Below are 56,088 nucleotides of genomic sequence, written 5' to 3' on the forward strand. Positions count from 1 at the left end.
CCGCACCGTCCGATCGGTGCTCCGCAGTAAAGCAAGCAATTGCTTGACATTCTGAGGTGCCCCCTTCTAAGGTCAAGGTGTCGGGCAGGACGGTGCCGTGGCTCCGGTTCCCGCTCAGACGCCCTCTCGATCTGCTGGTGTACTCACCGATTTGGAAGTGGCGGGATGGTTGCTGTGACGCATGAGGCGCATGAGCATGTGTCTGGTGAGTTGTTCCGATCGGTGTTCCGGCACCATCCGGCGGGGGTCACCGTGGTGACCTTCGACTCGCCGAACGGGCCGGTGGGCTTCACCGCGACCTCGGTCGTCTCGGTGTCGCTCGAACCGCCGTTGCTGTCGTTCGCCATCGCCCAGACCTCCTCAAGTCTGGACGCGCTCTCCCAAGCCGACACCGCGCTGGTGCACTGGCTGGACGCCGGGCAGTCGCACCTGGCCACCCGGTTCGCCCGCAGCGCCGGTGAGCGCTTCAGCGACCCCCGGTCGTGGAGCCCGCTGCCGTCCGGCGAGCCGTTGCTGAACGGGGTCTCGACCTGGGCGCGGTGCCGCCTGGCCGACCGCTTCGCGGCCGGCGACCACACCATCGTCATCGGCCTGGTGGTGGAGGCGAACGTGAACGGCGCCGCCGAGAACCCGCTGGTCTACGTGGACGGCCGCTACCACGAGGTGGCGCCGATCATCGAGCGGTCTCAGCTCAGGTCCCGGCGCGCGTAGCGCTCGAACCGTTCGGGCAGCGGGAACGCCGCCGCCGTGGCGGCGCCCGCCACCCGCACCTGGCGGGTGTCCAGCAGCCAGGTGCCGTCCACCCTGACCAGGGTGTCGATGTACCGCCCCCAGATGTGCAGCTGCCCGCCGTCGGCGGCGCTTTCGTGCCAGGCGTAGACGTAGCTGACGGCCGAGGCGGCGTCGCCGGAGAGCGTCACCCGGATGTTGGACAGGTGATGGTTGGTGGCCCGGTACCGGCCCAGCCGGTCGGCGAACAGGGCGCGCAGTTGCTCCTTGCCGGCGAAGACCGCGCCGTTGCCGTAGTCGAAGGAGGCGCCCTTGGTGAAGATGGCCACCAACTCGTCCACCTCGGCGCGGTCCACCAGGTCGCAGTAGGCCAGCAGCACGTCGGTGACCGCCGCCCGGTCCACCAGAAGCTCGCTCATCGGGCCACCTCATCCTTCCGGTCGTCCGCGAAGCCGCGGAGGATGTCGCTCAGCCGGTCGTCCTCGACCGGCCACGGGTAGTAGGAGGAGATCCGGTCCAGCCGCCCGCCGAACCGCTCCCGGCAGAGCTTCGGCATCTCCTCGGGCCGCCCCAGCACCGCGATGTGCCCGAGCAGCGTGTCGTCGATCAGGTCACCCATCTGGTCCCACTCACCGGCGCGGGACAGCGCCTGGAGTTCGGGCTGGAGTTCCTCGTAACCGACGCCGGCCAGGACACGCCGGTAGGCCGGGGTGGAGGCGTAGAACGCGATCTGCTCGCGGGTCTTCCGCCTCATCGCCTCGAACTGTTCCTCGGTGTCACCCATCACCATGAAGATCGGGCAGTACAGGGTGACCTCGGACCGCTCCCGCGACCCCGCCGCCAGACCCCGGTCCAGCGCGGGCAGGGTGACCTCGTCCAGGTACGCCGTGGTGGTCATGCCGTGCAGGATCAGCCCGTCGCACAGCTCCCCGCCCAGCTCCGTCATGCGGTCACCGACGGCCGCGATCATCACGGGGATGGGCAGTTCGTGGTGATTCGGCGTGAACACCGGCGACATGAGGGTGTGCCGGTAGTGCGGGCCCTCGTAGTTCAGCCGGGACCCGGTGCGCCAGGCCGTCCAGATCGCGTCCAGCGCGGTGAGGAAGTCGCGCATGCGCGCCACCGGACTGCTCCACGGCATCGAGAAACGCCGCTCGACGTGCGCCTGGATCTGGGTGCCCAGGCCCATCACGAACCGCCCGCCGGACAGCGCGGCCAGATCCCACCCCAGGTACGCGGTGGACATCGGGTTACGCGCGAACGCCACCGCGATGGCCGTGCCGACCGTAGTGCGCTCGGTGGCCAGCAACGCCGCCTGCGCCTGGAGGAAGGCGTCGGTCACGCTCTCGCTGGCCCACACCCCGTCGAAGCCGACCCGCTCGGCCCAGGCCGCGGACGGGCCGCAGACCGCGGCGGAGGAGCCGATCAGGCCAAGGTCGATCTTCATCGCGCGTCCTTCGGTAGTCCCAGCACGCGCTCGCCCACGGCGTTGCGCATGATCTCATCGGTGCCGCCGCCGACCCGCAGCCCTGGCAGGCCCAGGAGCAGCTCGGACCAGGCGTAGGTGCCCCACTCGCCGGTGTCGGCGACCAGCGAGGCGCCCAGCGCGTCGGCGGCGATGTCGCCGGCCCGGCGCAGCAGGTCGGTGAGGATGAGCTTGGTCACGGCCAGCTCGGGGCCGGGCGTCCCCCCGGCCAGCATGCGGGCCGTGGTCTCGCGCGCCGCCCAGCTCCGGATGTGCAGGTCGGCCAGGGCGTCCCTGATCCGGGCGTCCCCGGCCGCGCCGGTGTGCCGCACCAGATCGGTCAGCCGGGCGAGCAGCGCCTCGTCGAGGCCGCTCTCCAGGCCGATAGCGCCGCGCTCGTTGAGCAGCACGTCGACCACCACCCGCCAGCCCCCGTCCACCGCGCCGAGGCGGTGGTCGTCGGGCACGTACACGTCGGTGAGGAACACCTCGTCGAAGGAGGCCCCGCCGGTGAGCTGCCGGATCGGGCGGATCTCCACCCCGGGCGCCCGCATGTCCACCAGGAAGGTGGAGAGCCCGGCGTGCTTGGGCGCGTCCCGGTCGGTACGGGCGATGCACAGCCCCAGGTCGCTGTAGTGGGCGCCGGAGCTCCAGACCTTCTGCCCGTTGAGCACCCACCCGTCGCCCTGCCGCTCCGCCCTGGTGGCCAGACCGGCCAGGTCGGAGCCCGCGCCCGGTTCGGAGAAGAGCTGGCAGGCCAGCAGCTCGGCGCTGCGGAGCCGCCGCAGGTAGGCGTCCTTGAGGAACTCCGAGCCGTGGGCCAGCAGCACCGGGCAGAACGTCGAGACGCTGAACCGGGTGTAGCCGTCGTCGGGGAGCTGGTAACGGGACTCCAGCTCGCGGAACGCGGTGGCGTACGCGGCGGGCAGGTCCCGTCCGCCGTACTGGGCGGGACCGTTGATCCAGGCCAGCCCCGCCCGGTCGAGGGCGGCCCGGTACGCCTTGAGCGCGGCGATCTCCTCCGCCTCGCCCTCGGCCCGCTCGGCCACCACCGAGACCCGGTCGTCGCCCTGGCCCCAGACCGGCCGGCCGGTCTCACCGGAGCGGCGGGGGGCGTAGGAGTCGAGGAACGCGCCCGCCTCGCGGCGGAACTCCTCCTCCGACAGCGGTTCAAGCCGGTTCATGGTCCTCCCACCTGGGCGTGTTTGCCCTCACCGTCCGGGCGCGGCTATGCTAGCAAAGCAATCGCTTGATTTACATTGCGGGACGGGCGCCGGGGATCATCACCGGGGCCGAAGGAGCCTTGATGACCCGAAAACTAACCGGAATCACCTCTTATGGCGTCTATGTCCCGTTCTACCGTCTCAACCGGGGTGACATCGGCACCTCCCTCGGCCTGCCCGGGCTGACCGGCGCACGCCCGGTGGCCGGGTACGACGAGGACAGCACCACCCTCGCGGTGGAAGCCGCCCGCCGCACCCTGCGCCGCATCCCCGGCTTCGCCCCCGCCGAACTCTGGTTCGCCACCTCCCGCCCCGCCTACCTGGAGCGGAGCAACGCCTCGGCGATCGCCATGGCGCTCGGCCTGCCCGAGGAACTGGCCGCCTACGACGCGGGCGGCGCCATCAGGTCCGGCGCGGGCGCCTTCCGTGCCGCCCTGCGCGCCCCCGCCGTCGTCACCCTGGCCGACCTCCGGTACGGGCTGCCCGGCTCGGAGGACGAACTGCTCGGCGCGGACGCCGCCGCGGCCTTCACCACCGGGGAGAACCCCGTCGCCGAACTGCTCGGCGGCGCGTCCCGCACCATGGAACTGCTGGACCGCTGGCGCACCCCCGGCGCGATCCGCACCCGCACCTGGGAGGAGCGGTTCGGCGTCGAGGAGTACCTGGAGGTCGTCCAGGCGGTGGCCGAGGCGGCTGCCAAGGAGGCCGGCCTGGAGCCGTCCGAGATCGACCACGTCGTGATCAGCGGTCCGCACACCCGGGCCGTACGGGAGGCCCGCCGCCGTTTCGACCCGGCGCGCCTGGCGGCCGGGCTCGCCGACGACCTGGGTTACGCGGGCACGGCCGACTTCGGCGTACGGCTCTGCGCCGTGCTCGACCGGGCGGAACCGGGGCAGAGCATTCTGGCCGTGCTGGCCGCCGACGGCGCCGACGCGTTCGTGTTCCGCGCCACGCCCGAACTCGCCGCCTACCGGGCACAGGGCGCGGAACGGCCCGGCGGGGTGCTGCCGCTCGGTTACCCCGACTACCTCACCTGGCGGGGCCTGCTGGACCGGGAGCCGCCCCGGCGGCCGGAGGTCAAGTCGCCGGCCCCGCCCGCCTCCTGGCGGAACATGCGCTGGAAGTTCTCCTTCACCGCCGCGCGGTGCGCCGCCTGTGGGATCCGCAACCTGCCCCCGCGCCGGATCTGCCTCGGCTGCGGCGCGGTGGACCAGGGTGAGCCCGTGGCCATGCGGGACGTGCGCGGCACGGTCGCGACCTTCACCGACGACTGGCTCTCGGAGTCGGTGCAGCTCCCGGCCAAGGTGGTGGCCGTGGACTTCGACGGCGGCGGCCGCTTCGAGTTCGAGATGACCGACGCCCCCGGGCGCGAGGTGGCCATCGGGGACCGGGTGGCGCCCGTGTTCCGGCTGGCGAGCGTCGCGTCCAACGACATACGCAACTACATCTGGAAGGTCCGCCCCCACGAGGAGGAGTCCTGATGCCCGCCCACGCCCTGCGGAACCCGGTCGCCATCGTCGGCATGAGCTGCACCCGCTTCGGTGAGCTCTGGGACCGGAACGTCGACGACCTGCTGGTGGAGGCCACCCTCGGCGCGGTGGGCAGCGTGCCGGGGCTGGAACTGGGCCAGGTGGACGCCTTCTGGCTGGGCACGATGACCTCCGGCGTCTCCGGCCTCACGCTGACCCGGCCGATGAACATCGCCGACCGCCCGGTCACCCGGGTGGAGAACATGTGCGCCACCGGCTCGGAGGCGTTCCGCAACGCCTGCTTCGCGGTCTCCTCCGGCGCGTACGACGTGGTGATGGCGGTGGGCGGCGAGAAGCTGAAGGACTTCGGCTTCTCCGGCCTGGAGATGCCCAGCGTGCCAGGGGACGGCACGTCCCCGAACCTGAGCGCGCCCGCCATGTACTCGATGATCGTCCCCTCCTACGCCCGCCGCTACGGCCTCACCGAGGAGCAGGTCAAGGAGGCGATGACGCACATCGCCTGGCGCAACCACGCCAACGGCGCGCGCAACCCGAGGGCGCAGTTCCGCAAGAGCGTGCCCAAGGAGGTCATCGCCCGCGCCCCCGCGATCGCCGGGCGGCTGAGCGTCTTCGACAGCTCCGGCGTGGCCGACGGCGCGGCGGCGGCGGTGATCGTCCGCGCCGAGGACGCCCACAAGTACACCGACCGCCCGCTGTACGTGCACGGCCTCGCCCTCAGCGCGGGCGCGGCGACCGGCCGCAACGACGACCGGTACGACTACTCCGACCTGCCCGAGGTGGTCAACTCCAGCCAGGTCGCCTACGCGCAGGCCGGGATCACCGACCCCGCCACCCAGATCTCCATGGCCGAGGTGCACGACTGCTTCACCCCGACCGAGCTGGTGCTGATGGAGGAACTCGGCTTCTCGCCACGCGGCCAGGGGTGGAAGGACGTCCTGGCCGGCAGGTACGACCTGGGCGGCGCGCTCCCGGTCAACCCCGACGGCGGCCTGAAGAGCTTCGGCCACCCGGTGGGCGCCAGCGGCCTGCGCATGCTCTTCGAGATGTGGCTCCAGTTCCGGGGCGAGGCCGGGGATCGCCAAGTCGCCAATCCCGCCTTCGGGCTGGTGCAGAATCAAGGAGGCAGTCCCGGCGCGCTCGTGAGCGCCGTCTCGATCGTCTCCGATCGAGCGCCCTGATCCCGAGCCGTCGTTATCCCCGATCCGTTGTTCAGTTGAGGTAGGACACTAGATGACCCCTCCAGGAAAGACCACCAAGAGCGCCGCAGGGACCCGTCGCAAGTCGACCGGGTCGCCCATCGGGCAGGCGCGCAAGGAGAGCGTGCTGCTGGCCGCGGCCAAGGTCTTCGCCGAGAAGGGCTTCTCCAGTGCGACGGTGCGCGACGTCGCCGACGAGGCGGGCATGCTCTCGGGCAGCCTGTACTACTACTTCGACTCCAAAGAGGCGATCGTCGAGCAGGTGCTCGCGGACTATCTGAACACGGTGATCAGGGAGTACCGCGCGGCGGTCGCCGAGGCCACCGGCCCGGCCGAGGCGCTGCGCGGGCTGATGGCGCGGGCGCTGCTGAGCGTGGCCCGCAACCGTCATCAGGTGCTGATCCTGCAGAACGACTGGCACTACGTGGTGGACTTCCCAGGCGTCGCCCGCGGCCAGGACGAGATCGCTCAGATCTGGATGGACGTCATCGAAGAGGGCATGCGGGCGGGCGTCTTCCGCCGCGAGTTCAGCGCGCGCATGGTGTACCGGACGGTGATGGGCGCCGTGCAGGCCATCATCCGCTGGTTCGACCCCGACGGGCCGATCACCATCGACGAGGTCATCGAGATCGAGACCGAGCTGCTCCTGAACGGGGTGAACGTCCCCGCCCGCTGACCCCGCAGGCCGGGTCTCCCGGCCAGGGGGATAGCTGCTCCAAGAATGAAGCAATTGCTTGCTCGAAAGGATCCGTATGAGGGAGGACGCGACGCTCCGCGCCGAGTTCGCGGCGGCCGTGGGCCGGTTTCTGGACGCCCGCAGCCCCGTCGAGGTCAGCCGGGGCTCCCTCGGCGGTCCCGGCGAGCCCCTCTGGCGGGCCCTGGCCGAGGAACTCGGCCTGCACGGCCTGCTGCTGCCGGAGGAGGCGGGCGGCCAGGGCGGGTCCGTCGCCGACCTGGGCGCCGCGCTGGTCGAGGCCGGCCGGGTCGGGCTGCCCGCCTCGCTGCTGGTCACGGCCGGGCTGGCGGTGCCTCTGCTGGCCCGGACCGGCCTGGAGCACAACCACGACTTGCTGGCGGAGATCGTGGCCGGGCGCGCGGCGGTCGCGCCGGCCCTGCACGAGGACTCCGCCGGGGTGGACCTGGACTCCCCGGGCACCAAGGGCGAGAGCCGCGTCTCCGGCCGGAAACAGTTCGTGGCGGCGGGCGCGGTGGCCACCCACTTCATCGTGCTCACCGGCACCGCCCTGGTCCTGGTCGAGCAGGGCGCGCCCGGGCTGGCCGTGGCGCCCATGCCCGCCCTGGACCCCGGCCGCGGACTGGCCGAGGTCACCCTGGACGGCACGCCCGCGCGCGTGCTGGCCGAGGGCGACCAGGCCCGTGCCCTGGCGGGCCGGGCGTTCACCGAAGGGGCGCTGCTGACCGCCGCGGACGCCCTCGGCATCGGCGAGCGCGCCCTGGCGCTGGCCGTCGACTACGCCAAAACCCGCACCCAGTTCGGCCGCCCCATCGGCGCCTTCCAGGCGATCAAGCACAAGCTCGCCGACATGTACGCGGAGATCCAGACCGCCAGATCGGCGGTGGAGGCCGCCCTCGACCAGGCGGCCGCCGAGGAACCGGGCTGGGAGCACACCGCCTCCATGGCCAAGGCCCGCGCCGGCGACGCCGTGCTGCACGTGGTACGCGAGGCCATCCAGGTGCACGGCGGCATCGGCTTCACCTGGGAGCACGAGCTCTCCCACCACTTCCGCCGCGCGCTGACCGACGTCGCCCTCTTCGGCACCCCCGCCCACCACCGCGACCTCGTTGCCCGCGCCCTCGGAATGTGACGCGCAGCCTGAACGGAGAACCACCCATGCCCCTGGACCCCGCCTACCTCGGCAGCACGGTCGGCCCATTCACCACCGAGTGGACGGACCGCGACACGCTGCTCTACGCGCTCGCCGTGGGGGCCGGATCGGCGGACCCCGGCGCGGAGCTCCAGTTCACCACGGAACACAGCGAGGGCGTCGCCCAGCAGGTCATCCCCAGCTTCGGCGTGCTCATCGGCCACCATGGCGGGCTACCCGAGATCGGCACGTACGACCCCGGCAAGGCCGTACACGCAGAACAGCACTTCCGCCTGGAACGCCCGCTGCCCCCCGCGGGCAGGGCGGTCTCCACGGTGACCGTCACCGACATGTGGGACAAGGGCAGGGATGCCCTGGTCTGGACCGAGACCCGCACCACCGACGCCGCCACCGGCGACCTGCTCATGGTCGCCCGCTCCTGCGCCTATCTGGGCGGAGCCGGGGGCTTCGGCGGGGAACGCGGCCCCCGGGTGGAGTGGGCCGCGCCGGACCGTGAGCCGGACACCGTGCTGCGCCTGGCCACCCGGCCCGACCAGGCCCTGCTGTACCGCCTCACGGGCGACCGCAACCCGCTCCACTCCGACCCGGCCTTCGCCACCAGGTACGGCTTCGCCCGTCCGATCCTGCACGGCCTGTGCACCTACGGCATGACCGCGCGCGCCATCGTGAACGGCCTGTGCGACGGGGACGCCACCCGGCTGCTCGGCATGTCCGGGCGGTTCTCCCGGCCGGTGCTGCCGGGGGAGACCCTCACCGTGGCCCTCTGGCGGGACGGCGCGCAGGTACGCTTCCTGACCTCGACGGACGCGGGCACGGTCATCGACAGGGGCGAGGCCGTCCTCGACAGTCTCGGTCCGATAAACCCCCGCTGAGACCCCTTGCCTGTCCGTTCTCACTCCCCACATAATCAAGCAGTTGCTTTAAAAGCAAGCATTTGCTTTACAGCAATCGGGGGTCCGGATGTTGGGGGCCTAACCCAGGAGGGTGCAACGTGTTCCGTCAATCCACCGCACGGAGAGGACGCCTGGCCGTCATCGGCGCGGCCCTGTCCGCCGTCATGATTCTCACCTCGTGCGGCTCGTCCGGCGGCGACACCGCCGAGGGCGCCCCGTCCGCGCAGGGCCAGGGCCAGGTCTACAAGGTCGGCTTCCCCGCCCTGCTCAGCGGCGCCGCCGCGTTCGCGGGCAAGCCCATCGCCCAGGGCGCGGAAGTCGCCGTGGAGGAGATCAACGAAACCGGGTTCCTCGGCCAGGGCTCCACCGTCGAGCTCAAGATCGAGGACATCAAGTCCGACCCGGCCAAGGCCATCGCCCTCTACCGCCAGTACGCCACCGACGGCGCGGTGGGCGTGCTCTGCTGCGGCCTGTCCAACGAGGCGGGCGCGCTGGCCCCGGTCATCCGGCAGAGCAAGGTGCCCGCCATCGTCACCTCCGCCATCCTGGACGGCCTGGCCTCCCCGCCGAGCCTGTTCCGCCCGGTCGTGCTGCCCTCCTCCCCGGGCGGCGTGTACGACAAGTTCGTGGACAGCATGGCCAAGGCGGAGGGCTACAAGACCGCCGTGGTGGTCGTGAACGGCGACGTGGACGCCATGGTGGCCGACGGCAAGGTCTGGGCGGCGGCGATGGAGCGCAACGGCGTCAAGGTGCTCCAGACCGTGGCGGTCGGTTCGGCCGACCGGGACTTCACCGCGCCGGCCACGCAGATCGAGGCGCTGGCCCCGGACGTGGTGGTGGCGAGCACGCTCGGCACGCCGACCGCGCTGCTGGCCCGCTCGCTCCGCGACCGCGGCTACGACAAGCGCATCCTGTCCAGCTACGGCGCCTCCGGGCCCGCGCTGTTCGACGCCGGCGGCTCCGGCCTGGCCGGGCTGGCCTTCGCCACCCCGTTCGCGGCCGACCACCCGGTCAACGACACGGCCAGGAAGTTCACCGAGCGGTACACGGCGAAGTTCAACGCCGCCCCCGACATGTTCGCCGCCCAGGGCTACACCGCGATGTGGCTGCTGGCGCTGGGCATGAAGAACGCCGGCGCCTCGCCCACCCCCGAGTCGGTCGGCCAGGGCCTCTCCCAGGTCACCACCCAGGAGTCGGTCTACGGCAACCTCAGGTACGAAGGCGGCCAGGCGATCCTCGATTCGCCCGGCGTCTACCTGGAGTGGACCAAGGACGGCAAGTTCAGCGAACTGAGCAACGGCAGCTGACGTGGTCGCATACGGCATAGCCTGCGACATCACCGGCGCAGACCCCGGCCTGCTCGGGCGGATCGAGGCCAGCGCCTCGGCCGCCGAGCAGGCGGGGTTCGCCTCCTGGTGGGCCGGCGGCGACCGCGAACAGGTCGCCTCCGGCGGGCACGACGCGGTGCTCACACTCCAGTGCGCGGCCCGGGCCACCGAGCGGCTGGGGCTGCGGCTCAGCGGGGACGTGCCGGTGGTGCGCAGCCCGGCCGTACGGGCCAAGCAGGTCGCCTCGCTGGACTGGTTCAGCCAGGGGCGGCTGGAGTACGGGCTGGACCTCGGCCCCGTACCGGACGCACTTCGCGACCAGGATGACGATCTGGATGCGGCGGCCGAGCACCTGGCCGCCATGCGGGCCCTGTGGTCCCAGCGCCGGGCGGTCTTCGAGGGCGAGCGGGTCGCGTTCCGCGGCGCGATAGCCCTGCCTCGCCCGGCCAAGATGCGGGTGCATGTGCGCCATGGCGACCGGCCGGTGCTTGACCTGCTCGCCCAGCAGGCCGATGGCTGGCTCGGCTGGCTGGTCCCGGCCGAGGAGCTGCCCGTGACGCTCGGCGAATTGAACGAGGCGCTCGCCGAAGCCGGGGAGGCGGAGGTCAGGCGCACTTGGCTGGTGGCCGCCGCCGAGTTCGCCCGGGCCAAGGAACTGCTGGCCAAGGAGCCCTCTCTGGGCGTGGACGAGCTGGTCGCCGTGTTCGGCGAGCTGCCCGCGCCCGAGCGGGTGCGCGAGCTGGCGTGAGCCGTACGGAACGAAAGGAGCGGCGGTGGAGATCGGCCTGGTTGACCTGTTCGACGGGTCGGCGCAACGGGATCCCGCGTACATGCGGGCGTTCGCGCTGACCGCCGAGGAGGCCGGGTTCTCCTCGTTGTGGCTGCCCGAGCATCTGGTCTTCTTCGAGGAGTACGAGTCGGCCTATCCCTATCCGGCCGCGCCGAACCCGGCCAACCCGGAGGTGTCCGAAGTGCACACCTACGGGGACGCCGCCGCGTCCGCGCCCCGGGTGGAGGCGGCCGTGGAGCAGGGGCTGCTCGAAGTGCTCCAGACCGCGGCCGAACTGTGCCGGCACACCACGCGGCTGCGGATCGGCTCCTCGGTGCTGCTGCTGCCGTTGCGGAACCCGCGCCTGCTCGTCGGCGAGCTGGCCACGCTCGACCTGCTCACCGGCGGGCGCTTCGACCTGGGCGTCGGGGTCGGCTGGTCGGCGGAGGAGTACGCCGCCGCCGGGGTGCCCTTCGCCGAGCGCGGCGCCCGCTTCGAGCGGAACCTGGCCGCCATTCCCGAACTGTGGGGGAAACAGGAGATCGGGCGCCCCTTGCCGCGCGTCCTGGTGGGCGGCCACTCCCGCCCGGCCATCCGCCGCGCCGCCAGGTACGCCACCGGCTGGTACCCCTGGAACCTCACCACCGGCGAATTCGCCCACCACCTGGCCGAGATCGAGGCCGGGCTGCGCGAGCACGGTCGGCCCCGCGAGGACTTCCATATCATCGCCGGGCTCCGCTTCCACGGCAGCCCCGCCGAACTCCGCCCGACCGTCGAGCGGTACCTGGAACTCGGCGCGGACGGCGTGAACCTCTCCCTGCGGATGACCCCCGAGACCTATCCCGAGACCATGCGCGAGGTCTCCCGAGCGCTGGGACTGGCGGCATGAACGACATCGAGGAGTTCCGGACACAGGCGCGGGACTGGCTGACCGCGCACGTGCCGAAGGAGCCGCTCGGCTCCTGGACCAGCCCCGAGGGCTTCGCCCAGCACCGCGCCTGGGAACGGGTGCTGTTCGAGGGCGGGTACGCCGCCGTCGACTGGCCCGAGGAGTACGGCGGGCGCGGCGCCGACCTGTTCCACACCATCGCCTTCGCCGAGGAGTACTACCGCGCCAAGGCCCCCGCCCGGATCAACATGGGCGGCCTCTACCTGCTCGGCCCGATCCTCATGCGGTACGGCACCGAGGAGCAGCGCCGCCGCTGGATCCCCCGGATGCTGTCCTGCGAGGACATCTGGTGCCAGGGCTTCAGCGAGCCCGACTCCGGCTCCGACCTGGCCTCGCTGCGCACCCAGGCGGTCCGCGAGGGCGACGAGTTCGTCGTCAACGGCCAGAAGATCTGGACGTCGTTCGGCGGCTTCGCCGACTGGATCTTCGCCCTGGTGCGGACCGATCCCGAGGCGGGCCGGGAGAACAAGCACCGGGGGATCACCTTCCTCTGCGTGGACCTGCGTACTCCGGGCGTGGAGGTGCGCCCGCTGGCCATGGTTGACGGCACCAAGGCGTTCGCCGAGGTGTTCTTCACCGACGTACGGGTGCCGGTGGCCAACGTGGTCGGGGAGGTCGGCGACGGCTGGCGGGTGGCGATGTCCACCCTCGGCTTCGAGCGCGGGGCCGTCTTCGGCGACCACGCCAAGTACTCCGCCGACGTGGCGTCCTTCGCCTCGCTGGTGCTGGCCTGTGGCCTGGAGTCCGACGCGCTCGCCCTGGACGAGCTGGGGCGGCTGTTCGTGGAGACCGAGGTGTACCGGGCCAACGTGTACCGGCTGGCCGCCCTCGCCGAGCAGGGCACCGACCTGGACCTACGGGCCAGCGTCAACAAGCTCTACTGGACCGAGACCCAGCACCACATCTTCGCGGCCGGGCTGGACCTAATGGGTGCTTTGTCCCCACTTGGATACGATTCATCCGTAATGCGTAATACGCTCTCCCCGCGTGCTTTTGAGGCGTGGGCCGACTGGCACCACCGCTACTGGTACGCCCGGGCCGCCATGATCTTCGGCGGCACCTCGGAGATCCAGCGGAACATCATCAGCGAACGCCTGCTCGGCCTGCCCAGGGAGCCCCGGCGATGAACGTCCCCCTCGACGAAGATCAGCGTGAACTGCTCAAGCTCACCCGCCGCCTCCTGGAGGAGCACGCGAGCGAGGATCACCTGCGCCGCCGGATGAACCTGGACGCCGCCCACGATCCGGATCTGTGGCGGCGACTGGCCGACCTCGGCCTGATCTCCCTGGTGCTGGACGAACGCTGGGGCGGAGTCGGCCTGGGCGAACACGTACTGGCCCCCGTCCTGCACCTGCTGGGCGAGTTCGCCGTCCCCGAACCCTTCCTGGAAACCGTGGTGGCCGCCCTCCTCATCCAGGAGGCGTGCCCCGAGGAGTTCGCGGCGGCCTGGCTGCCGCGTATTGCCTCCGGCGACGCCGTGGTGGCCTTGTCGTTCGGGGCCCGTACGCCGGTCGTGCCTTATGCGGCTTCGGCGGATCTGGTGCTGGTATGCGATGGCGGCGTGGCCGCCGTCGAGACGGCGCCCAACGGCCCCGGCGGAGCCGGGTCCGGACCCGAAGGGTCAGAAGGGTGGGTGGGTGGGACGACAACCGCAAGTTCGGCGAAGCCGCCGGGTGGTCTTGGTCGTGGAGCCATTGGAGGAAGGACTGCGCGTCGGCGCGGGAGCTGCCTGGGGGTTTGGGGCGGCCGTTGGCGTAGGTGAAGAAGGTGCGGGGGAAGTCGGGGCCGAGGGTGGCCACGACGTCGGGGAGAGCCGCCGCGACCAGGCCACGGCGTTTGGCGATCAGGCTGTGGGACTGGACGCGGAGGCGTACCGGGTCGAAGCCCGGAGGGTTGGGAGCACCCGCGACCAGGGCGGCGAGCAGGTCGCGCTGCGCGTCCGCCAGGCGACGGCGTGGGTCATCGTTCATGGGCGGATCCTCGTCCACGGCGTTCCGTTGTTCACCGGGGCTTCATGGATGCTGCTCACTGGGGCTTCATGGCGGCTGCTCACCAGGGGTCCATGGAAACTGTTCGCCGGGGATCCATGGAAACTGCTCACCGGGGCTTCATGGCGGTGCGGATCTTGTCGAGTTCGGCGGCGAGGGTGGCGTCGCTGGGGTAGTTGTCGTCCCATTCGAGGAGGACCCCCGGTGGGCGTACCCGGGCGCAGAGTTCGGTCAGCACGTCGAGGATGGCGTCGGGGACGGCGGCGGTGTGGGTGTCGTGCCAGATGCCGTCGTGGCTGTGGCCGCCGGCCACGTGGACGTAGGCCAGTTCGGCGAGCGGGAGCCGGTCCAGGGCGTCCCGGGCGTCCGAGCCCAGGTTGACCTCGTTGGTGTAGAGGTTGGCGACGTCGATCAGGAGTTTGATCCCAGTACGTTCGACAAGTTCGCCAAGAAAGTCCGCCTCGGTGAGTTCGTCGTCGGGCCAGCCGAAGAGAGCGGCCACGTTCTCCAGGGCAAGCGGCACCGGCAAACAGTCCTGAGCAATCCGAATGTTCTCCACGACGACGTCAAGAGCGTCCCGGGTACGCGGAACAGGCAGCAGATGCCCAGCCTCCATACCGTCCCCACGGACGAAGGCGAGATGCTCACTGACCAGGGGCGCATCCAGAGCCTCCGCACAGGCCGCCAAATGCTCAAGTCGCGAAATTTCGGGCCTGTCGGCCCCACCGATCCCGAGCGCGACACCATGCGGAATCACCGGAACCCCCCGCCCCCGCAACACCCGCAACGACTCCGGAACCCGCCCCGGCCGAACGCCTTCCGCGATCACCTCGACGAACTCCACCCCAGCCAGCCGCTCCACGGTCAGATCGATCTCCGCCCGCCAGCCGATACCAACCCCGAGCTCAACCCCCCCACCCGATTCCACACGACCGCCGGATTCCACACGACCGCTCAGCGCCGGATCAGCCGCCACCGCATCCACCACCACCACAACCGCCGCCCCCGCAGCTACTGCCACCCCCACAACTCGACCCACCCCCGCCGAAGTCACCCCCGCCGATCCCGCCGCCGAAGTCCCCGCCGCCGATCCCGCCCCCGAAGTCCCCGTACCCACCGGAATCACCACCCCCGGTGGACCCGCCACAGGCACCGGCCGCACACCCCCCGGCCTGGCTGCCGACGTACTTGCCCTCCTCCCGCGAGATCTCCCCCGCGATCCCAGGATCGATCTCGCTGAGCCCGTACAACGCCACCGCCCCGGCCACCGCCGCGTACGCCGCCGTACCCACCTGCACCGGCGCCTGGTGATGGACGTGATGGTCGTTTTCCCACACATGCGGCGAGTAGGACGACCCAGACCCCCGCCGGTACTGACCGCGTGCGTTGACCAGCATCTCCCGCCCCGCGTTGGTCAGCAGATTGCGCAGGGTCTGCCGATGCACCAGATAGGTGATCAACCCGTACAGCGCAACCGGCACGAGGAGAACCAACCCCAAGATGTTCCCCACCGACACAGGCACGAAGAAGATGATCGACACCACCCCACCGACCCAGGAGACGTCGGCCAGCACGACCAGCCACCCAAGGGATCGGTTGATCCCCCGCGCCTGGGTGAGCGCACTGTCGGGAACCAGATAGGCCCGCCCCACCAGCCGGTGCATCACCCCGGTCATCGCGGGCCCCCACGCCACGGCCCGCCGCACCTCACTCGCCGTACGCCCACCGGGCACCGCGGCAAGATCGAGGATCTCCTGCTCCAGCGCCTCCCGCGCCCCGCCGGCCCCGGCGACGGTGGCCAGCCGCCCACCCCGGGAGACCCGCAGCTTGCCCTGCGCGCTGAGCATCGCGATGGCCGTGTTCACCGCCCGCCGCGGCCCACCGGCCAGATAGGCCAGCTCGTAGGCGTCCAGCCCGGCCGAACCGAGCACATGGGAGACCCGCACCCGCCGATGTTCGCGCCGCAGCCGCGACGCGGTGGAGAAGATGGCCACCGCGATGACGATCGCGGGGACGAGAAGCACGAACTCCATGTCGCCTCCTGGGGGACTCCCCTCTGACAGGTAGACGATTCCACGCCCCAGGAAGTTTCACCACATTCGGTACGGCTCACGCCTGGCGGGACGTGAGCCGTACCGGACGAATCGGAACACCCGGCGACGCTGGCGGGCGTTCCAGTCAGGGGATCAGCCCAGCCGGGCCACCAGCGCGTCGTACTCGTCCCAGAGTTCACGCGGCAGTTTGCTGCCGAAGGTGGCGAAGTGCTCGGGAATCAGCGCCGCCTCCTCCCGCCAGACCTCGCGGTCCACGGTGAGCAGCAGTTCCAGGTCGGCCGGGCTGATGTCCAGCCCTTCGGTGTCCAGTTCGGCGGGAAGCAGCCCGATCGGCGTCTGGACCGCCTCGGCCTCGCCGTTGAGCCGCTCCACGATCCACTTGAGGACCCGGCTGTTCTCCCCGAACCCGGGCCACACGAACCGGCCGGCGTCGTCCTTCCGGAACCAGTTGACGTAGTAGATGCGCGGCAGCCGGGCTCCGGGCGTGCGCCCGACGCGCAGCCAGTGGCCGAAGTAGTCGCCCATGTGGTAGCCGCAGAACGGCAGCATGGCGAACGGGTCCCGGCGCAGCTCGCCGACCTTGCCCTCGGCGGCCGCGGTCTTCTCCGAGGCCACGTTGGCACCGAGAAAGACGCCCTGCGCCCAGCTGAACGACTCGGTCACCAGCGGTACGGCGGTGGCGCGGCGCCCGCCGAACAGGATCGCCGAGATGGGCACGCCGTCCGGGTTCTGCCACTCCTTGGCGATGGTCGGGCACTGCTCGGCCGGGGTGGTGAAGCGGGCGTTCGGGTGTGCGGCGGGCTCGGGCGAGTCCGGGGTCCAGGAGCGGCCGCGCCAGTCGGTCAGGTGCGCGGGCGGCTCGTCGGTCAAGCCCTCCCACCAGACGTCGCCGTCGTCGGTGAGCGCGACGTTGGTGAAGATGCTGTTGCCCCAGAGCGTCTTGATCGCGTTGGCGTTGGTGGTCTGGCCGGTGCCCGGGGCCACGCCGAAGAAGCCCGCCTCGGGGTTGATGGCGTAGAGCCGGCCGTCGGGGCCGAAGCGCATCCAGGCGATGTCGTCGCCGATGGTCTCCACCTTCCAGCCGGGGATGGTCGGCTGGAGCATGGCCAGGTTGGTCTTGCCGCAGGCGGACGGGAAGGCGGCCGCCACGTACCTGGCCTCACCCTTGGGCGGGGTGAGCTTGAGGATCAGCATGTGCTCGGCCAGCCAGCCCTCGTCCCTGGCCATGGTGCTGGCGATGCGGAGCGCGTAGCACTTCTTGCCCAGCAGGGCGTTGCCGCCGTAGCCGGAGCCGTACGACCAGATCTCCCTGGTCTCCGGGAAGTGGCTGATGTACTTGGTCTGGTTGCACGGCCAGGGCACGTCGGCCTGGCCCGGCTCCAGCGGGGCGCCGACCGAGTGCACGGCCTTGACGAAATCGCCCCGCTCCTCGATCAGGCGGAGCGCGTCCTCCCCCATCCGGGTCATCACCCGCATGGATACCGCCACGTACGCCGAGTCGGTGATCTCCACGCCGAGCTGCGAGATGCTGCCGCCCAGGGGGCCCATGCAGAACGGGACGACGTACATGGTCCGCCCGCGCATGCAGCCCCGGAAGAGCTTGCCGAAGGTGGCGCGCATCTCGGCGGGCGCGATCCAGTTGTTGGTCGGGCCGGCGTCTTCCTCGCGCTCGGAGCAGATGAAGGTACGGTCCTCCACCCGGGCCACGTCGCTCGGGTCTGAGGCCGCGTGGAAGCTGTTGGGCCGCTGGATCAGCCGCGTGAGGGTGCCCTGGTCGACCAGGAGGTTGGTGAGCCGGGTCCACTCCGCCTCGGAGCCGTCACACCATTCGATCCGGTCCGGCTCGGTCAGTTCGGCGATCTCGGTCACCCAGTCCGCCAGACCCGCGTGACTGGTCGGGTGGCGCGCTATGTCAGAAATGACGGACATCCGGGACGGCTCCTTTGTCTCGCAGGGGCCAAATCATCATTGACGATTCACACGCAATCCATCCAATTGGCATAGACCAGTGCGATTTTACCGTCTCCGCAGGCGTCAAGACGCAGGTCAGAGCCGCTGCGACGCCCAAAATCCGGCCCGATTCAAAGAAAAACGCCGTCCCCCTTACCAAGATTTTCCGGCCTGCCTATTGGTATAGGCCAATGGCGGTGGTCCAGACCTTTTTTGGTAATGGTTTAGTCCACTACGTCGGGCCCCTCGGCCCGGACCCGATCCACGTGCTGAAGGGCATCCCGCAGGTCAGCGAGCCAGGTGTCGGTGTGTTTGCCGACCAGGCGGACGCACCAGGCCAGCGCGTCGGAGCGGCTGCGCGCGACACCTGCGGCGACAAGTGTGTCGAGCGTCTGCCGTTCGGGCTGCCGGAGCCGGGTCATCACCGGCACCGAAAGAGTGGTGAACATCACTGTCTCGGGTCCGACCGTGACCCCCCAGGAGACCTTCCGGCGGAACCGGTGCTCGGCCTCCCTGGCGATGTCGATCCGGCGCTCCCGGGTCTCCTCGCGGAAACGCTCGACGTACCCCTCAAGGGCGGCGGCGCGCTCGACCTCGGGCAGGTCGTCGACGACGGTCAGCGGCGGGAGCGCACCGAGCACGGTGATCTCCTCGCGGTCCAGCACGATCTCCGGGCGTTCGGTGAACCAGCCCTCGGGGAGCCGCCCGGTGAACCAGCCTTTCAGCTGTTCCTCTGCATTCATGTAATCAACATTACATCGATTACGCCCGCGAGCAAGAGATTGACGGTGACTAGTTTTTGAGAGTTACTATCAATTCATGCTGACTTCCAGATGGTGGGCTCTCTCAGCCCTCGTGCTCAGCGTCCTGGTCATCGGACTGGACGCGACCGTGCTCAACGTGGCGCTCCCCACGCTCGCCGTGGACCTCGGCGCCTCCACCGGCGACCTGCAGTGGATCGTCGACGCGTACCTGGTGACCTTCGCCGCGCTGCTGCTGCCGGCCGGGGTCTTCGGCGACCGGCTGGGCCGCAAGCGGCTGCTGGTGGCCGGGCTGGCGGCGTTCGGCGTGGCCTCGGCCGTGGCCATGCTGGCCGGGAGCATCGGCTGGCTGATCGCGGCCCGGGCGCTGATGGGGGCCGGGGCGGCGCTCATCATGCCGCTGTCCACCGCGATCCTGCCGAGCATCTTCCCGGCCGCGGAGCGGGCCAAGGCCATCGCGGTCACCACGGCCGGGATGGCGATCGGCCTGCCGCTCGGACCGATCGTCGGCGGCTACCTGCTCGACCACTTCTGGTGGGGGTCGATCTTCCTGATCAACCTGCCCGCCGTCGCGATCGCGCTGCTCGCCGTGGTGGTGCTGGTCCCGGAGTCCCGCGACCCGGCCTCCCCCCGGCTGGACGTTCCGGGCACGCTGCTGTCGGTCACCGGGCTGGCCGCGCTGGTCTTCGGCGTGATCCAGGCGCCCGCCGACGGCTGGGGCTCGGCCCGGGTGCTGACGCCACTGCTGGCCGGTACGGCGCTGCTGGTCGTCTTCGTGCTGGTCGAGATGCGGTCGAGGGCCCCGATGATGGACCTCAGCCTGTTCCGGGACCGGGTCTTCCTGTGGGGCTCGGTGGCCGCCTCGCTGGTCTCGCTGGGCATGATGGGCGTGCTCTTCGTGGTGCCGCTCTACCTGCAGGCGGTGCTGGGCTTCGACGCGATGGCCACCGGGCTGCGCATCGTGCCGATGATCGTCGGCCTGATGGCGGGCGGGCTGGCCGGGGAGCGCCTGCTCAAGGTGGCCCGGCTGCGGCCGATCATGACCGCCGGGCTGCTGCTGCTCGCGGCCGGTCTAGCTCTCGGCGCCCTGCTGCCCGGCTCGTACGGGTACACGGCCGTGTGGCTGACAGTCGCGGGCGCCGGGGTGGGCCTGACCATGGTCCCCGCCATGGACGGCGTGCTGGCGACGCTGCCCGAGGACCGGACCGGCATGGGCACCGGGGTGCTCCAGACCCTCCGGCAGACCGGCGGGGCCTTCGGGGTCGCCGGGCTCGGCAGCCTGCTCTCCGCCGTGTACGTCGGTGACCTGCCGTCCGGGGCGCCCTCGGCGGTGCGGGAGTCGGTGGCGGCCGGTGTCCGGGTTCCGGAGTTCGCCGAGGCGGCGCGGGCGGCGTTCGGGGCGGCCATGGACGCGGTGCTCTGGAGTTGCGGGGCGGCGGCCGTGCTCAGTGCGGCGCTGGTGGCGCTGTTCCTGCGTGGCGGGACCGTCAGGAAGGCGGGAGAATCGGTGCATGAGCTCGCCGGGACTGCGTGAACGGAAGAAGGCCAGGACTCGGCGGACGATCCAGGAACAGGCCCTGCGATTGTTCGCCGAGCAGGGCTACGAGGCGACCACGATCGAGCAGATCGCGGAGGCGTCCGAAATCTCGCCGAGCACGATCTTCCGATATTTCCCGACCAAGGAAGACATCGTTCTCCAGGACGACTACGACCCGCTCTTGATAGACCTGCTGGCCGCCCAGCCCCGGGAGAAACCGCCCCTCCGCGCCCTTCGCGACAGCTTCCGTGACGCCCTGGACCAAGTCCCTGAAGCCGAACAGCAAGAAATCCTGGGCCGCGCCAAACTCCAGATCACCGTTCCCGCCATCCGCGCCCGCCTGATCCAGAACATGATGAGCACCATGGATCTCCTGGCCGACACCATCGCCAGACGCGAAGGCGCCGACCCCACCGGTCTCCCCATCCGGACGCTGGTCGGCGCGACGATGGGCGCCCTCCTCCCCGCCATGTACGAGTGGGTCGAAACCGACGGCGCCCGCCCCCTGGCCGACATGATCGACGACGCCATCGCCCTGCTTGAGGAGGGGCTACCGATCAGGTGAGTTCGGCTTTGAGCGCGGCGGGAGTGGTCACGGGGAGGCGGCAGGTGAACTGGCGGCACACGTAGGCGGCGGGCGCGCCGTCGATGGTGGTGCGGTGCTGGAGGAGGGGAACCGGGGACTGGCCGTCGCCGAGGGCGATGACCAGGCCGGGGTTGGTGGACATGAGGCCGGTGCGATGGAGGGCCTGGGTGCCGGGGTCGTCGAGGGGGCCGATGATGGCCAGTTCGAGGGGGCCGGCGAGGGCGGCCTGGGCGACGGCGAGGCCCCAGCCGGCGAAGCGGGCGTAGGCGGAGGCGAGGACCGAGACTGCGCCCAGGGCGTTCTCCGCGGCTTCTCGGTGCGGCGTGGAGCCGGTGAGAGCGGCGTAGGTGAGGAGGGCACCGGCGGCGGCGAACTGGCCCGAGGGCGTCGCGTTGTCGGTGGGGTCCTTGGGGCGCTGGAAAAGGGAGCTGGCGTCGTCGGCGGTGTCGTAGAAGCCGCCCTCGCCGTCGGGGAAGCGGGCCAGGAGGGTGTCGAGGAGTTCGCCGGCCAGGGTGAACCATTGCGATTCGCCGGTGACGGAGTAGAGGCCGAGGAGCCCCTCGGCGACGTCGGCGTAGTCTTCCAGCACTCCGGCGTTGGCGCCGACCTGACCGGCGCGGGAGGTGCGGGCGAGGCGGACCTCCGAGCCGGTCCGGGATACGTGGAGGTCGGCCAGCAGGGTGGCGGCGGTGCGGGCCGCGTCGATCAGGTCAGGCCGGTCGAACAGGGCGCCGGTCTCGGCGAGGGCGACGATGGCCAGGCCGTTCCAGGCGGCGACCACCTTGTCGTCGCGGCCTGGGCGTACCCGGGTCTCCCGGACGGCCAGGAGTGCGGCGCGTACGCGGTCGAAGCGGTCGCGGTCGTCGGGGTCGTGGAGGAGTTGAAGGACCGAGGTGCCGTGTTCGAAGGTGCCGGTGACCTCGAAGAGCTGGGTGGCCCAGGCGCCGTCCTCCTCGCCGAGGATCTCGGTCAGCTGGCCGGGAGTCCAGACGTAGAAGCGGCCCTCCTCGCCCTCGCTGTCGGCGTCCAGGGCGGAGGCGAAGCCGCCCTCCGGGGTGCGCATCTCGCGGAGCAGCCAGTCGGCCGTCTCCAGGGCCACCCGCCGGGCGAGCACCGAGCCGGTCGAGCGCCACCAGTGCGCGTACACGCGCAGCAGGAGCGCGTTGTCGTACAGCATCTTCTCGAAGTGCGGCACGACCCAGGCGACGTCGACGCTGTACCGGGCGAAGCCGCCGCCGAGCTGGTCGTAGATCCCGCCCCGGGCCATCGCGTCCAGTGTCTTCTCGGCCATGGCGAGGGCTTTGCCCGTGCCGACCCGGAGCAGGAACTCCAGGACCATCGACGGCGGGAACTTGGGCGCGCGCCCGAAACCGCCCCGGGTGGCGTCGAACGTCTTCGCCAGATCCTCCACCGCCTCCGCCACGATCTCCGGCCCCGGCAGCGGCCCCTGCGGCAGCCCGGCGCGCAGGTTGAGGGCGTCCACCACCTTCGCCCCCTGCGCCAGCACGTTCTCCCGCTCCTCCGCCCAGGCCTGCGCGACCCCCGCCAGCAACCGGCGGAACTGCGCGGGAGGAAAATACGTCCCCGCGTAGAAGGGATTGCCCTCCGGCGTGGCGAACACCGTCATCGGCCACCCGCCCTGACCGCTCATCGCCTGGGTGGCCGCCATGTAGACCGCGTCCACATCCGGCCGCTCCTCCCGGTCCACCTTCACGTTGACGAAGTGCCGGTTCATGACGTCGGCGATGGCCTGGTCCTCGAACGACTCGTGTGCCATCACATGGCACCAGTGACAGGCCGAATACCCGACAGAGATCAGCAGCGGCACGTCCCGCCGCCGTGCCTCCGCGAACGCCTCGTCCCCCCACTCGAACCAGTGCACCGGGTTGTCGGCATGCTGCAGCAGATAGGGACTGGTCGCACCGGTCAACCGGTTCACAAAACCTCCAGAGCAGGCGTCAATTCCATCATCTCCGGGCCGCGCGAGTGCCCGGGACCGGGGGATGTATTCGGGAGACGGCGGGCGTAGGCTCACGGAACGTGGCTGCGGGAGCCGTCTGGCACGGTTGGGCCGGGCAGCGGGTGGCCGGCGGAGGAGGCTGCGTGGGCGTGGATGTGGACTTTGCCGTCAGGCATGCCGGGCGGATGGCGGAGGATCTGACCCGGCGGGATGTGGCGCGGGCGCTGCTCGCGGTGCCGACCGGCCAGGCCCTGGTGTCCCTGCCGGACCTGCGGCGCGAGCTGCTGGCGGCGGGCAACCCGCTCTCGGCCGCGTTCTGGGAGTCGGCCAAGAGCACCCTGGCCCGGATCGAGTCGGGCCTGGCCACGGTCGGGGACGTGCAGCGCTGGCTGGAGTCCACCGGCACCGAGCCGATCCTGCTGACCCGCAGCTACTTCGTCTGGCCGGACGAGGGCGAGCGCGGCCCCGTGGCCGGCGAGATGTACGACCGGCTGGTGGCGCACCTGGAGGCCCAGCTGGCCTGTGGCCTGATCGACCCGGACGCGCTGGCCCAGGGCGACGCCGCCGCCCGGGAGGCGTACGAGGACCTTCAGGAGAAGTGGCTGGCCACCCCGCTGCCGGACGGCCGGGTGCCCAGCGTGGCGGTCAGCGACGAGCAGGACGAGGAGCTCTACGCGGCCTGGGACGAGGAGGAGGCGTTCGCCCTCGGCGAGCTCCGGCGCACCCTGGCCGAGCTGCCAGAGCCGCCGCTGCCGGCCACCGACCTGAAGGCCGCCGCCGGGCGGCTCCGGCGCACCCTGGTCACCCCCGGCTTCCCTGGCAACGTGCTGCGCGCCTGCGCCGGCCTGGACGAGCACGGCACCCTGCCGGACGGCGACGAGGACCTCTGGCTGGCGGTGGCGGCCGGGATCACCGCCCCCATCTCCGACCTGCCGGACGAGCAGGACGCGGCCCGCTTCTTCGACCTGGACGGCGAGCTCAGCCACGAGGACTCGGTGCTCGCCTCGCTCTGCGCCATCCACCACGCCGACTGGCTGGCCGCGGTCACCGCGCTGGCCCGGTACGGTCCCGGCGTGCTCGCCTCGCCCGAGCGCATCGCCCGGTTCATCGCCGACTCCGAGGACGCCGACCCCGACGAGGAGGACCCGGAGGACCTGGAGGCGACCGAGATGCTGTTCACGGCCGTCACCCCGCTCTGGGCGCACCTGGGCATCGTGGACAAGGCCGAGGTGCTGACACCGCTCGGCTGGTGGGGGCTGCCCAAGGCACTGGAGCGCGCCTGGTCCCCGGAGGGCTAAGCGTCCCCGGAAAGCCAGAGGCAGGGCTTAGGCGATCTCGTTCTGGTAGTCGGGGGCGACCAGGTCCGCGTACTCCGGGTGGCGCTTGATGTAGCCCGCGATGAACGGGCAGAGCGGCGCGACCGGCAGCCCCCGTTCCCGGGCGCCGTCCAGCGCGCCCTTGGCCAGGCGACCGCCCAGGCCCTGCCCCTCGTACTTCCCGGAGATCTCGGTGTGCGTGAAGACGATCTTGCCGGGACGGAGCCGGTACTGCGCGAACCCGGCCACCTCGCCGTCAACGACGATCTCGTACCGCGACTGCGCAGGGTTGTCGGCGACGGTGGCCTGAGTCACTTCTTGTCCTTCTCGTGCGGGACCTGGATCTTCGAGATCTGCCGGTTCATCGACTTGATCAGGAAGAACAGTGCGACGGCTATACCGAACACGACCAGGAACCCGAGGAGTCCCGGCCCGTATTCGGCAGCGGCCGGAGTAGCGAGTGTGTACACCCTTGCGAGTCTAGGAGCAGGCGGGCGTGGCCTCGGTAACGGGCACCCCGGCGAACAGATCGTCCTCCGGCAGCGTGGTGTCCACCAGGGAGCGGGCGAGGTGGTAGTCCTCGGTCGGCCAGAACTCCTGCTGGATCTCCCGGGGGCAGACGAAGAAGAATCCGTCCGGGTCCACCTGGGTGGCGTGCGCGAGCAGCGCCTGGTCGCGGGTCTCGAAGTAGTCGGCGCACGGCACCTTGGTGGTCACCGCCCACTTCTGCGGCCGGTCCTCCCAGCGGGAGATCCAGTCCGCGTACGGCGAGCCGATGCCGCGGGCGCTCATCGCCTCGTGCAGGGCCTCGAACCGCTCCTTGGAGAAGCCCATGTGGTAGTAGAGCTTGAGCGGCTGCCAGGGCTCCCCGGCCTCCGGGTAGCGGTCGGGGTCGCCGGCCGCCTCAAACGCCTCCACCGAGACACGGTTGGTCATGATGTGGTCGGGGTGCGGGTAGCCGCCGTTGTCGTCGTAGGTCAGGATCACATGCGGCCGGAACTCGCGGACGGCCGCCACCAGCGGGGCCGCGGCGGTCTCCAGGGACTGCACCGCGAAGCAGCCGTCGGGCAGCGGCTCGCTCTCGTCCTCGGGCAGCCCGGAGTCGACGAAGCCCAGGAACCGCTGGCGCACACCGAGGATCTCCCTGGCCCGCTCCATCTCCTGGCGGCGCACCTCGGCGATGTTCTCGAGAATGTCCGGCCGGTCCATCTTCGGATTGAGAATGGAGCCGCGCTCGCCCCCCGTACAGGTCACCACGAGCACGTCCACCCCTTCGGCGGCGTAGCGGGCCATGGTGGCGGCACCTTTGCTCGACTCGTCGTCGGGGTGCGCGTGGACGGCCATCAGCCGGAGTGGCGCGATCTCGGCAGCGCTCACCGGGTCTCCTCAGGTTCTGGGCAGCTGGTCAGAAAGGTTAGCTTCATTCCAAGGGCGGAACCCCCGCCCGCCACAATTGTGCTCGTCCCCACCGACAGTTCGGTGGCCGCCACGGACAACGCCGCGAGACCGCAGGGAGATTCCTCATGTCGTCAGGCACCCGTCCCGGGCCCGTGCTCGGCACCCCGGCCGACTTTCCCGAGCGACCCCCGGCCGGGCGTATGCGTTTCGTGGCGTACGCGGTGATCGGCCTGCTGACCGCCATCATGGCCGGCGGCTGGGGGTACGTGGTGCTCACCGCCCGGGGCAACCCCGAGGTGCGGGCCGATGTGCTCACCTTCGACGCCGGCGCGGCGGATTCCGCGGCGATAACCTTCGTGGTGCACAAGCCCGCCGACCGCGAGGCCAGGTGCCTGGTGCGGGCCATCGACACCCACCATGTCGAGGTGGGCACCCGCGAGATAACCGTCCCCGCGGGGCAAGCCGAAGTCTCATTCGCCGAGCGCGTGCGGACCAGCGCGCAAGCCACGGCCGTACACGTTCAGTATTGCAATCTCGTATAGTGGAATCTTTGGGGAAGCGTTCGAAGGCGTTAACTTCCACGTCTTTCGACTCACCTAGGGAAGCAAGGAGAACCCGCGTGGCCGTCTCCCAGAACGAATCCGTCACCTGGCTGACGCAGGAGGCGTACGACCGCCTCAAAGAGGAGTACGACCGCCTTTCTGGCCCGGGTCGGATCGAGATCGCCAAGAAGATCGAAGCCGCCCGCGAGGAGGGCGACCTCAAGGAGAACGGCGGTTACCACGCCGCCAAGGACGAGCAGGGCAAGATGGAGGCTCGTATCTTCCATCTCCGCCAGATCCTGGACAACGCCAAGGTCGGTGAGGCCCCGCGCACCGAGGGTGTGGTCGGGCCCGGCATGACGGTGACCATCCGGTTCGTGGGCGACGAGGATGAGGTGACCTTCTTGCTGGCGTCCCGCGAGGAGAGCGGCGCCCCCATCGACGTCTACTCGCCCAACTCCCCGCTCGGCGCCGCCATCAACGGCAAGAAGCTGGGTGACAAGGCGACGTACACCATGCCGAACGGGCGGTCGATCACCGTTGAGGTGCTCGAGGCCGTGCCGTACATCGGCAACTGATCTTTCGAAATCCGCCGGAGCGGGGAGGCTCCGGCGGATTTCGCCTTTTTCGATCCGATTGCGGGATCGGGGGTTGGTACGGCAGTCTCGTGACTCGGGTCGGTGAGGGGAGTGGTGGCGTGTTCGACAGGTTACTGTCGGAGGCGCGCCAGGATTTGGCCTACCGGCCGCGCCTGCTGCCCCGAGTGTCCCGGCTGATCTGGCTGTCCCGGCGGCGGCCGTTGCGGCGGCCCTGGGTTTGGCGGCGGAGTCTGCCGCTGCTGGTCGTGTTGCTGGTCTCGGTGCTTTCGGCGGACATTCTCGTACTGATCCGGATGGATTCCTCCGAACGGGCGCCGGTGGCCACCCCGCAACGGCCCAGGAACGACTTCGTCGCCTCGGAGCAGGAACTGCGGGCCGAGGTGCCGCCGGTGGCACCGGTGGCGCCGGTGGCGCCGTTGAACGGGCTGGTCAAGCCGCACCTGTTCGTGGTGGCCAACGAGGCGTTGCCGGCCGAGACGGTGGCCAGGATCCGGGCCATTCAGGGGGTCGCCGGGGTTGAGGTGACCGATGCCACCAAGGTCGAGGTGGACGGGCGGCAGGTGCCGACCATCGGGGTGGAGCCTTCGACCTTCCGGGCGTACACCCCCAAACCCGTGGCCGAGTCGGACGAGCTCTGGGCGAACGTGGCCAGTGGGGCCATGGTGGTCTCGTTCGAGCTGGGCAACGACGGCGGGCTGAAGCTCGGGTCGGACGTGACCAGCGGCGGGCATCCGCTCCGGATCGGCGGATACGCCACGGTCGGCATGGGGTCCATCGCGGCCCTGGTGTCCCGGCAGACCGGGCGCACGCTGGGGTTGCGGGAGGGCAACGGGCTCGTGGTGAGCGCGCCCAAGGTGAACTCCGTCCAGCTGCGCCGCACCCTGCTCAAGCTGCTGCCGAAGGGCAGCCAGGTGGCCACCATCAACCCCGTGCTGCCCAAGCCGCAGCGGCGTACGGTCTGGCCCGCCTCCGCCTTCATGAACCCCGACCAGACCCGCGCCGCGCTGCTGGCCGCGCGGGACAAGCTGGGCCGCCCGTACGTGTGGGGCGCCGAGGGCCCCGACAGCTTCGACTGCTCCGGCCTGGTCCAGTGGGCCTACCGCCAGGCCGGCGTCATCATGCCCCGGGTGGCCGCCCAGCAGTGGGCCAGCGGCCCCCAGATCCCCCTCTCCCAGGCCCAGCCCGGCGACCTCCTCTTCTGGCGCAACGACCCCACCAACCCCGGCTACATCTCCCACGTGGCCATCTACTGGGGCAACGACCAGATGCTCCACGCTCCCCGAACCGGCGACGTCGTCAAAATCGCCAAAATCAACCTCCGGAACCTGGCCGGCGTGGTCCGGGTGAGCCCGGGCATCTCCGCCCGCGTCCGCTGACACCCCCGGCGCGGCAGGGCGGCGTGGTAGCTTCGTCTGTCGGGATGTGACTCACGGTGAGGGCCTGTCCATGACACCCCGGTTGGCCGCTGGCGCGTTGGCAGGGATGGTGGCGGGACTGTTGCTCGCCCTGCCGGGGGTGGCGCGGGCGGAGGTCAGCCCGGTGCGGATCGTCATCCTGGTGGACGAGTCGGGGAGCCTGTCGGCCGTCGATCTTCAGGCGGAGAAGGCGGCGGCGGCCTCGATCGCGGTGGGCGAGCTGTCCGCGCGGTCGGAGATCGCGGTGATCGGGTTCGGCAGCGCGAACCAGGCGGGCCAGTCGCCGCTCGACCCCGTCTGCGACCTGACCGAGCTCGCCGACGACACGGCCCGTCAGTACCTGCTGAACTGCATCGGCGACCTGCGGCGGCGGGAGACCCAGGAGGGCAACGACACCGACTACGTCACCGCGATCTCCCAGGCGCTGTCCATCATGGATCGGCGGACCGACGGCGTCGAGCGGCGGAACGTGGTCTTCCTGCTCACCGACGGGAAGCTCGACGTGCGGAACAGCCCGAGCTGGGGTTCTGTACCGGACCAGCGCACCGCGAACGCCGACCGGGAGCTCACCGAGACGCTGCTGCCCCGGGCCGTCGCCGGCAGGACCCAGATCTGGGCGCTCGGGTTCGGCGCGGTCGACCCGGTCGCCCTCCAGCGGGTGACCAGCGGCGCCTACCAGACGGCCTGCAACAGCCGCCCGGAATCCAAGCCGCAGGTCACCATCATCGGCGACTCCGCCGATGTGCCGGACGCGCTGCAACGCATGTTCGCCGCGGCCCGCTGCGCCGCTGACGTCTCCACCTCCACGCATGCGCTCGGCACCGGCGCCACGGTCGATCTGACGGTGGAGATACCTCCGATCAGCACCGACGGCGCGATCACGGTGGTCAAACGCGATCCCCGGATCCGGGTGGACTTCCTCGACCCCGAAGGTCGCCAGGTGCCGAAGACCGGGGAGTTCAACGGCTCGGTCTTCAACATCACCGGCGAACGGGGAACGGTCGAGACCTTACAGATCAAGGATCCGCAGCCGGGTAAGTGGACGGTACGGGTGACCTCCGGCCCGGACATCCCAGAAAAGGACGTGCAGGCGATCGCGCTCTGGCAGGGAGCGCTGAGGATCGCGAGTCTGCTCGACCCTCCGTTGCCCGGCGCCGGTGATCGGGCGGTCGCGCGGGTACGGCTGCTGGGGCGGAACGGAATGGTCATCGACGGAGACACCGCGAAAGACCTGAACGTCCGGGCGCAGCTCACCGGCGACGGTTTCACCACGGTGAACCTCGCCCTGCGCGATGACGGCCGACAACCGGACGCCACCGCGGGCGACGGCCAGTACGCGGGGTACGTCACGATTCCCCGCACCGCGACCGGGTCTCTCACGCTGCGCGGCACCGCCGCCGCGGCAGGTGTCGTCGGCGACTCGGTCCCCTACTACGCGCGGGTCGCGACCGGCTCGCAACGGATCGCGGCACACATCCAGGTCGATCAGGACACGGTCCCGCCGGGCGGCTCGATAACCGGCACGGTCACCGCCGAGAGCACCCTGACCAGGCCCGTCGCCCTCCGGCTGTCGCTCTTCCTCGACAATCCGGGCATCGGGGCCACCATCGATTTGTCACCCCACCAGCTGCCCGCCGGAGGCACCACCGAGTTCGGTTTCACCGTGCGCATCCCCGCCGGCACCGCCCTGGGCCCCATGTCGGGAACGATCCGCCTGACCGACGCCTCCGCTCCCCCGGCGTCCACCGGTCCCCCGCCGACCTCCACGGCCTCGCCGATCCCCACGACCGCCGCGGAGGTGTATGCGGAGACCTATCTCGGAGTGGAGATCGGCTACCCGCCGACCTTATGGGAACGCTATTGGTGGGAGTTCCTGATCGCGGCGCTGGCGGTCGCCGCCGGGGCCGCCTACCTGGTCACCGCGCGGCTGCGAACACGTGCGGCGGCGCGTGACGTCCAGGGTCTCACCCTCTTCCTGACCGGTCCCGACGGAGAGATCAGCCGGCTCCGCGCCCCGGCCGTACCGGCGGGGGAGTTTCCTTTCGTCGTCCGCGACGACCCGCCCCGCCTCGACCGGCCACGCAGCACCGACGCCATCTATCTGGCCCGGCGCACCGGCAGCAGCCTGACCGTCGCCACCCCCGATGGCAAGCACCTGGTGCTCAGGCCTGACGAGGAGATCCCGCTCGCCCCCGACTTCTCGCTCGCGTACAGCGAAACCCGGCTCCACGAGTTCCAGCGCGACGCATTTCGCGACTGATATCGCGACTATTTCGGCACGGCGTGTTACATCGGAGACGCGCGATGCGATGTATCCAGCGGAGTAATCGGCGAAGTCGAAACCGACAACAGCGACGTACGGCTGTGGAGTGTGCTTGTTCAACCTGTCGCGAACGGGCCCTCCGTTCCGGAATGAGCTGGTACCGGCCCCACCGGACCAGCACCAACCCGTGCCCACCGCACCGAACCCCGAACTGTTCGGCCACCTGATAGAACCCGTCAAGTTCGTGTTCTCGTGGGCCGGACTCATGCCCATCGCCATCATCATCAGCGGCCGTTTCATCGCCGAGCTGATGAAACTCTCCGGTCGGCGGACCTATTTCTTCCAGATCAAGATTCCGCGGTTCATCGGCATCTTCGCCAAAGACGACGAGGTGGTCTTCGGTTTCGGGGCTTTCATCGTCACCCTGCTCACCGTCGGACTGGTCGGCGGCCGGGGCAGCTACGAGATGTTCCGGGAACGCTTCGGACTGGATCTGGGCCAGTTCACCTCCACCTGCGTGCTGAGCGCGCTCACCACCGTCGCGATCACCACGGTGATCCTGCTCGCCAACCGCGCGGCCGGCGCCCTGCGCCGCAAGACCGACCCCACCCTCCAGGAGCACCAGCAGATGATCGAGGACCTGGCCGCGAAGCGCGCCCGGCCCGTCCCGCCCGGTCAGGACGAAGGAGACAACCCGTGACCGGCAGCCGTAGTGTCGCGATCGTCTCCGGCAAGGGCGGCTCCGGCAAGACCATGATCGCCACCGAGATCGGCCGGATCTTCGCCGACGTGGGCAGCACGATCCTCATCGACGGCGACACCGCCACGGCCGGTCTGTCCTACTTTCTGGTGCTGAAGTACGTACGGAACATCCAGCGCGGCTACTCCACGTACGCCTTGAGCGACGACCCGCCCCCACTCACCGACCTGCTCCTGGACCTGCCCGCCCCGCACCCCTGGCCCTGGCGGTTCCTCCCGATCGGCGACCACCGCCGCCTCGCCCTCCGGTTCCTGGGCACGGAGTCCACCCATCTGCGCGAGTTCCTCGGCCCGGTCATCGCCCGCGCCACCGACGAGGCCGAGTACGTGGTGGTCGACTGCCGGGGCGGCATCGACGACGAGTCGGTCGCGGTGTGCGCCGTGGTGGACGACATCATCCTGGTCGTCGAAGCCGACGCCACCTCCTTCCAGGCGTCCAGCCACGTCGTGGACGTGCTCACCGCCCAGGGCCTGGCCCACAAGCTCCGCGGCTTCATCATCAACAAGGCCATCGAGGACCCCACGGCGGTGGCCAGGAACGGCCCCGTCACCTTCGGCACGCAGTACCTGAGCGCCGTGCCCTTCGACCTGGAGGCCAGCCGGGCGTTCCTGATCAGCGAGCTGACCGACCGTTACTCGATCTTCGCCATCCACGTCCGCGAGGCGCTCTCCAAGGCGTACCCCGAGCTGATCAGGCCGTCCCAGGCGCGCATCTGGACCCGGGAGGACTACAGCGACCTGAACGTCCTGACCCCCGAGTCCGCCCGGGGCGGCGTGCTCCTGGGCGGCGCCATGGCCACCGCCGGGGTCACCTGCGCCGTGGGCCTGGCCACCGGGACCCTGCCGAGCACCCTCCCGTGGCTGATCGGGCTCATCGCCGTGCTGACCGTCATCGGCATAGCGGGCACCATCGAACCCCTCCGCCGGATATTCGGCAGGATGGTCCGCCTGCTCTACCGCGGGTTCCGCAGGAAGGGCGTCTAGAACTCGAAGCGGGACGGGCGGGCGGCCGGTTCGGCGGTGCGTACGTCGATGTTGTCCGGGGGCCTGTTGTCGGGGTTGCCCGACTGGTCAGGGTCCTCGTTCGGGGTGGGTTCGTCGGAGGGTGGGGGTGTGTCCGGGTTCTCGGTGGTTTTCTCGGGGGCCGGGGTGGAGATCTGTTCGGATTCTCCGGGGGTGGGGGTTTTGCTTGGTTCGTTGCGCCAGTCGCGGCTGTTGTCGTAGGAGCGGTCGTTCCAGGAGTCGTAGATGGTGGGCTCGGGGAACTCCTTGACGGGTTCGCCGTCCATGGCGGCGGTCATGAAGCTCTTCCAGATCTGGGCGGGGAGGGTGCCGCCGTAGAGGGCGCCATAACCGGGCACGGTGACGGGCTTGTTGTCGTCGCGGAACATGTTGACGGCCACCGAGAGCTGGGGGACGTAGCCGGTGAACCAGACCGCGGCGGACTCGTCGGTGGTGCCGGTCTTACCGGCCACGGGGCGGTCCCAGAGGCGGGCGCCGGTGCCGGTGCCGCCAGTGACGACCTGCTGGAGGGCGTAGGTGGTGTCGGCGGCCGTGTCGGCGCTGAACGCCCGTACGCCGAGCGGGTTGATGGTGCGGGTCTGGCCGTTGGCGGTGGTGACGGAGAGGATCACGTGGGCCGGGTGGTGGATGCCGTCGGCCGCGAAGGTGGCGTACGCGGAGGCCTGCTGCACCGCGCTCACCGAGGCGACCCCGAGCGGGAAGGTGGGCGCCGACTCGTGCTGGACGAGCTGGCCGGCCGGGATCCCGGCGGCCTCGGCGGCCCGGGCCACCTTGTCCAGGCCCACCTTCTGGCCGAGGTCCACGAACGCGGTGTTGACCGAGTACCGGGTCGCCTGGATCAGGTCCACCGACCCGTACGAGGTGTCCCCGGAGTTCGGAATGGTGGCCGAGGCGATGCGCATCGGCGAGTTGCCGTTCACCCGGGTGTACAGGCCCATGCCGTCCTCCAGCGCGGCGGCCAGCGTGTACGCCTTGAACGTGGACCCCGCCTGCACCTTGGCGTCGAAGGCGTTGTTCCACTCGGTGGCGTTGTAGTCCCGGCCCCCGTAGAACGCGACGACCTCCCCCGTGGCCGGATCCACCGCCGCGAGCCCGGCCCGGACCTTCTTCGGCGTGTCGTCCGGCAGCACGGTCTTGACCGCCTCCTCGGCCAGCCCCATGAGCTTCTTGTCGAAGGTCGTGGTGATCTTCAACCCGCCCTGGTTGATGTGCTCGTCGCTGTAGCCCAGCCGGTTGAGCTCGGCCCGTACCTGCGCGAGCATGTAGCCCTTCTGCCCGCCCAGCGAGAGCGGCGCCTTCTGCTTGACCAGCGTGGGGAACTCGAGCGCGGCGGCCAGCTCGGGGGTGAGCGCCTTGGTCTGCACCATCCCGGTCACCACGCCCTGCCAGCGCGCCCGGACCGCCTCCAGGTCCGTCCCCTGGGGGTTGGCGAAGCGGGTCGGCTGCTGGATCACGGCGGCCAGGTAGGCGCCCTCGGCGGCGGTCAGCCGGGACACGTCCTTGTTGAAGTAGGCCAGCGAGGCGGCCTGCACCCCGTACGCCCCTCGGCCGAAGTAGATCGTGTTCAGGTACTGCTCCAGCACCCAGTCCTTGGACTTGGAGCGGTCCACCTTCAGGGAGATCATGATCTCCTTGAGCTTGCGGACCACCGTGCGTTCCTGGCTGAGGCCGCTGTAGTAGTTGCGCACCATCTGCTGGGTGATGGTCGAGCCGCCCTGCAACTGCTTGCCGGTGATCGTGGACCACATGGCCCGCGCCGTACCCGACAGCGAAACGCCGGTGTCCTGGTAGAACGTCCGGTTCTCGGCGGCGATGACGGCGTTGCGGACGTCCTTCGGCACGCTGGTGAGCGGCACGTTCTTCCGGTTCACCCCCTGGGTGGCCAGCACCGTCTTGCCGTCCCGATAGTAGATGACCGAGCCCTGGGCGGTGGCCAGCTCCTGGGTGGTGTCCGGGATCGGGGTGAGCGCCCAGACCACCGCGAGCAGTCCCACCACGCCGGCGATTGTGGCGCCGCCGACGATGAGCACGGTACGGAGGATCCGCCGGGGTCTGGCCGCCCTGCTGTTGATCCCCTGAGTGCTGTCCTCGCCGCTAAGCACGCGATCCCCCATACCTCTCGCAGGCGTTCACGCTAGACGATAGATAACGGTGCTTGGGACATTGCAGCTACCTTGCGGCTATCGTCCACTACCGTTGCGCGGCCTTGACCAACGGCAGGGTGCGGTATGGCACGGGGGTGTCCAGAGCGATCACGGACTCGGTCCGCACCACCCCCGGCACCTCCACGATCAGGTCGATCACCCGCTGCAGGTCGGCGTTGCTCCGGGCCACGACCCGGCAGAGCATGTCGTACCCACCGGTGATCGTGTGTACCTCCAGGACCTCGGGGATCAGCGCCAGCCGGTCGGCCACCGGGTCGTGGCCGGCCATCTGCCGGATCTGCAGGGTGACGAAGGCGGTCACCCCGTAGCCGAGGGCCGGCGGGTCGATGCGCGGGCCGTACCCGGTGATCACGCCGCGCGCGGCCAGCCGGTCCAGGCGGGCCTGCACGGTGCCGCGGGCCACGTTCAGCCGCCGGGAACACTCCAGCACCCCGACTCGCGGCTCTTCCTCCAGTAACGCGATAAGCCGGACATCCAGCTGGTCAACGCTCACACCGATTCTCCATGGTTCACGGCCTTCACTATGCATATTGTCCACTATTTCAGGTGACTGTTGCGCAGGTTGGACACCACGTCGGAAAGTGGCCGCATGACTGACGATGTATTCCCGGTTCATGGCATGGACGCGGTGGTGTTCGCCGTCGGCAACGCCAAGCAGGCCGCGCACTACTACTCGACCGCGTTCGGCATGCGGCTGGTGGCCTACAAGGGCCCCGAGACCGGCAGCCGGGACGAGGTCGCCTACGTGCTCGCCTCCGGCGCCGCCCGGTTCGAGCTGCGCGGGGCCGTGGTGCCCGACACCGACCTGGCCAGGCACGTCACCGCGCACGGCGACGGGGTGATCGACCTGGCCCTGGACGTTCCCGACGTGGAGACCGCCTACGAGCACGCGCTGGCCCAGGGCGCGGTCGGCCTGGCGGAGCCGTACGTGGTGGAGGACGAGCACGGGAAGGTGCTGCTGGCGGCGATCGCCACCTACGGGGAGACCCGGCACACCCTGATCGACCGGTCCAACTACACGGGGCCGTACCTGCCGGGGTACGTGGCGGCCGAGCCCATCGTGGAGCCCGGCAAGCGGCTGTTCCAGGCCATCGACCACTGCGTGGGCAACGTCGAGCGCATGGACGAGTGGGTGGAGTTCTACGAGCGGGTGATGGGGTTCACCCGGATGGCCGAGTTCATCGGCGACGACATCGCCACCGAGTACTCGGCGCTGATGTCCAAGGTGGTCGCCAACGGCAGCAGGAAGGTGAAGTTCCCGCTCAACGAGCCGGCCGCCGGGAAGCGCAAGTCGCAGATCGACGAGTACCTGGAGTTCTACGGCGGCCCCGGCGTGCAGCACATCGCGCTGGCCACCGGCGACATCCTGAGCACCGTGGACCGCATGCGCGCGGCCGGGGTGGAGTTCCTGGAGACGCCCGACTCCTACTACGACGATCCGGAGCTGCGGGCTCGGATCGGGCAGGTGCGGGCGCCGGTGGAGGAGCTGAAGAAGCGCCGCATCCTGGTCGACCGGGACGAGGACGGCTATCTCCTGCAGATCTTCACCAAGCCCGTCCAGGACCGGCCGACCGTGTTCTTCGAGTTCATCGAGCGGCATGGTTCGCTCGGCTTCGGGAAGGGCAACTTCAAGGCGCTGTTCGAGGCGATCGAGCGGGAGCAGGAGCTGCGCGGCAATCTGTAGGCGGGTCCTTTACTTTTTGACGGCTTTGCCCCAGCGGGTCCGGGGCGATCACGGGTACATGGGATCTCCGCACCCGCCACCGGGCGAGCCGAACGAGCGACCGGACCCTAACCAGGGACCCCTCCTGGGACCCGACCCGAAACCCATTCCGGGCCCCGACCCAGGGCCGATCCCCGGTCCGCTACCGGGCCCGGACCCGGGACCGCCACCCGGTCCGGGCCCCCGGCAGGAGCCCCTGTGGACGCCCCCCGCCCACGGTCACCCGTACGGCGAGCCGCTGCCGCCGCTGGCCGGCCGGGGGCGGCGGCTGGCGGCGGGCGTCCTCGACCTGATCATTCTCGGCATCATCACCAGCCCGCTCACCTACGACAGCTGGACGGCGGCCTCTCAGCTCACGAAATACTCCCAGTTCACGACCAGTGACTACTTCTGGACGCTGGTGGTCACGTTCCTCTACTTCTGGCTGCTGCACGGCTACTGGCACGGCCAGACCCTGGGCAAGCGCCTGCTCGGCATCCGCGTCGTCCCGGAGACCGGCGGTCGTATCGTCCCCGGCCAGGCCGCGATCCGCTCGGCGGTCCTGTCCATCGTGTATCTCACCTGCTGTCTGAGCTTCGTGGACCTCGTCTGGATTCTTTTCGACCCGCGAAAGCAGGCACTCCATGACAAAGCCGCCCGGACCCTGGTGGTAGACGCCCGAAGCTGACGGTCCTCTCGCGTAGGGTGTGCCGACAGGGTTCGGGACGCGGAGGGGATACGTCAACGCATGCGACGCCTGATCGGCACGGTGTCCGGGGTTTTCGCACTGGTGGCCTGCTCGGCCTCCAACGGCGCGAGTACGGCGCCCTCCTCCCCCGCCGCACCGCCCAGCGCCTCTTCGCCGTCCGTCGCCCGTTCCGCTTCCGCGGCGACGGCGGGGACCACGGGGATCGGGGATCCCTACTTTCCGGGTGACGGCAACGGGGGCTACGACGTAACCCACTATTCGCTGGCGCTGGCGTACGATCCGGGGCGCAAGCACCTGGGGGGCACGGCCACCGTGGAGGCCAAGGCCGTACAGAATCTGTCGCAGTTCAACATGGACCTGCACGGGTTCACCGTGAGCAAGGTGACCGTGGACGGGGCCGACGCCCAGTTCGACCGCAAGGGCGACGAGCTGACCGTCTACACCGACCTGGACGACCAGGACGACTTCAAGGTCACCGTGGCCTACGCGGGCACCCCCGAACCGGTCAGGGGCTCCGCCAACCTGGGCACCTACGGGTTCGTGCCGACCGCGGACGGCTCCTTCGTGACCAGCGAGCCGAACGGCGCCAAGACCTGGTTCCCGAGCAACGACCACCCCGCCGACAAGGCCACCTTCGACTTCCGGCTGACCGTGCCCGAGGGGGTGACCGCGATCGCCAACGGCGAGCTGACCGCCCCGCCGAAGACCGAGGGCGGGCAGACCACCTTCCTCTGGCGGGAGAGCCACCCGATGGCGACCTACCTGGCCACCATGACCACCGGCAAGTTCAGCGTGCGCACCGGCGACTCCCCGGGTGGCATCCCGGTCTACGCGGCCACCGACCCGCGCTACGACGGCGTCCTGGACAACCTGTTCACCGAGTCCGGCAAGATCACCGACCACTGGTCCAAGGTCTTCGGACCCTACCCGTTCAAATCCACCGGTGGCGTGGTGGACGACTTCGACGCCGGTTACGCGCTGGAGAACCAGACCAAGCCCATCTACGGCGGCTTCGAGCCGGACCAGAGCATCATCGCGCACGAGCTGGCCCACCAGTGGTTCGGCAACAGCCTGAGCATCACCCGCTGGAAGGACCTCTGGCTGAACGAGGGCTTCGCCACCTACGCCGAGTGGCTCTGGGCCGAGGACAACGGCCAGGCCACCGCCCAGAACGCCTTCGACCAGGCGTACGCCAACGCCACCGACGCGCTCTGGGACTACCCGCCCGGCGAGACCCGGCCGGACGACCTGTTCAACGCCTCGGTGTACATCCGCGGCGCGATGGCCCTGCACGCGCTCCGGGTGGCCATCGGGGACGACAAGTTCTTCCCCATGCTCAAGAAGTGGGTGGCCGACCACAAGTACGGCAACGTGACCACCGAGGAGTTCATCGAACTGGCCGAGCAGACCGCCGGGCGGCAGCTGGGCGACCTGTTCGACGCCTGGCTGTTCGAGCGGACCAGGCCCCCGAAGGTGGGCTAGTTGAACATCAGCTTGTAGCCGTCCCTGCGCAGCGCCCCGAGCACCTCGTCGCAGTGGGTCGGACCGCGGGTCTCCAGTTGGAGCAGCACCTCGGCCTCGTCCAGCGGCAGCCGGGAGCCGACCCGCTCGTGCACCACGTCCAGCACGTTGGCACGCAGCTCGGCCAGGCGTCCCAGCAGCGCGGCCAGCGCGCCCGGCCGGTCGCTGAGCCGGATCCGGAACGCCAGGTACCGCCCGGAGGCGGCCAGGCCGTGCCGGAGCAGCTTGGCCAGCAGCAGCGGGTCGATGTTGCCGCCGGAGAGCACCGCCACCACCGGGGCCTCGAAGGCGTGCGGCTGGTCCAGCAGGGCGGCCACCCCGGCCACCCCGGCCGGCTCCACCACGATCTTCGCCCGCTCCAGGCAGAGCAGCAGCGCCCGGGAGAGCGACTCCTCCGAGACCGTGACCACCTGGTCCACCAGGTAGTGGATCAGCTCGAACGGCAGGTCCCCCGGCCGCCCGACCGCGATGCCGTCGGCCATCGTGAAGGCCGGTTCGACCATCACCGGATGCCCGGCGGCCAGCGACTCGGGGTAGGCGGCGGCCCGCTCGGCCTGCACCCCGACGATGCGCACCCCGGGCCGCAGCTGCTTGACCGCCAGCGCGACCCCGGCGGCCAGGCCGCCGCCACCGATGGCCAGCACGATGGTGCCGGTCTCCGGGAGCTGCTCCAGGATCTCCAGGCCCACCGTGCCCTGGCCGGCGATCACGTCCGGATGGTCGAACGGGTGGATGAAGATCGCGCCGGTCTCGGCCGCGTGCGCCTTGGCGGCCTGGAGCGCGGCGTCCACGGTGTGCCCGGCGAAGATCACGTCGGCGCCGTAGCCCCGGGTGGCCTCGACCTTGGGCAGCGGGGCACCCTCCGGCATGTAGACCGTGGACTTGGCGCCCAGCAGTCCCGAGCCGAAGGCCACCCCCTGGGCGTGGTTGCCCGCGCTGGCCGCGACCACGCCGCGGGCGCGTTCCTCGTCGGTCAGCCGGGCGATCCGCACGTACGCGCCGCGGACCTTGAACGACCCGGCACGCTGGAGGTTCTCGCACTTGAGGTAGATCGGGCCACCGACAATCTCCGACAGCACCCGGGAGCGCACGACCGGCGTCTGCACGGTCACCCCGGTCAGTAACCTGCGCGCGGCGACAACGTCCTCGTACGTCACCTGGGGAACAACCATGGCTCCATCTTCCCAGGTCCTCAGGTGGCGGTGGAGAACACCAGGACGCAGGCGGTGAAGCCGTGCACGTGGTTGTGGCCCCCCACCGGGCCCACCTCGCCGGCCGCGAAGAAACCCGCCACCCCGATCGGGCCGAGCGTGTCGCGCAGGGCCAGCGCGTCGTGGTCGGGGGTGCCGAACATGGCCGAGCCCCGGCCGTTGCAGGAGAACAGCAGCGCGCCGTGGGCCCGGCCGCCCTCCTCCACGTGGGCGTCCAGCAGCTCGTACAGGTCCTCGTCGGCGGTCTCGGCGTCGCGGACCTGGAAGCGCACGGTACGGCCGACCTCCACCACGTCGCCGATGGCCACCGCCTCCCGCTCCGGGTCGATGCCGAGCACGCCCCTGATCAGGAAGTCGCCGCGTTCGTGGCGTTCGGCGTACTCGTTCATGGCGATGCCGATCTGCAGCCCGGCGGCGACCAGCTCGCGGTCCTCCTCGTTGAGCGCGCTGACGATGTCCTCCAGCCGGGCCAGGGCGGGCTGCCCGGCCAGCTCAAGCAGCAGGTTGTCCTCGGCGCGGGTGACCACCATGGTCGGGCCGATCGGGCGGCAGCCCTGGCTGACCACGGTGCTGACCTGGAGCGGGCCGCTGATCATGACGCCGATGGCGCCCTCGGTGTAGACCTCGCCGTCGGCGAAGAGCCGGACCGAGCCGCGGCCCTGCAGGCCGTTGGCCAGGCCGCCGATGATCGGCAGGTTGCCGAGCACCTCCCCCGAATGCTCCACGAAGGCGTCGGTGGGGAAGCTGTACGGATCGGCCAGCATGATCGCCACCTGGTCGTCCGCCTCCCGCTCCGGCAGGCCGACCACCACGAACCGGTCCTCGGCCCGCAGCGACTCCAGCGCGAACGTCTTGACCCGGGCGTCGCCAAGCGAGGCCGCCCAGGCGCTCACCGCGGGGGTCAGTTCGATCCCCTGCGCGTCACCGATCACGCCGGTGGCGCTGCATCCGATCACCGCCGCGTCCCCGGCCAGTTCCATCGCCCGCCGCCCGGCCCGGGCGACGTCCTCGCCGTCCTCACCGCAGATGAAGAAGCAGACCAGATCCGCCGGTCCGGACAGACCGGACAGGGCGCGCCGGATGGCGGACTCCGCACTCTCCACCAGGTTGGGCCCGACGGCGAGCCCGTCGGCGAACCGGCTCGTCATGACCGCCATCGCTCGCCCCCTCTACATACGGATAAATCCTGCTATCTCTGGTCGATGCATTTCATAGCTCTCATGCCCGATTCTCCCCAATCCATCGGAGGGAAACGCTCCCCATTCGTCACTGAATGGTCAAGATCCGCATGTCAATCAGATGCGGGTGTTGCGTCCGCGACGTAGGCTCAATCCCGTGCACAAATCGCCCGCACCTGCTCCGTCTCCCAGCACTCTTCGTGAACTACGCGAGAGTGGACATGTTCACCGGTCGGTAAAGGCCGAGATCCGGGCGAACCTGCTGGCCCGGCTGCGCACCGGCGAGACCAGGTTCCCGGGCATCGTCGGGTTCGACGAAACCGTGCTGCCGCACCTGGAACGCGCCCTCATCGCCGGTCACGACCTGGTGCTGCTCGGCGAGCGCGGCCAGGGCAAGACCCGGCTGATCCGCACCGTGATCGGGCTGCTCGACGAGTGGACCCCGGTGATCCAGGGCTGCGAGATCAACGACCATCCGTTTGCGCCGGTCTGCGCCCGCTGCCGCGGCCTGGCCGAGGACGAGATCAAGGTCGTCTGGAAGCACCGCACCGAGCGGTACGGCGAGAAGCTGGCCACCCCGGACACCTCGGTGGGCGACCTGATCGGCGACGTGGACCCCATCAAACTCGCCGAAGGGCGGACCCTGGGCGACCCCGAGACCGTGCACTACGGCCTGGTGCCGCGCACCAACCGAGGCGTGTTCTCCGTCAACGAACTGCCCGACCTGGCGGAACGCATCCAGGTCGCGCTCCTGAACGTGCTGGAGGAGCGCGACATCCAGGTCCGCGGCTACACGCTGCGGCTGCCGCTGGACATCCTGCTGATCGCCAGCGCCAACCCGGAGGACTACACCAACCGGGGCCGGATCATCACCCCGCTCAAGGACCGGTTCGGCGCGGAGGTCCGCACCCACTACCCCAGCAGCATCGAGGACGAACTGGCCCTGATCCGCCAGGAGGTCATCCCCGACATCGGCGCCGACGTGCCCGAGCACCTGGTCGAGGTGATCGCCAGGTTCACCCGGCTGGTCCGCGACTCCACCGCGGTGGACACCCGGTCCGGCGTCTCCGCCCGCTTCTCCATCGCCGCCGCCGAGACCGCCGCCGCGTCGGCGGTGCGCCGGGCCGCGCTGACCGGCGAGGAGCGCCCGGTGGCCCGGGTCTGCGACCTGCCCGGCGTGGTCTACACGCTGCGCGGCAAGGTGGAGTTCGAGGTCAGCGAGGAGGGCCGGGAGGTGGAGGTGCTGGCGCACCTGCTCCGCCGGGCCACCGCGGAGACCTTCCGGTCCACCCTGGGCGGCCTGGAGCTGGGCGCGCTGCTGGACAAGTTCGCCGAGGGCGCCCAGATCGAGTCCGGCGAGCTGGTCTCGGCCACCGAACTGCTGCGCCGGATCGGCCCGGTGGACGGCCTGGCCAAGATCATGTCCCGGCTGGGCATGGGCGAGGGCGACGAGTCCCCCGGCCACGCCGCCGCCGCCCTGGAGTTCGCGCTGGAGGGCCTGTACCTGATGCGCCGCCTCTCCAAGGACGACGTCGCGGGGGGTTCGGTCTACCGGACATGACCAGCTACCGCTACGGCGAATACCAGGACGGCCCCGACCCGCTCGCGCCCCCGTACGACGTGCGCGCCGCGCTGGACGAGATGGGCGACGCCATTCTGTCCGGTTCCACCCCCCTGGACGCCCTGCGCGATCTGTTCAAACGCGGCCTGCCCGACGCCCAGGACCGGCGCGGCCTGGACGACCTGCTCCGCCAGGTACGCGAGCGCCGCCGCCGGTTGCGGGAGAACACCCGGCTGGACGGCACCCTGGAGCGGGCCCGCGCCCTGCTGGACAAGGCCATCGGCCAGGAGCGCGCCCAGCTCTTCCCCGACCCCTCCGACGACGCCCGGTTCCGCGAGGCCCAGCTGGACGCGCTGCCGGCCGACACCGCCAGGGCCATCCAGGAGCTGGACTCCTACGACTGGCGCTCGGCCGCCGCCCGGCAGACCTTCGAGGAGCTGCGCGACCTGCTCCGCCGGGAGATCCTGGACAGCCAGTTCCGGGGCATGCGGGACGCGCTGGCCAACCCCGACCCGGCCGCCATGGAACGGGTCCGGCAGATGATGGCGGACCTGAACGACATGCTGGACCGGGACGCCCGGGGCGAGCACACCCAGCAGGATTTCGACGACTTCATGCGGAAATACGGGGATATGTTTCCCGAGAATCCGCGGAACCTCGAAGAGCTGGTGGACCAGCTCGCCCGGCGGGCCGCCGCCGCCCAGCGGCTGCTGGCCTCGCTCACCCCGCAGCAGCGCGAGGAGCTGGCCGGGCTGATCGGGCAGACGCTGGAGCAGGCCGGTCTCGCCGAGCAGATGCGCCGCCTCGGCGACGCCCTCTACGCCCGCCGCCCCGACCTGTCCTGGAGCTCCCCCGAGCGGGTGAGCGGCGAGGACCCGATGGGCATGGGCGACGCGGTGAGCTCCCTGCAGGAGCTGGCCGACCTGAGCGAACTGGAGGCCGCCCTCCGCCAGGACTACCCGGGCGCCCGCCTGGACGACATCGACGAGGCCGCGGTACGGCGGGCCCTCGGCCGCTCCGGCGTCGACGACCTGGCCGCGCTCCGCCGCATCGAACGGGAGCTGGAAGCCCAGGGCTACCTCCGGCGCCACCGGGGCAAACTCGAACTCACCCCCAAGGCCGTACGGCGCCTGGGCGAGACAGCGCTCCGCCGGGTCTTCGCCTCCCTGGACTCCAGCCGCCGCGGCGACCACGACCAGCGGGACGCGGGGGCGGCGGGGGAGCTCACCGGGGCCTCCCGGCCCTGGCGGTTCGGGGACGAGCAGCCCATCGACGTGGTCCGTACCGTGATCAACGGGGTACGGCGGGGCGGCGACGGCGGCCGGGTCCGGCTCTCGGTGGACGACTTCGAGGTGGCCGAGACCGAGCGCCGCACCGCCGCCGCGGTCTGCCTGCTGGTGGACCTGTCGTACTCGATGGCCCTGCGCGGCACCTGGGCGGCGGCCAAGCAGACCGCGCTCGCCCTCCAGGCCCTGGTGGCCGGCAAGTTCCCGCAGGACGCGGTGCAGATCATCGGCTTCTCCAACTACGCCAGGGTGCTCCAGCCGGACGAGCTGGCCGGGCTGGAGTGGGACATGGTGCAGGGCACCAACCTGCACCACGCGCTGCTCATCGCCGGGCGGCACCTGGACCGGCACCCGGACTTCGAGCCGGTGGTGCTGGTGGTCACCGACGGGGAGCCGACCGCGCACCTGATGCGCAACGGGGTGCCCCGGTTCGAGTGGCCGCCCTCCCGGGAGACCCTGGAGCTCACCCTGGCCGAGGTGGACAAGATGACCCGGCGCCGGGCCACCATGAACGTCTTCATGCTCGCCGCCGACGACCGGCTCCGCGACTTCGTCAACGAACTGGCCCGGCGCAACGGCGGCCGGGTCTTCGCCCCCGACCCGGACCGGCTGGGCGAGTACGTGGTGAACGACTTCCTCCGGGCCCGCCGCCGGACCTAACCGTAAAGTCAGCCTTACTAACCGTCAGGCGTAGACAAGCCTGACGGAACTCTCACAACCGAGGGTTCAAATACCCTCATAAGGTTCGGTCACAGCGTGTCCCGGCGACCTGTCGGAGCGTCGGCGGGGCCATCTCCCCTGGAGCCGAACATGTTCTACACAGCGATCATTCTGGTCAGCCTGCTGATGGTACTGATGGCGATCAGCGCCTTCATCCTCGTAGTCCACAGCATCCGCCGGGAGGACCGCCGGCGCTCCCTGACCCACAACCCGCGCGGACCTCTCGCCTACGGCACCCGTCGGATGCTCGGCTTCAGCGTGGACCACTCCGGCTGCGAGGCGCGCCCGGACCACGCCTGCCCGGCCTGCCTGGAACTGACGGTCTGACGAACCGGCAGGGTTCCGTACGCCTGACGGGAGCCGCACGGAATCCAAGCCGGACAGTTATCGAGGACGGGCGACCTTCGCCGGAGCCAAGCAGCCGAGCCAAGCAGACGAGCCAAGCAGCCGGGGTGAAGCTGCCGGAGTGATCCAACAGGCGATACCCTCGGGCGCATGTCGTTCTCCGACAAAGTGCTGCTCTGGCTGCACATAGGCTTCGCGATCTTCGCCATCGGCCCGCTCACGGCCGTGACCAGCTACATTCCCCGATACATCCGGGCGCGCGACCTCAACGTGCTCCGCTTCCTGAAGCGGGCGGGCCGCCTGTTCGGGGCGCTGACGCTGCTGGTCTTCCTGTTCGGCGCCGTACTCGGCGGTAGCGCCCTGGGCCAGGTCTACCTGACGGTCTCGATGACGCTGTTCATCGTGGCCGTGCTGCTACTGGTGATCATCGACCGGGATCTGAGCAAGGCCATCCGGGTTCTCGGCAACGACAACCCGGATGACGACGCGAAGGCCCAGACCGCGCGGATCGCCGCCCTGGGCGGGGTCACCGCGCTGATCTGGCTGGTGATCCTGTTCCTGATGGTCTTCTACCAGCCGAGCTAACCCAGAGCCTGGGTCAGGTCGGCGAGCAGGTCGTCCACGGTCTCGATGCCGACCGAGAGGCGTACCAGGTCGGCGGGGACCTCCAGCGGCGAGCCCGCGGCCGAGGCGTGGGTCATGCGGCCGGGGTGCTCGATCAGGGACTCCACCCCGCCGAGGGACTCGCCCAGCGTGAACAGCTTCGCCCGGTTGCAGACCGCCACGGCGGCCTCCTCGCCTCCGGCCACCCGGAACGACACCATGCCGCCGAACCGCCGCATCTGCTTGGCGGCCACCTCGTGCCCGGGATGCCTCGGGAGCCCCGGGTAGAGCACCTGGGTCACCTTCGGGTGGGCCAGCAGCAGCTCGGCCACCCGCTCGGCGTTGTCGCAGTGCTTGTCCATCCTGACTGCCAGGGTCTTCAGCCCGCGCAGCGTGAGCCAGGCGTCGAAGGGCCCGGCCACCGCGCCCATCGCGTTCTGGTGGTAGGCCAGCCGCTCCCCCAGCTCCGCCGACCGGGCCACCAGTGCGCCCCCGACCACGTCGGAGTGCCCACCCACGTACTTGGTGGTGGAGTGCACCACCACATCGGCCCCGAGCCCCAACGGCTGCTGCAGGTACGGCGAGGCGAAGGTGTTGTCCACCACCAGCAGCGCCCCCGCCTCGTGCGCCACCGAGGCCAGCGCGGTGATGTCGGCGATCCCCAGCAGCGGATTGGTGGGCGTCTCCACCCAGATCACCCGCGTCTCCGGCCGCACGGCCGCCCGCACCGCGTCCACGTCGTGCAACGGAACCGGCTGGTAGGCCAGCCCCCACGCCTCCAGCACCCGGGCGAAGAGCCGGTACGTGCCGCCATAGGCGTCATTGGGAATCAACACGTGGTCACCGGGACGGCACACCGCCCGGAGCAGCGTGTCCTCAGCCGCCAGCCCAGAAGCGAACGCCAGCCCGCGAACGCCCCCCTCAACGGCGGCCAGCGCCTCCTCCAACGCGGTCCTGGTCGGGTTGGCCGACCGGCTGTACTCATAACCGGCCCGCAGCCCACCCACGCCGTCCTGCTTGTAGGTGGACACGGCGTAGATAGGTGGGACGACGGCCCCGGTCGTGGGATCGGCGTCCTGGCCCGCGTGAATGGCCAGGGTCTCAAAGCCTTCAGTCATGTTCCTGAGGGTAGTGGGCCTGGCGAGCCGCGAATTCCACCGACTATCGGCCGAATGGTCGATGCCGTTCTCTTAAGGGTGCCCCTACGCTCGGCGTTCGTGGGGGACACGTTCATCTCGTGGCTGCGGCGGCTCAGCGAGTTCGCCCTCCTTGGGCTGGTCGCCCTCATTCTGCTGCTGGACACCGTGTTCGCCATTCCACGGGGCGGTGTCCAGGCCGTGCTGACCCCGGCGGCCGGCCTGGTCGGGCTGGTGGCGGTACTGCTCCGCCGCCGGAGCCAGACCGCCGCGATGGTCACCGTTCTGGTGGCGTCTCTGCTGGTGACGGCGGTGGCGGCCAAGCAGTTCGACATTCCCGCCATGGCCGAGGGCGGGGCGCTGATGGTGCTGACCATCAGCGTGCTCCGCTGGGTGCGGCCCCTCGGCAAGGCGATCGCGCTGGCCGTGGCGGCCCTGATCACCCTGCAACTGGCCGCCGGGCTCCGGGTGCGCGGCTTCGCCGACCCCTTCGAGTTACTGTTCTTCGCCGGCTGGCTGACCGCCACCGCGATCGGCGGCTACCTGCGCCTGCAACGCGTCCGCCGGGAGGCCGCCGTGGAGGCGGTGCGCCGCGCCGAGCGCCTGGACCTGGCCCGCGAGCTGCACGACCTGGTCGCCCACCACATCACCGGCATCGTGGTCCAGGCCCAGGCCGCCCGCACGGTGGCCGAGATGCGCCCCGACGCCGTGCTGCCCGCGCTGGACGCCATCGCCACCGCCGGGAGCGAGGCGCTCACCTCGATGCGCCGCCTGGTCGGCGTGCTCAGGGACGACACCGAGGCCTCCCGCAGCCCCGGGGTCACCCTCGCCGACCTTCGAGCCCTGGTCGAGCGGTTCTCGACACAGGGCCCGAAGGCCACCTTCGACATCGGCCACGGCGTCACCGACCTGGCGCTCCCGCCTGAGGTCCGCACCGCCCTGCACCGCGTACTCCAGGAGTCGCTCACCAACATCCGCCGCCACGCCCCCGGCGCGGCCTGGGTGGAGGCCACCCTCAGCGCCCCCACCGGCCGCATCCGGCTCCGCGTCCGCAACCCCGGCTCCCCCAGCGACCCGGGCCTGTCCCGGCTGGGCGGCGGCTTCGGCCTGGTCGGCATGGCCGAACGGGTCCGCAGCCTGGGCGGCAGCCTGATCGCGGGCCCGGACGGCGACGGCGTCTGGGAGGTCACCGCCGACTTCCCGCTACCGGCCCGCCCGCAGTGACCTCAGTGGTTGGCCAGGTAGCTGAGCAGGTCCTGCCGGGTCAGCAGCCCGACCGGCTTGCCGTCGTCGAGCACCACCGCCGCGTCGGCCTTCTCCAGCGCGTCCACCGCCCGGGAGACCGGCTCACCAGATCCGATCATGGGCAGCGGCGCCGACATGTGGTCGCCCAGCGGGTCCTCGGCCCGTACCTTGCCCCGGTAGAGCCCTTCCAGCAGGTCGCGCTCCACGATCGACCCGACCACCTCGGCCGCCATGACCGGCGGCTCCTCCTTCATCACCGGCAGCTGGGAGACGCTGTACTCGCGCATGATGGAGATCGCGGTGCCCACCGACTCGTGCGGGTGTACGTGCACGAACTCCGGCAGCCCCTCGCCCTTGTGGCCGAGCACGTCCCCGGCGGTGCCCTCGTCGGCGGCGGTGGACAGGAACCCGTAGTCGGCCATCCACTCGTCATTGAAGATCTTGGACAGGTAGCCGCGCCCGCTGTCCGGCAGCAGCACCACCACCACGTCGTCGGGCCCGGCCCGCTCGGCCACCCGCAGCGCCGCCACCACGGCCATCCCGCAGGAGCCGCCGACCAGCAGCGCCTCCTCCCTGGCCAGCCGCCGGGTCATGCCGAAGGAGTCCTTGTCGGAGACCGCGATGATCTCGTCGCAGATGGTGGTGTCGTAGGTGGCCGGCCAGATGTCCTCGCCGACGCCCTCCACCAGGTACGGCCGCCCGGACCCACCCGAGTAGACCGACCCCTCCGGGTCGGCGCCGATGATCTTCACCCGGCCGCCGGAGACTTCCTTGAGGTACCGCCCGGTCCCGCTGATCGTGCCCCCGGTGCCCACTCCGGCCACGAAGTGGGTGACCCGTCCGTCGGTCTGCTCCCAGATCTCCGGCCCGGTGGAGTGGTAGTGACTGGCCGGGTTCTCCGGGTTGGAGTACTGGTCGGGCTTCCAGGCGTTCGGCACGTCCCTGGCCAGCCGGTCCGACACCGAGTAGTACGAGTCGGGGTGGTCAGGCGAGACCGCCGTCGGGCAGACCACCACCTCCGCCCCGTACGCCCGGAGCACCGCGATCTTGTCCTGGGCCACCTTGTCCGGGCAGACGAACAGGCACTTGTAGCCACGTTCCTGCGCCACGATGGCCAGCCCCACCCCCGTGTTCCCCGAGGTGGGCTCCACGATGGTGCCCCCGGGCACGAGCGCCCCGCTGCGCTCGGCCGCCTCGATCATCCGCAGCGCGATCCGGTCCTTCACCGAGCCGCCGGGATTGAAGTACTCCACCTTGGCCACCACCTGGGCGGGCACATCCGCCGCCACCTTGCGCAGCCGTACGAGCGGGGTGTTGCCCATCAGCTCGATCAGGGAGTTGTGTACGCGCACCGCGAGATCACCTTTGTCCTCTGCGTTGTTGCCACAAACTGTAGCCACAAGCGTTCTTACCGAAGCTTTGTCAGCCTGCCGTATGCCGACGTCCCGATTGGGTGGCCGGAACTCGGCTAGTTTCAGTCTCACACCGTATCGGGGGAGGTCGGGCGTGTTCTGGACTCCGGGCGCGGCCAGGGCGGCCCGCCGTATCGCCACCGCCGCGGTGCTCGGCGGGGGCGGTCTGACCGCGCTGGGCGCGGCCACCTACGGCCTGCTGCTCGCCGAGGCCGTGCTGGCCCGGCGCATCGTCGGCCAGCCGCACGGCGAGGACGGCCCGCCCTCCGACGGTCTGTACGGGGCGGAGTTCGAGGGCGCCCCGATCCGGATGGTCATGCTGGGCGACTCCACCTCGGTCGGCCTGGGCATGTCCTCCCCCGACCAGACCCCCGCGGTGAGCCTCGCCAACGGCCTGGCGGCGGTGGCGGAACGTCCGGTCCGGCTGACCGTGGTCGGCCAGTCGGGCGCCGCCTCGACGGACCTGGCGGTCCAGGTGGACCACGCGCTGCTCGCCCACCCCGAGATCTCGGTGATCTTCGTCGGCGCCAACGATGTGATCACCCAGACGCTGCCGGCCCAGGCCGTACGGCACCTGCAGAAGGCGGTGCGGCGGTTGCGGGAGGCCGGGTCGGAGGTGGTGGTGGGGACCTGCCCGGATCTGGGCACGGTCCGGCCGATCGGGCAGCCGCTGCGCTGGGTGACCCGGCGGTGGAGCCGGCAGCTGGCGGCGGCGCAGACCGTCGCGGTGGTGGAGGCGGGCGGGCGCACGGTCTCCTTCGCCGACCTGCTCGGCCCGGAATTCATGTCATTTCCGGCAGAAATGTTCGGACCGGATCGTTTCCATCCATCTGCCCGAGGTTACCTACAGGCTGCGTACACGGTGCTACCGTCAGTATGCGCCGCGCTCGGGTTGTGGCCGGAACCAGAGCCCGAACGCGTCGAAGGCTCGCAATACCTTCTGGCGGCGATGGCCGTGGAGGAGCCCGGCACCGAGGTCACGGCGACCCGCGTCGCCGGTCGAGCAGTCGGCCCCCACGGGCGGTGGGCGACCTTGCTCCGCCGGAGACAGGGAACGCGCCGATCGGGAACCCTGCCCGATCACACCTGATCGCCGACACTCTCCGCGCTGGATCCGTCACCCCCTGTAGGAGTTGACTGATGATCCGGCGCACAATCGCCCCGCTTGCCCTCACTCTGCTGGCCAACGGCGCCCTGACCGCCTGCGCCGGCAGCGACGCCGCCTCCGCCTTCCCGACCTGGCAGAACAGCCAGCTGAACGTGGTCAGCCGGGTGACCTCGGGAGCCGGGGTGGCGGCCGCCACCTCGCTCCGCCCGGACGGCTCGCTGGAGACCGTCGCACTCGACCTGGCCAGTGGGAAGAAGTTGTGGTCCGCCCCGGCCACCATGGCCGGGCGGCTGCCGGGCATGGGCGTGCAGCCGCCGGCCACCGTGGAGCTGCCCGGCGGGCAGGCCGTGGTGGCAGCGGTCGATCCGGTCAAAGGGGGCCGGTGGCCGGCCGCGCTGGTGGCCAGGGACGGCAAGACCGGGCGGCAGAAATGGTCCCGTCCGGTGCACTCGACCTTCGGGCCGCAGCGCTGCGGAGCGTACCTGTGCCTGTCGGAGCACACCGCGCTGGCGGGGGCCCGCATGATGGTGCTGGACCCGCTGACCGGAAAGCCCGCGTGGCGGCTGCCCGGAATCGCCGAGGTGGAGTGGTCGGACGCCAACCGGGTGGTGGTGCTGCGGCTGGCGGCCAATCCGGTGCTGGAGGCGTACGAGCTGAAGACCGGCAAAGCCGTCTGGCAGCTGCCGATCGAGCAGGCGCTGGGCGAGGGCATCGACCTGTCCGGCGGCTGGGCGTTCGGGGCGACCGGCGACAAGCTCGTCGGCTACGTCGCGCCGTACACCAACCAGCGCACCAAGCGCACCTCCTCCTTCGGCCTGTTCTCGGTACGGCTGGCGGACGGCATGGTCGACTGGATGCGCCCCTCGGTGGTCCGGGTCTACCCAAGCGGCAACCCGGCCTACGCCCCCGTGGTGCGCCCGGTCGACCAGCAGGGCCAGTACGGCGGCTTCGCCCGTTTGGACGGCGAGTCCGGCCGGGTGCTCGGGCAGATCACCGCCACCCAGGTGCCCGGCTCCGGCTGGTGGCTGGCCTTCCCCGCCAAGATGGAGCAGCTCGGCTTCCTCAAGCACAACCAGCCCAGCACCGTCTACGACCTGGTCACCGGCAGCCGCAGGGAGGCCGAGGGGGTGCACGGCTGGTCGTTCTGCGTGACCGACCCACAGCCGCTCAAGCTGGCCGGCGGCATCACGCCCGGGTTCTACTCGATCGCCGCGCTCTGCGAGTTCGACCTGGCCAGCGGCAAGCGGGTGACCAACACGGCGGTGGCCCCGCCGTCCTGGTTCACCGGCAGCCAGGGCGGCTGGCGGCTCTGGCGCGACGAGAAGGGCGCGCTCAACGCCGTCAAGGACGCCACCGCGAGCTCTCCCGGCATGTACGGGTGACCGTACAAAGTTCTGTTCATCGGCCCCCTGGGGACGGCTGTCGAACTACCGTTGGGTAACCTCCGAGTGGAGCCCATCAGCCAACCCCAGGAGAGCCACATGCCCGAGGCCGTCATCGTCGCGACCGCCCGCTCCCCCATCGGCCGCGCCTTCAAGGGGTCGCTCAAGGACATCCGTCCCGACGACCTGACCGTGCAGATGATCCAGGCGGCGCTGGCCAAGGTGCCGCAACTCGACCCGGCCACCATCGACGACCTCATGCTGGGCTGCGGCCTGCCGGGCGGCGAGCAGGGCTTCAACATGGCCCGGGTGGTCTCGGTGCTGCTCGGCCTGGACGGGGTGCCCGGCACGACGGTCAACCGGTACTGTTCCTCCTCGCTGCAGACCACCCGGATGGCCTTCCACGCGATCAAGGCCGGGGAGGGCGACATCTTCGTGTCGGCCGGGGTCGAGTGCGTCTCCCGGTTCGTCAAGGGCACGGCCGACTCGCTGCCGGACACCGAGAACGAGCTCTTCCAGACCGCCAAGGGCCGTACCGAGGCGAACGCGGCGGGCGGCAAGGGCCCGTGGCACGACCCGCGCGAGGACGGCGAGCTGCCCGACGTCTACATCGCGATGGGCCAGACCGCCGAGAACGTGGCCTCGCTGACGGGCGTCTCCCGCCGCGAGCAGGACGAGTTCGGCGTACGCTCCCAGAACCTGGCCGAGAAGGCGCTCGCCAACGGCTTCTGGGAGCGCGACATCACCCCCGTCACGCTCCCCGACGGCACCGTGGTCAGCAAGGACGACGGCCCGCGCCCGGGCACCACGTACGAGGCGGTCTCCGCGCTCAAGCCCGTCTTCCGGCCGGACGGCACGGTCACCGCCGGCAACTGCTGCCCGCTCAACGACGGCGCCGCCGCGGTGATCGTGATGAGCGACACCAAGGCCGCCGAGCTGGGCATCACCCCGCTCGCCCGGGTCGTCTCCACCGCGGTCAGCGGCCTCTCCCCCGAGATCATGGGCCTGGGCCCGGTCGAGGCCTCCCGTAAGGCGCTGGCCAAGGCCGGCATGGCCATCGGCGACGTGGACCTGGTCGAGATCAACGAGGCGTTCGCGGCCCAGGTCATCCCCTCCTACCAGGAGCTCGGCATCGACCTGGACCGCCTCAACGTCAACGGCGGGGCCATCGCGGTGGGCCACCCGTTCGGCATGACCGGCGCCCGGATCACCACCACGCTGCTCAACGGCCTCCAGTTCCACGACAAGACGATCGGCCTGGAGACCATGTGCGTGGGCGGCGGCCAGGGCATGGCCATGATCGTCGAGCGCCTTTAACCGTGGCGGTCGGGACCGGCCTTGACGACCTGGATACGCAGCAGCACGCGCCGGTCCCGCACCATGGCCTCGCGGTAGTCGTCCCAGTCGGGGTGCTCGCCGCTGATGTCCCGGTAGTACTGGACGAGCGGCTCCATCGCCTCCGGTAGGCGCAGAATCTCCGCCACACCCTCGATCTGCACCCACGGGCCGTAGAAGCCGTCGTTCATCACGGTGAGGAAGACCTGGGGGTTGGCGCGCACGTTCCGGGCCTTGACGGCGGTCTCCCGGGTGCTGATCACGATATGCCCGTCGCCGTCGGCGCCCACCGTCACCGGGGACATCTGGGGGCGGCCGTCCGGATGCCAGGTCAGCAGCACCGCGCGGTGGTTGGCCCGGACGAAGTCGATAGCCTTGGCTGGATCCATGAGATCCATCATGCCGTCACATGGCAATGCGCCCGCGCCGGACCCGGCACGGGCGCATTGCTGTTTATTGTCGGACTTAGAAGAAGTGGTGGCGTCGGCGCCGCTCGTGCTCCAGGACGATGGCGGCGGCGTAGCCGTGGGTCAGCCCGTGCTCGTCGGCGAGCCAGTTGGCCCGCTCTTCACAACGTAGGAACGCCGGGCCGTTGTCGATGGCTTGGAACCACTCGGGGAGTTCGCGACCGGTGATGGACGGGACGCGGGCGATGAGCTTGATCTGGGTCTCCGGTGAGTGGTTCAACGACATGGGCACCTCCACGGATAAGACTCCTTTGGCACGACACTGCCTCACAGTTCAGGGCTTGACAAGACCCCAATAGGCATCCATTCGTTACGAGATGTTGATCTTCCGTTGCCCTGGGTGTCGCTTTCCCCAAAAAACAAGCGCCTCCCGACCGTCGGGAGGCGCCGTTCTTTTGGGATTTTTTCCGGTGATCAGTCGTCACCGCTGAAGTAGCTCAGCAGCCGGAGCACCTCAAGGTAGATCCAGACCAGGCTCAGCGTCAGCCCGAACGCCATCAGCCAGGAGTACTTCTCCGGCACGCCCGACCGCACACCTTCGTCGATCTGGTCGAAGTCGAGCAGCAGGAAGAAGCAGCCCAGCAGGATCATGCCCACGCTGAACGCGATCGCCAGCGGACCACCCGACCGCAGGCCGAGCCCGCCGTCGATGAAGAAGCTCGCGATGAAGTTGATCAGAATCAGGCCGAGCGCGGCGAACGCGGCCCCGATCACGAACTTGGTGAACTTCGGCGTCGGCCGGAAAATCTTCAGCGCGTAGACCGAGAGCGTCCCGAGGAACGCCATCATCGTGCCGATCACCGCTTGCAGCACGATCCCGTTGAACCGGGCCTCGAAGAAGTTGCTGATGATCCCGAGGAAGATGCCCTCGAAGACCGCGTATCCCAGGATGAGCGCCGGGTTGGCGCTCTGCCGGAAGGAAACGACCAGCCCCAGCACCATCGCGATCAGGGCGGCCCCGATCCCGATCCCGATGCCCCACCCCGAGTACCAGGCAATCCCCGCGGCCACGATCACCGTGCCCAGCGTGAAGAAGCCCTTCATGACGACGTCGTCCATCGTCATGGTCCGGTAGCCCGGCGGCTGCGACGGCGGCGCGTACGCCGGCGCGTTGTACATCTCGTTCAACTGCTGCGCACTCGGCGCCGGCCCCGACCACGCCTGCTGGCCGACGCCCCCACGCCGACTGAATATCGGGTTTCTACTCTCCACCGCTTCCTCCACGACGCGGGCTACATGATCAGCACACTGCCTGTAATGCTCCCTTGGGATCGCACACCCCGCAAGAGCAAGCAGGCAGCACACCCTCAACGACCGGCGCCGCACCCGAGTTCCCGTAATGGTCGTCTTCGTACTGCGCGATCAACCGCCGGGACCGGTGTTCTGGATCGGAGCGCCGTCCCCCGTGGTGGGCAGATCGCCGCGGCGGACCGGAGTGTGCGGGGGCGACGGCGCACCAGGAGTGAAGACGGCAGTACGCGCTCCGGCGACAGCGGCCTTGAGCGTCGCCCGATCCACATCCTCAAGCCGTCCCGCCAGCTTGATGAGGTGGTCGCCGTGGACGGCGACGTACTCGTGACGGCCGCCACCCTCCCGGTACCAGCCAACCTCGTCACGCTCACACCGGACCGGCGCAGTCAGCGGTTCCATGTCCGTCACGGGGAGGCCGGCGCACAGCTCATCCGTCATGACACCACGATCGATCCTGAGCTGCACCTGCCGCCCGTCCTTCGCGACATAGAAGGCCCCGAACCCCTCATCGCCTATGACGCCGACCGACTGCTCGGCAATTTCGTACCCCTTCACCACAACCACGTACATCAGGTCCGGCGCCACGCCCTGACGGTAAGCCTGATCAAGCGCAGCCTGGCTGAGCGGCCCCGAGCCCCGCCCCACCAGAAGAGCCCGGCCAAGAACCACCAACACAATGATCAGAATGCCGACCCCGACGAACACCAGTACGACACGTGTCATGAGAGTACTTTCCACCCCACCGATAGAAGCCGCGAGAGGCACCCAGCGCCTTCCCAAGCCAGCCGATTGGTTCGACGTTTCTTGATCTTGAAAACTTCGGCCCGTATTTGGCCGGAACAGCCCCAGAACGCCGTCTACGTGCCCCACACGACCGGATAGAACGACGACAGCCTGTGACTGCGAAACCGCTGGTCACAGGCTGTTCTTCTTAGTCACAGATTGTGCCCCCGGCGGGAGTCGAACCCGCACAACAGCCCTTTTAAGGGGCTTGCCTCTGCCATTGGGCTACGGGGGCGCCGCGATCATACGTCACGGAGCGCACATCTGTAACTGGTGTGACTTTACGCCGCAACTCCCCCTTCGGCCGAGCATGTACGGCATGCGAAGTCCCTGTCCTGTCGAGAAAAATGTGCCGGTCCAGGTGGGCGGCAGGAGGACGGGCGAGAGGGGTTTCGCGGGCAGGGTTGGGAACGGTGAGTAACCGGGATGAAAGGGGATGAAAGCGATCAGACCGGTTGCGGTGTGAGGGGGCATAGGGGGGTGGGCAGGGGGAAGTGCCGCCGGGCCGGTGGCGGTGAAGGTGGGGGCTGTGTGATTTGGGGGGTGCGGGACGGGAAACACGGGTGGGTCTCCGGGGGGAACCGGGGGAGGGCGGGGGATGGGGTGGTTGAGGGGTGGGAGTCGGCGGGCGGTGATAGGTGCTGCGGTAATTGTCCGTGTTGGCGGTAAGACGTCAACATCCGCCCCCCTACTAGTCCCATAACGGAAAGAACGGCCACGCCGAGGAGGGGTCGGTCGTGACCGTGGAAGGGGCCGATGGGACGGCCCACGCCAGGAAGGAGGCGTGAGCCGTACCGGGATGAGTCAGCGCTTGTCGGGGGTGGCGGCCGCGCGGAACTCCTCGCGAGGGTTCTCGATCTCACCGAGGGAGACGGTCTCTCGCTTGAAGAACAGCGACAGCGTCCAGTCGACCAGCACCCGGACCTTG

General features: G+C 70.2%; 53 protein-coding genes, 1 tRNA gene and 1 pseudogene (1 of these 55 only partly in view). 31 read left to right on the plus strand and 24 right to left on the minus strand.

The features are described from left to right. Positions 1–198 precede the first annotated feature (198 nt). Positions 199–711 carry a flavin reductase family protein gene (locus tag KIP79_RS06260; RefSeq protein ID WP_214103690.1) on the plus strand — a complete coding sequence of 171 codons (513 nt, stop codon included), beginning with the start codon at positions 199–201 and terminating at the stop codon, positions 709–711. Here KIP79_RS06260 and KIP79_RS06265 read toward each other — a convergent pair. Genes KIP79_RS06265 through KIP79_RS06275 form a run of 3 tightly spaced genes read right to left on the minus strand, consistent with a single transcriptional unit; the run spans position 687 to position 3,378 of the window. Beyond that, positions 687–1,148, minus strand: a complete 462-nt coding sequence (locus tag KIP79_RS06265; protein WP_214103691.1) for a nuclear transport factor 2 family protein — start codon at positions 1,146–1,148, stop codon at positions 687–689. The two genes, KIP79_RS06260 and KIP79_RS06265, sit on opposite strands and share 25 nt — an antisense overlap. Then, positions 1,145–2,176 carry a TIGR03617 family F420-dependent LLM class oxidoreductase gene (locus KIP79_RS06270; protein WP_214103692.1) on the minus strand — a complete coding sequence of 344 codons (1,032 nt, stop codon included), beginning with the start codon at positions 2,174–2,176 and terminating at the stop codon, positions 1,145–1,147. The genes KIP79_RS06265 and KIP79_RS06270 overlap by 4 nt, the downstream gene beginning before the upstream one ends. After that, the gene (locus KIP79_RS06275; protein WP_214103693.1) at positions 2,173–3,378 is read right to left on the minus strand and encodes an acyl-CoA dehydrogenase family protein; all 1,206 of its coding nucleotides are present in this window, start codon (positions 3,376–3,378) and stop codon (positions 2,173–2,175) included. Before KIP79_RS06275 ends, KIP79_RS06270 begins: the two co-directional genes overlap by 4 nt. 122 nt (positions 3,379–3,500) lie before the next feature. Here KIP79_RS06275 and KIP79_RS06280 point away from each other — a divergent pair, with 122 nt between their 5' ends. The 10 genes from KIP79_RS06280 to KIP79_RS06325 all read left to right on the plus strand — a co-directional run bounded on the left by KIP79_RS06280 (position 3,501) and on the right by KIP79_RS06325 (position 13,651). Next, positions 3,501–4,898 carry an OB-fold domain-containing protein gene (locus KIP79_RS06280; RefSeq protein ID WP_214103694.1) on the plus strand — a complete coding sequence of 466 codons (1,398 nt, stop codon included), beginning with the start codon at positions 3,501–3,503 and terminating at the stop codon, positions 4,896–4,898. Continuing rightward, complete coding sequence (locus KIP79_RS06285; RefSeq protein WP_214103695.1) at positions 4,898–6,085, plus strand: acetyl-CoA acetyltransferase; 1,188 nt, start codon at positions 4,898–4,900, stop codon at positions 6,083–6,085. The genes KIP79_RS06280 and KIP79_RS06285 overlap by 1 nt, the downstream gene beginning before the upstream one ends. A 52-nt stretch (positions 6,086–6,137) precedes the next feature. Beyond that, positions 6,138–6,779, plus strand: a complete 642-nt coding sequence (locus KIP79_RS06290; RefSeq protein WP_214103696.1) for a TetR/AcrR family transcriptional regulator — start codon at positions 6,138–6,140, stop codon at positions 6,777–6,779. A gap of 76 nt (positions 6,780–6,855) precedes the next feature. Continuing rightward, positions 6,856–7,929: an acyl-CoA dehydrogenase family protein gene (locus tag KIP79_RS06295; protein WP_214103697.1), complete on the plus strand. Its 1,074-nt coding sequence runs from the start codon at positions 6,856–6,858 to the stop codon at positions 7,927–7,929. A gap of 26 nt (positions 7,930–7,955) precedes the next feature. Beyond that, on the plus strand, positions 7,956–8,822 hold the full coding sequence (locus KIP79_RS06300; RefSeq protein ID WP_214103698.1) for a MaoC/PaaZ C-terminal domain-containing protein: 867 nt from the start codon (positions 7,956–7,958) through the stop codon (positions 8,820–8,822). 119 nt (positions 8,823–8,941) lie between these two features. After that, the gene (locus tag KIP79_RS06305) at positions 8,942–10,150 is read left to right on the plus strand and encodes an ABC transporter substrate-binding protein (protein WP_214103699.1); all 1,209 of its coding nucleotides are present in this window, start codon (positions 8,942–8,944) and stop codon (positions 10,148–10,150) included. 1 nt (position 10,151) lies between these two features. Continuing rightward, positions 10,152–10,919 (plus strand): LLM class flavin-dependent oxidoreductase, encoded by a 768-nt coding sequence (locus KIP79_RS06310; RefSeq protein WP_214103700.1) that lies wholly within the window; start codon positions 10,152–10,154, stop codon positions 10,917–10,919. A gap of 25 nt (positions 10,920–10,944) precedes the next feature. Beyond that, positions 10,945–11,829, plus strand: a complete 885-nt coding sequence (locus KIP79_RS06315) for an LLM class flavin-dependent oxidoreductase (RefSeq protein ID WP_214103701.1) — start codon at positions 10,945–10,947, stop codon at positions 11,827–11,829. Continuing rightward, positions 11,826–13,016, plus strand: coding sequence for an acyl-CoA dehydrogenase family protein (locus KIP79_RS06320; protein WP_214103702.1), 1,191 nt, complete (start codon positions 11,826–11,828; stop codon positions 13,014–13,016). The genes KIP79_RS06315 and KIP79_RS06320 overlap by 4 nt, the downstream gene beginning before the upstream one ends. Continuing rightward, positions 13,013–13,651 carry an acyl-CoA dehydrogenase family protein gene (locus tag KIP79_RS06325; RefSeq protein WP_214103703.1) on the plus strand — a complete coding sequence of 213 codons (639 nt, stop codon included), beginning with the start codon at positions 13,013–13,015 and terminating at the stop codon, positions 13,649–13,651. Before KIP79_RS06320 ends, KIP79_RS06325 begins: the two co-directional genes overlap by 4 nt. Here KIP79_RS06325 and KIP79_RS50430 read toward each other — a convergent pair. The 5 genes and pseudogenes from KIP79_RS50430 to abmR all read right to left on the minus strand — a co-directional run. Continuing rightward, positions 13,635–13,859: pseudogene (locus KIP79_RS50430) on the minus strand (SCO6045 C-terminal-like domain-containing protein); the annotation flags it as partial. The gene KIP79_RS06325 and the pseudogene KIP79_RS50430 sit on opposite strands and share 17 nt — an antisense overlap. Before the next feature lie 127 nt (positions 13,860–13,986). Next, complete coding sequence (locus KIP79_RS06330; protein WP_308169591.1) at positions 13,987–14,898, minus strand: MbnB/TglH/ChrH family RiPP precursor modification enzyme; 912 nt, start codon at positions 14,896–14,898, stop codon at positions 13,987–13,989. Then, a complete protein-coding gene (locus KIP79_RS06335; RefSeq protein WP_214103704.1) occupies positions 14,843–15,910 on the minus strand; it encodes a TIGR04222 domain-containing membrane protein in 1,068 nt (355 codons plus the stop codon). The genes KIP79_RS06330 and KIP79_RS06335 overlap by 56 nt, the downstream gene beginning before the upstream one ends. Before the next feature lie 153 nt (positions 15,911–16,063). After that, the gene (locus KIP79_RS06340; RefSeq protein WP_214103705.1) at positions 16,064–17,860 is read right to left on the minus strand and encodes a phosphoenolpyruvate carboxykinase (GTP); all 1,797 of its coding nucleotides are present in this window, start codon (positions 17,858–17,860) and stop codon (positions 16,064–16,066) included. A gap of 245 nt (positions 17,861–18,105) precedes the next feature. Next, positions 18,106–18,624, minus strand: coding sequence for an ATP-binding transcription factor AbmR (abmR, locus tag KIP79_RS06345; protein ID WP_214103706.1), 519 nt, complete (start codon positions 18,622–18,624; stop codon positions 18,106–18,108). A 76-nt stretch (positions 18,625–18,700) separates the two neighbouring features. Here abmR and KIP79_RS06350 point away from each other — a divergent pair, with 76 nt between their 5' ends. Both KIP79_RS06350 and KIP79_RS06355 read left to right on the plus strand, forming a co-directional pair. After that, a complete protein-coding gene (locus tag KIP79_RS06350) occupies positions 18,701–20,176 on the plus strand; it encodes a DHA2 family efflux MFS transporter permease subunit (protein ID WP_214103707.1) in 1,476 nt (491 codons plus the stop codon). Next, on the plus strand, positions 20,154–20,744 hold the full coding sequence (locus tag KIP79_RS06355) for an acyl-CoA-like ligand-binding transcription factor (RefSeq protein ID WP_214103708.1): 591 nt from the start codon (positions 20,154–20,156) through the stop codon (positions 20,742–20,744). Before KIP79_RS06350 ends, KIP79_RS06355 begins: the two co-directional genes overlap by 23 nt. On the opposite strand, the gene KIP79_RS06360 is transcribed toward KIP79_RS06355, so the two are convergent. Beyond that, on the minus strand, positions 20,737–22,704 hold the full coding sequence (locus KIP79_RS06360) for a thioredoxin domain-containing protein (protein WP_214103709.1): 1,968 nt from the start codon (positions 22,702–22,704) through the stop codon (positions 20,737–20,739). The genes KIP79_RS06355 and KIP79_RS06360 overlap by 8 nt on opposite strands. Before the next feature lie 101 nt (positions 22,705–22,805). Here KIP79_RS06360 and KIP79_RS06365 point away from each other — a divergent pair, with 101 nt between their 5' ends. Further along, positions 22,806–24,023 carry a hypothetical protein gene (locus KIP79_RS06365; RefSeq protein WP_308169592.1) on the plus strand — a complete coding sequence of 406 codons (1,218 nt, stop codon included), beginning with the start codon at positions 22,806–22,808 and terminating at the stop codon, positions 24,021–24,023. A 27-nt stretch (positions 24,024–24,050) separates the two neighbouring features. Here the strand turns inward: KIP79_RS06365 and KIP79_RS06370 are convergent, their stop codons facing one another. From KIP79_RS06370 to mca, 3 genes are read right to left on the minus strand one after another with little or no spacing between them, the layout of a single operon-like run. Continuing rightward, on the minus strand, positions 24,051–24,356 hold the full coding sequence (locus KIP79_RS06370; protein WP_214103710.1) for a GNAT family N-acetyltransferase: 306 nt from the start codon (positions 24,354–24,356) through the stop codon (positions 24,051–24,053). After that, entirely contained in the window at positions 24,353–24,511 is a 159-nt protein-coding gene (locus KIP79_RS06375; RefSeq protein ID WP_214103711.1) for a hypothetical protein, read from the minus strand. The genes KIP79_RS06370 and KIP79_RS06375 overlap by 4 nt, the downstream gene beginning before the upstream one ends. A gap of 10 nt (positions 24,512–24,521) precedes the next feature. Beyond that, on the minus strand, positions 24,522–25,385 hold the full coding sequence (gene mca / locus KIP79_RS06380) for a mycothiol conjugate amidase Mca (protein ID WP_214103771.1): 864 nt from the start codon (positions 25,383–25,385) through the stop codon (positions 24,522–24,524). 179 nt (positions 25,386–25,564) lie between these two features. Between mca and KIP79_RS06385 the strand changes: the two genes are divergently transcribed. The 6 genes from KIP79_RS06385 (at position 25,565) to KIP79_RS06410 (ending at position 32,001) form a co-directional block, all read left to right on the plus strand. Then, positions 25,565–25,981 carry a DUF4307 domain-containing protein gene (locus KIP79_RS06385; protein ID WP_214103712.1) on the plus strand — a complete coding sequence of 139 codons (417 nt, stop codon included), beginning with the start codon at positions 25,565–25,567 and terminating at the stop codon, positions 25,979–25,981. Positions 25,982–26,058: 77 nt separating this feature from the next. Further along, the gene (greA, locus tag KIP79_RS06390) at positions 26,059–26,559 is read left to right on the plus strand and encodes a transcription elongation factor GreA (RefSeq protein ID WP_214103713.1); all 501 of its coding nucleotides are present in this window, start codon (positions 26,059–26,061) and stop codon (positions 26,557–26,559) included. 119 nt (positions 26,560–26,678) lie between these two features. After that, positions 26,679–27,956 carry a C40 family peptidase gene (locus tag KIP79_RS06395; RefSeq protein WP_308169593.1) on the plus strand — a complete coding sequence of 426 codons (1,278 nt, stop codon included), beginning with the start codon at positions 26,679–26,681 and terminating at the stop codon, positions 27,954–27,956. Between the two features lie 70 nt (positions 27,957–28,026). Further along, positions 28,027–30,255, plus strand: coding sequence for a choice-of-anchor X domain-containing protein (locus KIP79_RS06400; protein WP_214103714.1), 2,229 nt, complete (start codon positions 28,027–28,029; stop codon positions 30,253–30,255). A gap of 190 nt (positions 30,256–30,445) precedes the next feature. Continuing rightward, the gene (locus KIP79_RS49230; RefSeq protein ID WP_214103715.1) at positions 30,446–30,958 is read left to right on the plus strand and encodes a hypothetical protein; all 513 of its coding nucleotides are present in this window, start codon (positions 30,446–30,448) and stop codon (positions 30,956–30,958) included. After that, positions 30,955–32,001 (plus strand): ParA family protein, encoded by a 1,047-nt coding sequence (locus KIP79_RS06410; protein WP_214103716.1) that lies wholly within the window; start codon positions 30,955–30,957, stop codon positions 31,999–32,001. Before KIP79_RS49230 ends, KIP79_RS06410 begins: the two co-directional genes overlap by 4 nt. On the opposite strand, the gene KIP79_RS06415 is transcribed toward KIP79_RS06410, so the two are convergent. Together KIP79_RS06415 and KIP79_RS06420 are read right to left on the minus strand one after the other, a co-directional pair. Continuing rightward, positions 31,998–34,142, minus strand: a complete 2,145-nt coding sequence (locus tag KIP79_RS06415; protein ID WP_308169594.1) for a transglycosylase domain-containing protein — start codon at positions 34,140–34,142, stop codon at positions 31,998–32,000. The genes KIP79_RS06410 and KIP79_RS06415 overlap by 4 nt on opposite strands. 88 nt (positions 34,143–34,230) lie before the next feature. Then, the gene (locus KIP79_RS06420; RefSeq protein ID WP_308169595.1) at positions 34,231–34,698 is read right to left on the minus strand and encodes an Lrp/AsnC family transcriptional regulator; all 468 of its coding nucleotides are present in this window, start codon (positions 34,696–34,698) and stop codon (positions 34,231–34,233) included. A gap of 96 nt (positions 34,699–34,794) precedes the next feature. On the opposite strand from KIP79_RS06420, the gene hppD reads away from it, so the two are divergent. Genes hppD through KIP79_RS06435 form a run of 3 tightly spaced genes read left to right on the plus strand, consistent with a single transcriptional unit; the run spans position 34,795 to position 38,098 of the window. Then, a complete protein-coding gene (hppD, locus tag KIP79_RS06425; RefSeq protein WP_214103719.1) occupies positions 34,795–35,889 on the plus strand; it encodes a 4-hydroxyphenylpyruvate dioxygenase in 1,095 nt (364 codons plus the stop codon). Between the two features lie 58 nt (positions 35,890–35,947). Next, positions 35,948–36,595, plus strand: coding sequence for an RDD family protein (locus KIP79_RS06430; RefSeq protein ID WP_214103720.1), 648 nt, complete (start codon positions 35,948–35,950; stop codon positions 36,593–36,595). Between the two features lie 60 nt (positions 36,596–36,655). Continuing rightward, a complete protein-coding gene (locus KIP79_RS06435) occupies positions 36,656–38,098 on the plus strand; it encodes a M1 family metallopeptidase (RefSeq protein ID WP_214103721.1) in 1,443 nt (480 codons plus the stop codon). On the opposite strand, the gene ilvA is transcribed toward KIP79_RS06435, so the two are convergent. Then, a complete protein-coding gene (gene ilvA, locus KIP79_RS06440; RefSeq protein ID WP_214103722.1) occupies positions 38,095–39,309 on the minus strand; it encodes a threonine ammonia-lyase in 1,215 nt (404 codons plus the stop codon). The two genes, KIP79_RS06435 and ilvA, sit on opposite strands and share 4 nt — an antisense overlap. Positions 39,310–39,329: 20 nt before the next feature. Next, complete coding sequence (locus KIP79_RS06445) at positions 39,330–40,505, minus strand: FIST signal transduction protein (protein ID WP_250212734.1); 1,176 nt, start codon at positions 40,503–40,505, stop codon at positions 39,330–39,332. Between the two features lie 142 nt (positions 40,506–40,647). On the opposite strand from KIP79_RS06445, the gene KIP79_RS06450 reads away from it, so the two are divergent. The 4 genes from KIP79_RS06450 (at position 40,648) to KIP79_RS06465 (ending at position 45,023) form a co-directional block, all read left to right on the plus strand. Next, a complete protein-coding gene (locus KIP79_RS06450) occupies positions 40,648–42,087 on the plus strand; it encodes a sigma 54-interacting transcriptional regulator (RefSeq protein ID WP_214103723.1) in 1,440 nt (479 codons plus the stop codon). Beyond that, positions 42,084–44,033 (plus strand): vWA domain-containing protein, encoded by a 1,950-nt coding sequence (locus KIP79_RS06455; RefSeq protein WP_214103724.1) that lies wholly within the window; start codon positions 42,084–42,086, stop codon positions 44,031–44,033. The genes KIP79_RS06450 and KIP79_RS06455 overlap by 4 nt, the downstream gene beginning before the upstream one ends. A gap of 150 nt (positions 44,034–44,183) precedes the next feature. After that, entirely contained in the window at positions 44,184–44,420 is a 237-nt protein-coding gene (locus KIP79_RS06460; RefSeq protein WP_214103725.1) for a hypothetical protein, read from the plus strand. 168 nt (positions 44,421–44,588) lie between these two features. Continuing rightward, positions 44,589–45,023, plus strand: a complete 435-nt coding sequence (locus KIP79_RS06465) for a hypothetical protein (RefSeq protein WP_214103726.1) — start codon at positions 44,589–44,591, stop codon at positions 45,021–45,023. Here KIP79_RS06465 and KIP79_RS06470 read toward each other — a convergent pair. Further along, entirely contained in the window at positions 45,020–46,159 is a 1,140-nt protein-coding gene (locus tag KIP79_RS06470) for a cystathionine gamma-synthase (protein WP_214103727.1), read from the minus strand. The genes KIP79_RS06465 and KIP79_RS06470 overlap by 4 nt on opposite strands. Positions 46,160–46,258: 99 nt before the next feature. Here KIP79_RS06470 and KIP79_RS06475 point away from each other — a divergent pair, with 99 nt between their 5' ends. Next, positions 46,259–47,401: a sensor histidine kinase gene (locus KIP79_RS06475; RefSeq protein ID WP_214103728.1), complete on the plus strand. Its 1,143-nt coding sequence runs from the start codon at positions 46,259–46,261 to the stop codon at positions 47,399–47,401. 2 nt (positions 47,402–47,403) lie between these two features. Here the strand turns inward: KIP79_RS06475 and KIP79_RS06480 are convergent, their stop codons facing one another. Next, a complete protein-coding gene (locus KIP79_RS06480) occupies positions 47,404–48,774 on the minus strand; it encodes a cystathionine beta-synthase (RefSeq protein ID WP_214103729.1) in 1,371 nt (456 codons plus the stop codon). A gap of 154 nt (positions 48,775–48,928) precedes the next feature. Between KIP79_RS06480 and KIP79_RS06485 the strand changes: the two genes are divergently transcribed. From KIP79_RS06485 to KIP79_RS06495, 3 genes are all read left to right on the plus strand, one after another. Continuing rightward, entirely contained in the window at positions 48,929–49,924 is a 996-nt protein-coding gene (locus KIP79_RS06485; protein WP_308169597.1) for an SGNH/GDSL hydrolase family protein, read from the plus strand. A gap of 50 nt (positions 49,925–49,974) precedes the next feature. Further along, on the plus strand, positions 49,975–51,324 hold the full coding sequence (locus KIP79_RS06490; RefSeq protein WP_214103731.1) for an outer membrane protein assembly factor BamB family protein: 1,350 nt from the start codon (positions 49,975–49,977) through the stop codon (positions 51,322–51,324). 99 nt (positions 51,325–51,423) lie between these two features. Then, entirely contained in the window at positions 51,424–52,641 is a 1,218-nt protein-coding gene (locus KIP79_RS06495) for an acetyl-CoA C-acetyltransferase (protein ID WP_214103732.1), read from the plus strand. Here KIP79_RS06495 and KIP79_RS06500 read toward each other — a convergent pair. The 6 genes from KIP79_RS06500 to KIP79_RS06525 form a co-directional block, all read right to left on the minus strand. Continuing rightward, a complete protein-coding gene (locus KIP79_RS06500) occupies positions 52,638–53,048 on the minus strand; it encodes a PPOX class F420-dependent oxidoreductase (protein ID WP_214103733.1) in 411 nt (136 codons plus the stop codon). The two genes, KIP79_RS06495 and KIP79_RS06500, sit on opposite strands and share 4 nt — an antisense overlap. Before the next feature lie 76 nt (positions 53,049–53,124). Further along, a complete protein-coding gene (locus KIP79_RS06505; RefSeq protein WP_214103774.1) occupies positions 53,125–53,352 on the minus strand; it encodes a DUF4287 domain-containing protein in 228 nt (75 codons plus the stop codon). 188 nt (positions 53,353–53,540) lie between these two features. Next, positions 53,541–54,350, minus strand: a complete 810-nt coding sequence (locus KIP79_RS06510; RefSeq protein WP_308169598.1) for a Bax inhibitor-1/YccA family protein — start codon at positions 54,348–54,350, stop codon at positions 53,541–53,543. A 138-nt stretch (positions 54,351–54,488) separates the two neighbouring features. Next, on the minus strand, positions 54,489–55,100 hold the full coding sequence (locus KIP79_RS06515) for a hypothetical protein (protein WP_214103735.1): 612 nt from the start codon (positions 55,098–55,100) through the stop codon (positions 54,489–54,491). A gap of 222 nt (positions 55,101–55,322) precedes the next feature. Beyond that, positions 55,323–55,395: transfer RNA gene (locus KIP79_RS06520), tRNA-Leu, on the minus strand. Between the two features lie 569 nt (positions 55,396–55,964). Continuing rightward, positions 55,965–56,088, minus strand: the end of a protein-coding gene (locus KIP79_RS06525) for an NAD(P)/FAD-dependent oxidoreductase (RefSeq protein ID WP_250212799.1). 1,151 nt of this gene lie beyond the right edge of the window; 124 of the gene's 1,275 nt are visible here — the last part of the coding sequence; its start codon lies off the right edge, out of view; its stop codon occupies positions 55,965–55,967.

The organism is Acrocarpospora catenulata, assembly GCF_018476525.1.
GTDB classification, from domain to species: domain Bacteria; phylum Actinomycetota; class Actinomycetes; order Streptosporangiales; family Streptosporangiaceae; genus Acrocarpospora; species Acrocarpospora catenulata.

Excerpts from the sequence above, each read along its gene's own strand:
- KIP79_RS06265 (WP_214103691.1), bottom strand. The coding sequence starts at position 1,148 with ATGAGCGAGCTTCTGGTGGACCGGGCGGCGGTCACCGACGTGCTGCTG.
- KIP79_RS06270 (WP_214103692.1), bottom strand. The coding sequence starts at position 2,176 with ATGAAGATCGACCTTGGCCTGATCGGCTCCTCCGCCGCGGTCTGCGGC.
- KIP79_RS06275 (WP_214103693.1), bottom strand. The coding sequence starts at position 3,378 with ATGAACCGGCTTGAACCGCTGTCGGAGGAGGAGTTCCGCCGCGAGGCG.
- KIP79_RS06280 (WP_214103694.1), top strand. The coding sequence starts at position 3,501 with ATGACCCGAAAACTAACCGGAATCACCTCTTATGGCGTCTATGTCCCG.
- KIP79_RS06285 (WP_214103695.1), top strand. The coding sequence starts at position 4,898 with ATGCCCGCCCACGCCCTGCGGAACCCGGTCGCCATCGTCGGCATGAGC.
- KIP79_RS06290 (WP_214103696.1), top strand. The coding sequence starts at position 6,138 with ATGACCCCTCCAGGAAAGACCACCAAGAGCGCCGCAGGGACCCGTCGC.
- KIP79_RS06295 (WP_214103697.1), top strand. The coding sequence starts at position 6,856 with ATGAGGGAGGACGCGACGCTCCGCGCCGAGTTCGCGGCGGCCGTGGGC.
- KIP79_RS06300 (WP_214103698.1), top strand. The coding sequence starts at position 7,956 with ATGCCCCTGGACCCCGCCTACCTCGGCAGCACGGTCGGCCCATTCACC.
- KIP79_RS06320 (WP_214103702.1), top strand. The coding sequence starts at position 11,826 with ATGAACGACATCGAGGAGTTCCGGACACAGGCGCGGGACTGGCTGACC.
- KIP79_RS06325 (WP_214103703.1), top strand. The coding sequence starts at position 13,013 with ATGAACGTCCCCCTCGACGAAGATCAGCGTGAACTGCTCAAGCTCACC.
- KIP79_RS06335 (WP_214103704.1), bottom strand. The coding sequence starts at position 15,910 with ATGGAGTTCGTGCTTCTCGTCCCCGCGATCGTCATCGCGGTGGCCATC.
- KIP79_RS06340 (WP_214103705.1), bottom strand. The coding sequence starts at position 17,860 with ATGTCCGTCATTTCTGACATAGCGCGCCACCCGACCAGTCACGCGGGT.
- abmR (WP_214103706.1), bottom strand. The coding sequence starts at position 18,624 with ATGAATGCAGAGGAACAGCTGAAAGGCTGGTTCACCGGGCGGCTCCCC.
- KIP79_RS06350 (WP_214103707.1), top strand. The coding sequence starts at position 18,701 with ATGCTGACTTCCAGATGGTGGGCTCTCTCAGCCCTCGTGCTCAGCGTC.
- KIP79_RS06355 (WP_214103708.1), top strand. The coding sequence starts at position 20,154 with ATGAGCTCGCCGGGACTGCGTGAACGGAAGAAGGCCAGGACTCGGCGG.
- mca (WP_214103771.1), bottom strand. The coding sequence starts at position 25,385 with ATGGCCGTCCACGCGCACCCCGACGACGAGTCGAGCAAAGGTGCCGCC.
- KIP79_RS06385 (WP_214103712.1), top strand. The coding sequence starts at position 25,565 with ATGTCGTCAGGCACCCGTCCCGGGCCCGTGCTCGGCACCCCGGCCGAC.
- KIP79_RS06400 (WP_214103714.1), top strand. The coding sequence starts at position 28,027 with ATGACACCCCGGTTGGCCGCTGGCGCGTTGGCAGGGATGGTGGCGGGA.
- hppD (WP_214103719.1), top strand. The coding sequence starts at position 34,795 with ATGACTGACGATGTATTCCCGGTTCATGGCATGGACGCGGTGGTGTTC.
- KIP79_RS06430 (WP_214103720.1), top strand. The coding sequence starts at position 35,948 with ATGGGATCTCCGCACCCGCCACCGGGCGAGCCGAACGAGCGACCGGAC.
- KIP79_RS06435 (WP_214103721.1), top strand. The coding sequence starts at position 36,656 with ATGCGACGCCTGATCGGCACGGTGTCCGGGGTTTTCGCACTGGTGGCC.
- ilvA (WP_214103722.1), bottom strand. The coding sequence starts at position 39,309 with ATGGTTGTTCCCCAGGTGACGTACGAGGACGTTGTCGCCGCGCGCAGG.
- KIP79_RS06445 (WP_250212734.1), bottom strand. The coding sequence starts at position 40,505 with ATGGCGGTCATGACGAGCCGGTTCGCCGACGGGCTCGCCGTCGGGCCC.
- KIP79_RS06450 (WP_214103723.1), top strand. The coding sequence starts at position 40,648 with ATGCGGGTGTTGCGTCCGCGACGTAGGCTCAATCCCGTGCACAAATCG.
- KIP79_RS06455 (WP_214103724.1), top strand. The coding sequence starts at position 42,084 with ATGACCAGCTACCGCTACGGCGAATACCAGGACGGCCCCGACCCGCTC.
- KIP79_RS06460 (WP_214103725.1), top strand. The coding sequence starts at position 44,184 with ATGTTCTACACAGCGATCATTCTGGTCAGCCTGCTGATGGTACTGATG.
- KIP79_RS06465 (WP_214103726.1), top strand. The coding sequence starts at position 44,589 with ATGTCGTTCTCCGACAAAGTGCTGCTCTGGCTGCACATAGGCTTCGCG.
- KIP79_RS06470 (WP_214103727.1), bottom strand. The coding sequence starts at position 46,159 with ATGACTGAAGGCTTTGAGACCCTGGCCATTCACGCGGGCCAGGACGCC.
- KIP79_RS06490 (WP_214103731.1), top strand. The coding sequence starts at position 49,975 with ATGATCCGGCGCACAATCGCCCCGCTTGCCCTCACTCTGCTGGCCAAC.
- KIP79_RS06495 (WP_214103732.1), top strand. The coding sequence starts at position 51,424 with ATGCCCGAGGCCGTCATCGTCGCGACCGCCCGCTCCCCCATCGGCCGC.
- KIP79_RS06500 (WP_214103733.1), bottom strand. The coding sequence starts at position 53,048 with ATGGATCCAGCCAAGGCTATCGACTTCGTCCGGGCCAACCACCGCGCG.
- KIP79_RS06505 (WP_214103774.1), bottom strand. The coding sequence starts at position 53,352 with ATGTCGTTGAACCACTCACCGGAGACCCAGATCAAGCTCATCGCCCGC.
- KIP79_RS06515 (WP_214103735.1), bottom strand. The coding sequence starts at position 55,100 with ATGACACGTGTCGTACTGGTGTTCGTCGGGGTCGGCATTCTGATCATT.